The organism is Oceanicola sp. 502str15 (assembly GCF_024105635.1).
GTDB lineage: Bacteria > Pseudomonadota > Alphaproteobacteria > Rhodobacterales > Rhodobacteraceae > Vannielia.
Genome location: NZ_WYDQ01000001.1, coordinates 958,504 through 1,013,108, shown reverse-complemented (window position 1 = coordinate 1,013,108; position 54,605 = coordinate 958,504). Strand labels below are relative to the sequence as shown.

Here is a 54,605-nt window from a genome sequence, read left to right as displayed (position 1 = left end):
CGGAAGACCCGGGCAGCCGATGCGCTCAGCGAAACTTCTGCAAGCTCGTCGCCTTCAGCGCCTGCTCGCCATGCGCGGCCACCGCCTGCGCCCAGCTGGCATATTCCTCTTCGGAAATCGCGTAGGTTTCCATGCAGTCTTCGAGCGAAATCAAGCCGTTCTCCACCGCCCGCACCACGGCGGCCTTTCGGCTGGCCACCCAGCGGCGCGTCTCGCGCGACGGCAGATCGGCTCGGGTCATCACCGATCCATCTGGCAGCGTCACCGCGCGTGGGCCATCTATGCGTTTGAGGAACATGCCTGTCTCGCCATTCGCCTGAACATGAGCATATAGGCACGTGCGGCTTAACGGGGAATGAACCCACCCTTGAGAGTACTTAGGATTTTCCTATATTCCCCCCTTCTTCACCGACTCATCCAACCCCGGACCCTTCCCCATGCCGCTCGACGCGCTCAACTCCCTCGGATTCGCCAAGCCCCCGGAACAGACCCGGGTGGTCGTTGCCATGTCGGGCGGGGTCGACTCCTCCGTGGTGGCCGCCGAACTCAAGAGCCAGGGCTACGACGTGGTCGGCGTCACCCTCCAGCTCTACGATCACGGCGCGGCGCTCGCCAAGAAGGGCGCCTGCTGTGCCGGGGTCGATATCCACGACGCCCGCCGCGTGGCCGAAACCATGGGCTTCCCGCATTACGTCCTCGACTACGAGAACATCTTCAAGGATGCGGTGATCGAGGAATTCGCCGAAAGCTACCTTGCCGGCGCAACCCCGGTGCCCTGCATCCGCTGCAACGAGCGGGTGAAGTTCAAGGACCTGCTCGAAACCGCCAAGGATCTCGACGCCGATTGCATGGCGACAGGCCATTACATCCAGCGCAAGGCCGGCGCGCACGGGCCCGAGCTGCACATGGCGGGCGACGAGAACCGCGACCAGTCGTATTTCCTGTTCTCCACCACCCCCGAGCAGCTCTCCTTCCTGCGCTTCCCCCTCGGCCACCTGACCTCCAAGGCCGAAACCCGCGCGCTGGCGCAGAAGCACGGGCTGGAGGTGGCCGACAAGCCCGACAGCCAGGACATCTGCTTCGTGCCCAATGGCAACTACGCGAGCGTGATCGAAAAGCTGCGCCCCGGCGCGGGCGAGCCGGGCGAGATCGTCGACATGCAGGGCAACGTTCTGGCGCAGCACAACGGGGTGATCCACTACACCATCGGCCAGCGGCGCGGGCTGGGCATCGGCGGGCTCTCCACCCCGCTCTATGTCGTCAAGCTCGACCCGAACACCCGGCAGGTGATCGTCGGCCCCAAGGAGGCGCTGGCCAAACGCGCCGTGCCGGTGCGCGAGATCAACTGGCTGGGCGACACGCCGCTCGAGCCGGGACAGGAGATCGAGATCCGCACCCGCATCCGCTCCACCCGCCCGCCGGCCGAGGCGGTGCTGCGGCCGCTGGCCGATGGCACGGCGGAGGTCGAGCTTCTGGCGGCGGAAGAAGGGGTATCGCCCGGGCAGGCCTGCGTGTTCTACGCGCCTGAAGGCTCTCGGGTGCTGGGCGGTGGCTGGATCTGGCGCGGCGCCTGATCCTAGTGGGCGGCCATGCCCATCTGGCGCTCGGCGCCGGGCATCCCGTCCACCACGGCCTGCGGAAGGGCAACCCCCTCGAACAGCTCTTCCACGAGACAGGAAATCAACTGCCCCCGGGTGGTGTAGCCGGTCTTGCGGTAAACCGCGTTCATCTGGCTCTTCACGGTTGAGGCGCTGGTGCCGCGCAGGCTGGCAATCTCGGCATTCGAGAAGCCCTTCATGGCATAAACCGCCACGCTGCGCTCGCTGTCGGAAAGATCCCACTGGTTGAAGAGCTGCTGCAGGTGCTGCGAGAAGTTGCCCGAAGCCACGTCGACCTGACGGTTCAGCTCGCTCACCCGGCGCTGGCTGCGCCGCAGGAACAGCGCCGAGACCACGAGGCCGATGACCAGCCCGACCGAGGCCATGAGCTGGATCATCTCCTGCCACTCATAGGGAATGGGCGCAGTGCGCAGCCCGAGGATCTCGCTCCAGAGGTCGCCCACGAAGAACAGCGCACCGAGCGCCTGCAGGGCCAACGCCACATAGAGCGTGCCCCGCCGGACCAGCCGCGCCAGCGGAACGGGTGGGCTGCCCCCCTCCCGCACCGGACGGCTGAACGGAGCAGGCCTGCCGCCTGCCCCGAAGTCTATGGGGAAATCAGTTGCCAAGGCTCACACCGAGACCGCCGACAGAAGCCGAAACGCCCCCACCGCCAACCGATGCCGAAACCCCGCCGCTGCCGCCCACGCTGGCCGACACACCGCCACCGCCGCCGACATTGGCCGACACGCCGCCGCTGCCGCCAACGTTGGCAGACACGCCATCGCCGCCGCCAACGCCAACCGAAACGCCGCCGCCGCCGCCGCCACCGGCAGAAACACCGCCGCCGCCGACACCGACATTCACCGATTTCTTGGTGGAGCGTTTCACCTGGGCGCTGCCTTCGCGCAGCTTGAAGACCTTCAGAATGACGTCATGCTTGATCTCGCCGGTCGAGCGGCTGACCACGATCTCGCGCAGGTGCACGCGGTTCTGGGCGACGATCTTCACGCGCCCGAGCATGGTGCTCGACATCTTCACGACACGGTAGCCATCCCCCTCGAGGGTGGCGATCACATCTGTATACCGCTGCCGCGCGAGGATCACCTGATCCTGGGGCGCGGCGCGCGCGCCGCTGCGCGAAGCACTCGCGGCCTCTGCCGAGACGGCACCCAGAACGAGCGCGGCGCCAGCGGCCATTGTCACGATTCGAAATGTATTTCTGTGGGTCATGGCAGATCCCTCCTGATGATTCGAATGTGCTGTCGAAATGCGGCAGGTCTGCGGTTTTTGAATGAAATTAGATCGACTTTGGGGCTTAAATCCGGCCCTTCCACCCTGGGTACGATCGCGATTTTCGACGATTTCAGGGGGGTGGAAAGATCACGCAAACCCCTTGTTTTCATGAAAACCCCTATAGACCACAGGGTGGAAAACCCCCTCTTCCCCCCATTGGCCAATTTCGAGGTGGCCGGAAACATGGCGAAGTTTGGTCATCAACTGCACCGAGCGCCCCCCGCTCCACTGCACCCCCCAAACCGCATCCGGCACACCAGCCAGACGCACCACAAGGAACCGAACCGATGACCAAGCTCGCCCCCCTCGCCCGTCAGCGCCGCCAAGCCGCTCTTGCCGCCATCATCCGCCCCCACGGCGACAATGTCATCGCGGTCGACTTCCGCAAATCCCGCCGCGCCGCGCCGGTCCTGCCCCTTGACCTGGGCATGCGCCAGGCCGTGCTGCACAGCGCCGCCAACACCGACCTCCTCCCCCTCGCCGCCTGATACCCTCAGCGCCCCCCCCACCAAGCCCCCCCAACGAAGGACCGTACAGATGATCAACCTCGCCTCCATCGCCCGCAAGAACCGTGAAACCGCCCTCCTCGGCCTCGCCCGCCGCCGCAGCGGCAACGTCGTGAACGTTGCCTTCGGCCGCGACCGCAGCGCCCCGATGCCGGTTCTCGATTTCGGGGCCCGCCGCCGCGCCTTCGCCGAGATGGCCGCCGAAGTGGCCGCAGAGCTGCCCCCCATGCCCATGACCAACCGCCAGCCCACGCTCGTGCTGGTGTCCGACGCAAAGACGCTGCCGCAGGCCGCCTGAGCGTCACCCTCCAAGGCAAGGGCGGCCCCCGCCGCCCGTGCCTCCCGCTCGCCGCGCTCCCGCGCTTCCCGGTTCGGCCGGGGCCGGCGGGCGGGCCCTTCGGGGCCCGCCATCACTCCAGACCGAACCCGTATATCTCGACCTCCAGTGAAACGACGACGCCCGGCAGCTTACCCCCTGCCGGGCTTGTTTCGAGTCCGAAGCCCTTCACCATCCGCCCGCCCCGCGGCGCCGTATCGCCGCCCCGGTAACGGCGCAGGCCGGGAAAGGAAGGGTCGCGCTCCTCCGCCCATGTCTCCACCATCGCCTCGGCCCCGTGCACCAGCTCCGCGGCCAGCTCGCGGCCCCAGTAAACCCCGTAGCCCTCGCAGAACAGCCGCACATCCGCCCCGCCCGGCCAGGGCCGGAGCCCGGCCCTGCGCGCGGATATAAGCGCCCGGTGTGTGCGATGGCCATAACGGGTGCAGCTGAGGGTGAGCCCATGGGGCGGCGTGTCTGCCGCGCCCGGAGTCTGAAACATGGCGCTCCAGTACAGCGGATCCGCGCCATCGCCCGGATCGGCCGCCGCGGCAATCCGGCGGGTGCCGGGCCAGGCAATCGCCAGCTCGGCCAGCACCCCCTCGGGCGCATCGAGCGACAGGTCGAGCAGCACCGCCAGCGCCCCATCCGCCTCTGCCTCCTGCGACAGGGCCGCCCGGCCCGCGCAAAGGGCCATGGCAAAGGCCAGAAAGACGCCAACCACCCGGTGCACCACACGACACCTCCAACAGCAAACCGCGTCCAGTCTAGGCGCAGTCGGCCAGTGGACAAAGCGGCTTGATGTCAGCCGGCGGGGCGGGCGGTTTCCGACGCCGTTCAGTGGGGGGCCAGCCCCCCACACCCCCCGGAGATATTTGCAGCAAGAAAATGAACAGGGTCAGTTTATATGGGCGAGGACAGAGCGTGCGGCCCGCAGGCCGGGCGGTTCCTCGCCGCGGCCGAGGCGCGACATGGAGAGGGCCATGGCTTCGAGCTGGGCGCCCGGCGCGGCGAGCACGGCGGTGAGGCCCTCGGCAATCCTTGCCGGCTTGCAGTCGGCCCCGATGAACTCGGGGATGGTGCGGCTCTCGGCGACGAGGTTCACCAGCGTGACCGTGTCCACCTTCAGCATCCGGCCGATGATCTGGCGGCTGAGCCAGCTCATGTCATAGGCGATCACCATCGGCAGCGCATTGGCCGCCAGCTCCAGCGAGACCGTGCCCGAGGCCGCCAGCGCAACATCGGCGGCAGCGAAGGCGGCGCGCTTCTCGGCCTGGGCCGCCTTTGCGGGCTGGTCGCGCGGGTCGAGCAGCACCGGGGTGCCGGGCCAGCGGGCGGTGAGCTCCTTCACCAGCCCCGCCGTCGAGGCAACGCAGGGCACCACAACGCGGGTGTCGGGGCGCGCCGCCACCAGCGGGCGCAGCGCCTCGCCGAAGATCGGGGCCAACCGATTCACCTCGCCGCGCCGCGAGCCAGGCAGCGCCATGATCAGCGGCGCGGCGCCAATCCCATGGGCGGCACGAAACGCCGCGCCCTCCTCCGCATTGGCCACCGGCTCGGAAACCACCGGATGCCCGACGAAATCGCAGCTCATCCCCGCGGCCTCCATATAGGGCGGCTCGAAGGGGAAGAGCGCCAGCACATGGTCGATCACCTGCGCCATCTTCTCGGCCCGGTGCGGACGCCAGGCCCAGACCGTAGGCGCAACGTAATGCACTGTTTTCACGTCGCATTCGGCCTTCACCCGCCGCGCCACCCGCAGGCAGAAATCGGGGCTGTCGATGGTGAGCAGCACATCGGGCTTCCAGGCCACCACCTCGGCGGCGCATTGCTTGATCCGCCGCATCAGGGCGCGATACTTGGGCAGCACCTCGGCGATCCCCATCACCGAGAGCTCCTCCATCGGAAACAGGCTCTCCAGCCCCTCGCCCGCCATGCCGCTGCCGCCCACGCCGCGAAACTCCACACCCGGGGCCAGCGCCTTCAGCCCGCCCATCAGCGCCGCGCCCAGCCGGTCGCCCGAGGGCTCGCCCGCGATGACGAACACCCTCACGCCTCGCCTCCGGGGCGCACCCAGAGAAACATCTCCACCGCATCGGCCATGGCCACGCAGGTCTCGACGTCGAGCACCATCACGCCGCCCGCCTCCAGCACGATGCCGGTCAGCCCGGCCTCGGCGGCGCGCATCACCGTGTCGGGGCCGATCACCGGCAGGTCGGCGCGGCGGTCCTGACCGGGCTTGGGGGCCTTGTAGAGCAGGCCGCCGCCGGGCAGCGCAGGGTCGCGCTCGGGCAGGCGCGAGCCGTCCCGGGGGGAGAAGAAATCGGCAAAGTCGCCGATCCAGTCCATCGCCTGATCCATCAGCGACGCGCCCTTCAGCACCTCCTCCTCGCGGTTCTTCGCCTCTTCGGGGGTGCGCAGGAGCGAGCGCAGCATCCAGTCGGTGCCGCCGATCGCCTCGATCGCCAGCGCCTGCCCGGCCGCCACCACGCAGGCCTGCCCCACATCCGCCGCCCCCATGGCGGTCACGATGGCCTCGGCCCGCGCCGCATCGGCCACATCCTCCGCGCTCGGCCCGGCACTGGTGAGCACGCCCGCCGCGGGCAGCAGCTCGGGCGCAATCTCATGGGCGGCACGCACCGCCAGCCCGGCCTCTTCGAAGATGGCAATGATCTCGCGCAGCGCCGCATCATCGCCCCGCAGCACTGCCCCGCTGATCCGGGGCACCAGTGGCGCCGTCGCCGAGTCAACCAGATCGGACCGCAGCTCGGGGCGGCGCACCGCGCCCGCCATGCAGACCTCCTGCACCCCGCGCTGCTTCAATCCGTGAATGAAACTGCCCAGCCGCTCGAGCCGAAAGCGCTCGTCCACCTCCAGATGCGCCGGGCTGAACCCCTCCAGCGCGCAGATCCGGACCGGCCCCTTCGCCGCAAGCGCAATCCGGGCGGGCAGTTGGCCCTGCCCTGCAATCAGCGCCAGCAAGGCGCTACTCCGGGGTCAGGAAAGAGCGGTCGCTCTCCCCGGTGACAAAGTCGACGATCCGGCGCACGTATTCGCTTTCGGTCTCCTCGCCCAGACGGCGCGCGCGGTCCTGAAACGCCCCCTCGCCCTGCGCCAGCATCTGGTAGGCCGCCCTGAGCGCGGTGATGTCCGAACGCGCCACACCGGCCCGCTTCAGCCCCACGAGGTTGAGCCCGTCGAGCTTGCCCCGGCTGGCCTCGACCAGCCCGTAGGGGATGACATCGCGCGTCACCATGCTCACCGCCCCGATGATTGCGCCCTGCCCGATCCGCACCCATTGATGAATGCCCGAAAGCCCGCCGATGATCACATCATCCTCGATCACGCAATGCCCCGCGACAGCGGCGGAGTTGACGATCACCACCCGGCTGCCGACCTGCGCATCATGGGCCACATGGGCGCCCGCCATGATCAGGCAGTCGTCGCCCACACGGGTCACGCCGCCCCCACCCTCGGTGCCGCAGTTGATCGTCACATGCTCGCGGATGCGGTTGCGCGCGCCGATCACCAACCGCGTCTTCTCGCCCGAAAACTTCAGATCCTGCGGGATCTCCCCGATCACCGCGAAGGAAAACACCGTGCACTCCGGCCCGATCTCGGTGTTGCCGGTAATCACCGCATGGCTCTTGATCAGGCAGCCCTCGCCGATCTTCGCTTCGGGGCCGATGTAGGCAAAGGGGCCGATATCGACACCCGCGCCAATCACCGCGCCTTCATCGACGCAGGCGGTGGGGTGGATCGTGGCGGTCGAGGCGACGCTCATTTGCCCTCCGAAGCGGCGGCCTGCGGCATGTCCATCATGGCGGTAAACTCGGCCTCGGCGGCCATCTCGCCCTCCACCTTCGCCTCGCCCTTGAACTTCCACACCTTGCCGCCGGGCTTGCCGCGGGTCACGCTCACATGCAGCTCCAGCACATCGCCGGGCACCACCTTGCGGCGAAACTTCACGCCCTCCATGCCCATGAAATACACCAGCATCCCCTTGTCCTGAAGCTCCAGCGACGCCCCCACCATCACCGCCGCGGTCTGCGCCAGCGCCTCGATGATGGTGACGCCGGGCATGATCGGCGCACCGGGAAAATGGCCCTGAAAATGCGGCTCGTTGAAGGTGACATTCTTGATGCCAACCGCGCTCTCGCAAAACTTCACGTCGCGCACCTTGTCCACCAGCAAGAACGGGTAGCGGTGCGGAATGATCCGCTGGATCATCTCCAGATCAACGGTTTCGGGGGTATCGCTCATGCTGTTTGTCCTTCCTGCGCCTCAGTCCGAGCCTGTGCCGCCTTCGTCCACCGGCTCGCCGGTGGCAAACGGGATCTCGCCCGGCTCTTGAGTGTCTTCTTCTTCCGGCGGGGTGGCAAGGCTGCCGCCGTCTCCCAAAATCTCGTCGACGCGGGCCCGCACCACGTCCGTCACGTCCACATCCGACACCGCCAGCAGGATCGCGCGGGAATCGAGGATCACCGAGGCGCCCCGCGCCTCCACCACTTCGCGCACCACCGGGCCGATGGCCGAGTTGAACAGTTGCTGATCGCGCTCCTGCCGACGTTGCAGGCTGCGGGTCTTGGCCTCCTGCTCGGCGCGGATCTCGGTCACCTTGTCATCAAAGGCGGTCGCCAGCGCGCGAAAGGCGGCAGGCTCCATCGTCTGGCGCCGCTCGGTCAGCGCGGCCTCCTCGGTTTCGAGCTGCTCCTGAATGCGGGCGTTCTCGGCAATCAGCTCGGAGCGCGCCGCATTCAGCTCACGCTGCAGGCGCTGGCCAAACAGCGTGGTCCGAAACAGCCGCTCCTGGTTGATCGTCAGCACCGACGAAGGCGGTCGTGCCCCCTCCTGTGCCGCAGCCGGGGCACCCGCCCCGGCCAGCCCGATCATCAGGGCCCCCAACATCAGCCCCGCCCGCAGCAGTCCTGCGCCCGGGGAATGTCTGCGCCCGGGCATCAGAAATCGGTGCGGATCGAAATGTCGAAGCTGCGCGTCTTGTCGTAGTCCTGCTTCATGATGGCTTCCGAGAAGTTGAAGCGCAGCGGCCCGATCGGGGTATCCCAAAAGACCGACAGACCGATGGCGGAGCGCCAGTGCAGTTCGTCGTCCACCGCAAAGGTGCCATCCGGCCCGCCGCCGGTGTCGTCGAGCCCCCAGACAGACCCGATGTCATAGAAGACGCCGCCCGAGATGCCGTATTCTTCCGGCAGCCCCAGCGGGAACTCCGCTTCGAGGCGCGCCACGAAGAAGAAGTTGCCCCCAAGCGCGTCCTCGTTGGTCACGTTCAGGTCGCGCGGCCCAACGCCGTTGGCCTCGAACCCGCGCATCTTGCCGTTCAGCGTGAAGCGATCCAGCACCGTGGAGCCGCCCGAAGTGTAGTGCAGCGCACCGCCCTCCAGTTCGGCCCGCAGCGTGACCTCCTCGTTCCACACCTTGGTCTGTGCAGTCATCGCGGCGGTGGTCTTGATATACTGGTTCTCGCCGTCCAGCCCGCCGAAGTCCTGCCCGAAGCTGAAGCGGATCGCCGCGTTCGGGTTCAGGCCGGTGATGCGGCTGTCATAGATATAGGTGTATCCCACCGAGGCATCCCAGCGCTCACCCTCTTCGTTGCGCAGGATGAAGGACGAGCCGGTATCGGCCCCGCCATCGCCCACGTCGATCCCCGAAAGCTCGCGATAGGACAGCGCGGTGCGCACCTGAAGGCGGCTGCGCTCTGCCAGCGGAAACTCGAACAGCGGGCGGATCACACCGATGGTGGTGTCATAGCGCGAGTTCTCCGATTCCGTCTGGCGATAGTTGGCGTCGATCCCGAAGGTCACCTCGCGGCCCAGGAAGGCCGGCTCCCGGAACCCGAAGTTCACCGCCTTGGCCGAGCTGGTGGTATCCAGCCCGAAGCTCAGCGACTGGCCACGGCCGAGGAAGTTGCGCTCCGAGAAGCTGATGTTGAAGCCAAGTCCGGCGTCCGAACCGTAGGAGGCGCCAAAGCCGAGCGAGCCCGTCGAGGCTTCCACCACGTCGACATCCACCACGACCTGGTCTTCCGAGGAGCCCTGCCGCGCGTTCACATCCGCCGTCTCGAAGAAGCCGAGCGCGCGGATGCGCTCTGCCGCTTCGCGGATCTCGCGCGGGTTGAACGGGTCACCTTCCACCACCTTGAACTGGCGGCGCACCACCCGGTCCAGCGTCGAGGCGTTGCCCTCGATGTCGATCCGCTCGACAAAGATGCGCGGACCCTTGGAGATGGCAAAGTTGATGTCCAGCGTCAGCGCCCGCTCGTTGCGGGTCACCTGCGGCTCGACCCGCATGAAGTTGATGCCCTTCTGCGCCGCCAGCCGTTCCAGACGGCTGATGTTGGTCTCCACGATCTGCGGATTGTAGACCCGGCCCTGCCGGACCCGCAGCGCACGGGCAAACTCGTTGGCATCCACTTCCGGCATCGACGAGGTCACCGTGACCTTGCCGATCCTGAACTGCTGCCCTTCCTGCACGTTGAAGGTGACGAGGAAGGCGTCGCGGTTGCGGGTGATCTCGGCGGTCGCGCTCTGCACCCGGAAGTCGATGTAGCCCCGGCTGAGGTAGAAGTCGCGCAGCACCTGCTTGTCGAAGGCAATGCGCTCCTCGATCAGCGTGTCGCTCTGGATCAGCTGGCGGAAGATCCCGGCCTGCTTGGTCTCAAGCGCGCCGCGCAGGCGGCGGTCCGAATACTTGCGGTTGCCGACAAAGCTGATGCGCTCGTTCTCGACCGTGCGGCCCTCGGTCGCTTCGAACACGAGGTCAACCTGGTTGCCGCTGCGGCGGATGATCTTGGGGGTCACGGTGGCGGCGACCCGGCCCTTCACCCGGTAGAGCTCGGTGATGGCGGCGGCATCGGCCTCGACCTGCCCGGCCTGGAAGACGCGGCTGGTGCGGCTCTTGATGACGCTCTCCATCTCCTCGTCCTTCACCCGCTTGTTGCCCTCAAAGGCAATGCGGCGGATGGTGGGGTTCTCGCGGACGTTGATCACAAGCGTCGACCCGCGCGGAACCACCTCGACCGTGGCAAAAAGGCCGGAGCCCAGAATGTTCTGATAGGCGTCGTTGATCTGCGCCGCGCTCACCGTTTCGCCCCGGGCGATTCCGGCGTAGGAGACGATCGTTGCGGCATCGACCCGCTGGTTTCCGTTCACCTCGACCCGGCTGAAATTGAACGACTGCGCGCTCGCCTGGCTCGGAATGACCGTGTAAGCCATTGCAAATGTTGTGAAAATGACTAGTGCGACGCGCTGCATCAACGCTTTCGTCGCGCCCCGTCCCGCCCCGGTTTCGGCTGCTCGAAACATGCCCTCGGCCCCCAGTTTTTACCGCCTTTTGTTGTCCAACTTCACTAGCCGGTATTGGGGGTGGTGTCAAAGCGACGAAAGACGCCCGGGGGCGTCTTTTTCATCTGCACTTCAGCGGATTGCCTTCAGTTGAACAGCGTGCCGATCCAGGCACCACCGCCAAGGGCGGTCGCAATCGTCGCCACGTAGAGCAGCCGATCCGAGTTCAGCCGGACGATAAGGCTGAGGCTTTGATATCCTTCAGTCATGGTTTGCATGGGTGTACCCTGCATCTCCCGATTAGGTCCGGGCCAATGTCTATCGGCTGACTGTGTCACCATTTGGGCACCGCCCCCGCCAATTGTGGCAAGATTGCGGCGCCCGCCCGTGTCAGCTGAAAACGCCCGCCTCAGACAAACCAGGCCCGGATCTTCCAGAAGATCCCGCCCTCGCAGAACAGGTCGTTGCCAAGCGCAAAGACCATCAGGCTGAGGATCAGCGTCAGCCCGATCATCATCAGGATGTTCAGCAGCCGCTCGGGCGGCGGCTTGCCACTGACGGCTTCCCAGGCATGAAACACCAGATGTCCGCCATCCAGCACCGGGATCGGGAACAGGTTGAGCAGGCCCACCGCGGTCGACAGCACCGCCACGAACCAGATAAAGCTCTGCCCGCCCTGGCTCGCCATCTGCCCGGCGGTGGTCGCAATCTTCAGCGGGCCGCTCAGGTTGCACGAAGAGATCGCGCCCGAAATCATCTTGCCGAGGCCGTTGATCGAGCTGGTGACAATGAACCACGTCTGCTGCACGCCGTATTGCACCGCCTCAAGCGGGCCGAGCCGGTCGGTCGCGGGCTCGAAGGCGAGGCCGCCGTTGATGCCGATGAGATAGCGCGTCTCGAAGCCGCCGTCGGCGGTGGGCAGATCGGTGCGCCGCGGGGTCATGGTGAAATCGAGCGTCTCGCCCTCGCGCCAGACCTTCAGCGCCACCGGCGCCCCCTCGCCCGCCAGGACCGCCGCCTGCAATTCCTTGAAGGCGGTGATCGGTTCGCCGTCGATCGAGGTGATCACGTCGCCCACCTCCAGCCCGGCGTCGATCGCGGCCGAGTTGGGGCTGACCGAAGAGATCAGCGGCGGAAACGGCGTCGTGCCCTGCACGATCATCTCCGCCCCGTCGCGCTCGATCCGGTAGGCCACGGGCCGGGTCAGGTCGAGATCGGCGGTCGCGTCGTAGAGGCTGTTGATATCGGTGACCGCCTTGCCGTCGATCTCCAGAATCGTGTCGCCCGCCTCCAGCACCCGCACCTCCTGCGGCAGCGGTTGCAGCGCGCCCACCTGCACCGGCTCGGTGGCAATGCCGCGCACGGCCACGATGGCGCTGAAGATCACGAAGCTCAGGATGAAGTTGAAGACGGGGCCCGCCACCACCGTCGCCGCCCGCGCCCAGACCGGCGCGCCCGGCATGGTGCGGCGCAGCTCCTCGGGGCTGAGCCCGGCCACGGCCTCGCCGTCCACCCCGGCCGAGGCAGCATTGGCGTCCCCCATGAATTTCACGTAGCCGCCAAAGGGCAGCGCGGCGATCTGCCATTCGGTGCCGCGCCTGTCGGTCCGGCTGTAGAGCACCTTGCCGAACCCGAGGCTGAACACCTCGGCATGGATTCCGCACCAGCGCCCCACGATGTAATGGCCGTACTCATGCACCGCCACGATGATAGAAAGCGCCACCACGAAGGCCACGACATATCCTGCCGTGCCTCCCAGAATGCCGAAAAACTCCATGCCTAGCCCGTTGCCTCTTGTGTCTTTGCCATGGCCTCACGGGCCAGTTCTCGTGCCATCTGGTCAGCCTGCAGCACGTTATCAAGTGTCATCATGTCATTGTTAAGACTGGTTTGCGAGGCCATCCGGCCCATGGTGGCCTCCACCACGCGGGCCATGTCGGTAAAGCCGATCCGGCGCGCGATGAACCCGTCCAGCGCCGCCTCCTTGGCCGCGTTGAAGACCGCGCCCATCAGCCCGCCCGCCGCCATCACCTCGTAGGCGAGGCCGAGCGCGGGGTAGCGCGCCGGGTCGGGGGCGGCAAAGTCGAGACGGCCGAGGGCGGCAAGGTCGAGCCGCTCCACCGGCAGCGGCGCGCGCGCGGGCCAGTTCAGCGCGTAGCCGATCGCGTGGCGCATGTCGGGCGCGCCGAGATGCGCCATCATCGCGCCGTCGCAAAAGCCCACCAGCGCGTGCACCGCGCTCTGGGGGTGGATCAGCACCTCGATCCGCTCCGGCGCGATGCCGAAAAACTCATGCGCCTCAATGACTTCCAACGCCTTGTTGAACATCGAGGCCGAGTCGATGGTAATGCGCTGCCCCATCTCCCAGTTGGGATGGGTCGCGGCCTGCTCCGGGGTGGCCTCTTCCAGCGCCGCCAGCGGCCAGTCGCGAAACGCGCCGCCGCTCGCGGTGATCACCACCCGCTCGACCGCGCTCATCTCTTCGCCCACCAGCGCCTGAAACACCGCCGAATGCTCGCTGTCCACCGGCAGCACCGTGGCACCCGCCTCCCGCGCCGTGGCCATCAGCAGCGGCCCGGCGCAGACAAGGCTCTCCTTGTTGGCCAGCGCCAGCGTCGCGCCCGCCTTCACCGCCGCCAGCGAGGGCCGCAGCCCGGCCGCGCCCACGATGCCGTTCACCACAAGGTCGGCAGGCCGCGCCGCCGCCTGCGCCACCGCGTCGGCGCCCGCCGCAACGGTCACGCCGCTGCCCTTGAGGCGGGCCGCAAGCTCCTGGTAACATTCGGTAAAACAGGTCACGGCCAGATCGGCCTTCAGCGCCACCGCCTGGCTTGCCAGCCGCGCCACGTTGCGCCCGCCGGTCAGCGCCACCACCTCGAAGCCGCCGCGCCCGATCAGGTCCATCGCGCTTTCTCCGATGGAGCCGGTCGAGCCGAGCAGGCTGATGCGTTTCAAATCCGCACCTCCGGCACATCGACGATCAACGCCACCAGCAGCATCAACAGCGCCGCGCCCAGAAGCCCGTCGAACCGGTCGAACAGCCCGCCATGGCCGGGGATCAGCGCCGAGCTGTCCTTCACGCCCATCCGCCGCTTCAGCGCCGATTCCGCGATGTCGCCCATCTGGCTTGCGAAGGCGAGCACCGCCGAGATCCAGATCAGGTCGCGCCCGGCATTGGTGAAGGTCAAAAACAGCGCGCCCACGCAGGCCGCCCCGATCCAGCCCGCCACCGTGCCGCTCCATGTCTTCTTCGGGCTGACCGCCGGCCAGAACTTCGGCCCGCCGATCATCCGCCCGGCAAAGTAGCCGGCCACATCGGTGACGACGACCACGAAGACCAGCCAGAACAGCCATGTGCCGCCGTATTGGTCGCGGAAGGTCACAAGCCCCCAGCCGGCGGCCATGATCCCGAGCGCAAACAGGAAGAAGGTCATCCGCTCGCGCGGCATCGCCGCCGCGCCCGCGACGGCGGGGGCAAAGAGCAGCAGCATCGACCAGTTGGCATCATAGGCCAGCAGCCCCGAGAGCACCGAGGCCGTCAGCGCCGCCAGCAGCATCGCCGTGTCGCCCTCGCGCTTGATCATGCTGGCCAGTTCCCAGACCATCACCGCGGTCACGAAGACCGCCAGCATCTGAAACCAGATGCCCCCGGCCCGGATGCCGGCCACGCCGACAACCACCATCACCGCGCCCGCGATCACCCGTGGCGCAAGGTCATCCCACTTGCCGCTCATGCGCCCACCGCACCGAACCGGCGGTCGCGCGCGGCATAGCCCGCGATGACATCGCCAAAGCACGCGGCGCTGAAATCGGGCCAGAGCGTGTCGACAAATTCGTATTCCGCATAGGCCGACTGCCAGAGCAGAAAGTTGGAGATCCGCGCCTCGCCGCTGGTGCGGATCACCAGGTCAGGGTCGGGGAGCATGCAGGTGTCGAGAAAATGGCTGAGGGTTTCCGCGTTCACGTCCTCGGGCTTCAGCCGGCCCTCGGCCACCTCGACCGCAAGGCGCTGGGTGGCGCGTGTCACCTCGTCGCGCCCGCCGTAGTTGAGCGCAATGGTCAGATGCACATTCTCGTTGCCCGCCGTCAGCGCCTCCAGCTCGTCCATCAGCGAGACCAGCTTGCCATCGAGCTTCACCCGGTCGCCGATGAAGCGCACCCGCACGCCCTTGGCCAGCAGGCGTTGCGCCTCCTTGGTGATGTAGCGGCGAAACAGCAGCATCAGCCCGGCCACCTCGGCCTGGGTGCGCTTCCAGTTCTCGGTGCTGAAGGCAAAGATGGTGAGGTATTTCACCCCGAGCTCCGGGCAGGCCTCGACAATCTCGCGCACCCGCTTGGCCCCGGCCTGGTGGCCGAACAGCCGCGGGCGGCCCCGGCGCGTGGCCCAGCGTCCGTTGCCATCCATGATGATGGCCACGTGCCGTGGTGCGGCGTTCTCGCTCGCGTCTCTCGCCATTCTACCGGCCTCCTTGCCGACCTGCCGAAACCCGGCACCGGCATGGCTGTCTTTAGCGCGGCGGGGCGGCCATTGCCAGTTTCTCCCCGCAGTTGCGCCAAATTGGGCCGCGGGTGCGGGCCCCTGCCCCCACCTACGCGTTTCATGTTTCAATAAGGTTACCGAGGCAGGGGCAGGCTTACACCTGCATGATCTCGCCCTGCTTGGATTCGAGCGCCGCGTCGATCAGCTTGATGTGCTTGTCGGTCAGCTCCTGCACCTCCGATTCCCAGAACTTCTGGTCATCCTCGGCCAGCTTCTCGGCCTTCTTGATCTGCTGCATCCCGTCCTGGCGCACGTTGCGCACGCTGACCCGGGCGTTCTCGGCATATTGCGCGGCCACCTTGGTCAGCTCGCGGCGGCGCTCCTCGTTCAGCTCGGGGATCGGCAGCATGATGATGGTGCCGTTCATCTGCGGGTTGATCCCGAGGCCCGAGTTGCGGATCGCCTTCTCTACCGCGTTCACCAGGCCCTTGTCCCAGACGTTGATCGTCACCATCCGCGGCTCGGGCACGTTCACCGTGCCGACCTGGTTGATCGGCGTCATCTGGCCATAGGCCTCCACCTGCACCGGCTCCAGCATCGAGGCCGAGGCGCGGCCGGTGCGAAGGCTCGCAAACTCGGTCCGCAAATTGGCCATGGCCCCGGTCATCCGCCGCTCAAGATCGTCGGTATCCAGCTCGAATTCGTCAGACATCTGCCCGTCCTCTTCTCAATCTGCCCGCGCTTCTATGCCAGACAGACCCATATTTCCAGCATCCGTAGCCTGGGTGCCCCCAGCGCTACCCCTTCACCATCGTATAGGTGCCCTCACCCGCAAGGATCGAGGTAAAGCCTCCCGGCTCATCGAGGCTGAACACGATGATCGGCAGGTTGTTGTCGCGCGCCAGCGCAATCGCACTGGCATCCATCACCTTGAGGTTCTTCATCAGAACCTCGTCGTAGCTCACCTTGTTGTAGCGCTTGGCGTGCGCGTGCTTCATCGGGTCCATGTCATAGACCCCGTCCACCTTGGTCCCCTTGAAGATCGCCTCGCAGGCCATCTCGTTGGCGCGCAGCGTGGCGGCGGTGTCGGTGGTGAAATAGGGGTTGCCGGTGCCGGCGGCAAAGATCACCACGCGGGCCTTCTCCAGGTGGCGCACGGCCCGGCGGCGGATGTAGGGCTCGCAGACCTGGTCCATCGGGATCGCGCTCACCACGCGGGTGTGCACGCCCAGCTCCTCCATCGCAGACTGCATCGCCAGCGCGTTCATCACCGTGGCCAGCATCCCCATGTAATCGGCGGTGGTGCGCTCCATCCCCTGGGCGGCACCTGCCAGCCCCCGAAAGATGTTGCCGCCCCCGATCACCATGCAGATCTCGACGCCGAGGTCGTGAACGCTCTTCACCTCGCGGGCAATCCGCTCAACCGTCGGCGGGTGCAGGCCAAATCCCTGGTCGCCCATCAGTGCTTCGCCCGAAATCTTCAGCAGAACACGCCGATAGGTCGTCTTCGCCCCGGCTGTCGCCCCGTCACCGCTTGCATCCGTCATCGCGCTCTCCCCGGGGCCACTTGCATCTGGCGCGCAAAATGTCGGAATTTGCCAGCAGGTTCAACGGCGGAAATCGGCAGAGACCATGATCGACTGGAAATCGCTCGACGCAGAGCGCCCGGTGCTCATCGCTGGGCCCACGGCTTCGGGCAAATCCGCCCTTGCGCTGGAGATTGCCGCGCGCTCCGGCGGCCGGATCATCAATGCCGATGCGCTTCAGGTCTTTGCCAACTGGCGCGTGCTCACCGCGCGCCCCTCGCCGCAGGAAGAGGCACAGGCCCCCCATGCGCTCTACGGCCACGTGCCGGGGCACGAAAGCTACTCCGTCGGCCACTGGCTGCGCGACATCGCCCCGCTGCTCGAAAGCGGCCCGCGCCCCATCGTGGTCGGGGGCACCGGCCTCTATTTCACCGCGCTGACCGAGGGTCTGGCGCAGATCCCCGAGGTGCCCGCCACCCTCCGCGCCGAAGCCGATGCCCTGCCCCTGCCGGCCCTGCTCGACGCGCTGGACGAGACCCAAAAGGCCCGCATCGACTGCGCCAACCGCGCCCGCGTCCAACGCGCCTTCGAGGTGCTGCGCGCCACCGGCACCCCGCTCTGGCGCTGGCAGGACGAGACCCCGGCGCCCCTGCTGCCGCGCGCCACGGCCCAGCCCTTCCTCATCGACGCGCCCAGGGAGTGGCTCACCCCCCGCATCGAAAGGCGCTTTTCGCAGATGCTTCAGGCCGGTGCGCTGGAGGAGGCGCGGGCGAATCTCCCGGGCTGGTCCCCCGCCCTGCCCGCCTCCAAGGCCATCGGCGCACCCGAGCTGATCGCCCATCTCCAGGGCGAAATCAGCCTCGAGGCGGCGGCGGAACGTGCCAAAATATCAACACGTCAGTATGCAAAACGGCAGCGATCGTGGTTCCGCGCCCGGATGAAAACCTGGCAAACCCTCTCCGCCGCCGCCCTCTGACTACCCGATCTCGTGGCAGCCCCCGCGCCGCCCCGCGACATCTGGAATGCCCCCCGCGCCAAGCCGCAACAACGCCCAAATCCGGCGTCCCGGCCCGGTTTGCACATATCCGACATTCTTCTTGATCGGGCGGGCCGCGCTTGCCACTCTGCCCCGCATCTGCCCCAGAGATCTGCCAACACACATGCTCCCTCGCCCCACCTCGCGCCCGGTCACCGGGCCTCTCACCCCCGCTGCTCCCAAGGCCCCGATCGACCTCGTGCCGCTGGCGCGGCTGGCGACGGGCGGCAAGTGGCGCACCGAGGCGATGCGCAGCTATCGCACCCCGCTGATGCTCTGGTTCACCCGCGGTCAGGGCCGCATCACCGTGGCCGGGCTGACCCGGGGCTACGGCGCCCACAACGCCGTCTTCATCCCGCCGCGCACCATGTTCGGCTTCGAGGTGACGGCGCAGGTCTATGGCACCGCCGTCTTCTTCAACGAGAACTCCGGCATCGATCTGCCCGCAGCGCCCTGCCACCTGCGGGTGCGCGATGCGCTCTCCCAGGGCGAGATCACCACCATCCTCGAGAACATGCAGCGCGAGATCGACGGCACCCGCCCGGCCCGCGACAAGGCGCTCACCCACCACGGCGGGCTGCTCTCGGTCTGGGTCGAGCGCCAGCACGCCGGCAGCCAGGATGCCGCCGCCGACACCGCCTCGCGCCGCCTCGCCGGGCGCTACACCGATGCCATCGAGCGCGGGCTCTATACCGGGCAGTCGGTGTCGGACTATGCCGAGGGTCTCGGCGTCACCTCCACCCATCTCTCCCGCGCCTGCCGCACCACCTGCGGCCGCCCCGCCTCGGCCATCCTCGCCGACCGTCTGGGCTACGAGGCCCGCCGCCTGCTGGTGGAAACCGACATGCCGGTGCGCCGCGTCGCCGAGATGCTGGGCTACCGCTCCTCGGCCTATTTTTCCCGCGTCTTCCACGAGCGCAGCGGCCAGACCCCCACCGCCTTCCGCAGCGCCCGCAAGCTCTGATCCGCGCGGCGGCCCTCGGGCAACCCGTTGAAATCCCGGAACTACGTCAATTGACGGCCCGATAGGTCGCAATCACTGCCACATGTCGTTTTTGGCTCGCAGTCGTGTCGCATTTGTTACATGCTACGGCGGAAAGCGACATTGACGCGAGCCTCCTGCTGGGGCCTCATTGCGTCATCGGGGGGATGCTGCCTGAGGGCTTCTTTGTTTTCGCGCCGCCACATGTCGTGGCCACCGCGCATCCTCCGCCATCATAGCAACAGGCACCGCAAAAGGTGCCGTCACGTTCCGTGTCACAGGGAGAACAAGATGACCCACACCACCAAGACCACCGAAGCGGTGCATAACGCCGCGCGGATGTATGCAACCGAGCACCTCGAAGGCAAGCTCGACCGCCGCGAATTCCTGACCCGCGCCACCGCGCTGGGCGTCACCGCCGCCGGGGCCTACAGCCTGATCGGCGCCAAGCCCGCCGCCGCCGAAAGCCACGCCATGGAGCCCCAGATGGGCGGCACCCTGCGCGTGCAGATGGAAACCAAGGCGCTGAAAGACCCGCGCAACTACGACTGGTCGCAGATGGCCAACTTCTCCCGCGGCTGGCTCGAGTATCTCGTCCGCTACAACCGCGACGGCACCTTCGAGGGCCAGCTCATCGAAAGCTGGGAAGTCAACGAAGACGCCACCGAATACACCCTCCACGTCCGCGAAGGCGTCACCTGGAACAACGGTGATCCCTTCACCGCCGAAGATGTGGTCTTCAACATCTCCCGCTGGTGCGAAAGCGGCGTCGAGGGCAACTCCATGGCCGGCCGCATGGGCTCGCTGGCCGACGAGAACACCGGCAAGGCCCGCGAAGGCGCCATCACCGTGGTCGACGGCACCACCGTCAAGCTCATGTGCGCCGCCCCCGACATCACCCTCATCGCCTCCATGGCCGACTACCCCGCCGCAATCGTGCATCAGGGCTACGACGGCGGCGACCCCTCCGAAAACCCGATCGGCACCGGCCCCTTCCTGCCCGAAGACAACGAGGTCGGCGTCAAGCAGACCCTCGTGAAGAACACCGAGCACAGCTGGTGGGGCGGCGAAGCCTATCTCGACCGCATCGAGTTCATCGACTTCGGCACCGACATGGCCGCCTGGATGGCCGCGATGGACGCCGATGAGGTCGACATGACCTACCAGTCCACCGGCGAGTTCATCGAGGTGCTCGACGGCATCGGCTTCACCAAGTCCGAAACCGTCACCGCCGCCACCGTCTGCGTGCGCTTCAACCAGAGCAATGCGCCCTACGACAACGCCGACGTCCGCAAGGCCCTCCAGCGCGCCACCGACAACGCGGTCGTGCTCGAACTGGGCTACTCCGGCCTCGGCACCAAGGCAGAAAACTTCCACGTCTGCCCGATCCACCCCGAGTACGCCGAGATCGAAACCCCGGAGCCCGATGCCGCCGAGGCCAAGTCGCTGCTCGAAGCCGCCGGCCACGCCGACACCGAGTTCGAGCTGATCTCGATCGACGACGACTGGCAGTCCGCCACCTGCGATGCCGTCGCCGCCCAGTGCCGCGACGCGGGCATCAACGTCAAGCGCACCATCCTGCCCGGCTCCACCTTCTGGAACGACTGGCTCGCCTACCCCTGGTCGGCCACCGAGTGGAACATGCGCCCCCTCGGCGTCCAGATCCTCGCGCTCGCCTACAAGTCCGGCGTCGCCTGGAACGAAACCGCCTTCACCAACGACGAGTTCGACAATCTGCTGGCCGAGGCCATGTCGATTGCCGACGCCGACAAGCGCTCCGAGGTGATGGCCAAGATCGAGACCATCATGATCGACGAGGGCGTGGTCATCCAACCCTACTGGCGTTCGCTCTTCCGCCACTACAAGGAAACCGTGCACGGGGCCGAGATGCACCCCACCTTCGAAATGCACCACGACAAGTGGTGGATCGAACAGGCCTGATCCGCCCGCGTTCTGAACACGGCGGCGGGGCCATCACCCGGCCCCGCCGCACCCATCCACACCGCGCCAAAGCCAAAACCAACAATCCGGCGCGGCCAGACAGGGACACCCCATGGGACTTTTCCTAGCCCGGCGTATCGGAACGATGCTGCTGACCGCGCTCTGCCTCAGCTTCCTCGTCTTCACCCTCACCAACCTCGACTCAAACCTCGAAAAGCTTGCCAAGTTCGAAGGCAACTCGCGGATGACCGACGATGAGGTGGCCAACTGGCTGGCAAACAACGGCTTCGGCCAGTCCATGGTGGTGCGCTACGGCGAGTGGCTCGGGGTCATCCCGGGCTGGACCCGCGAGGAAGACGGGGTGGTCGTCGCCGGCCGCTGCGTCGAAAGCCGCGACAGCGCCGCCGAGGCCTCCAGCTTCTGCGGCATCCTTCAGGGCGAATGGGGCGAAAGCCGGGTGTTCCGCGACAGCGTCGCCAACATCATCGGCACCCGCCTCGGGCTGACCGCCAAGCTGATGCTCTGGGTCATGGTGCTGATGGTCCCCTGCGCCCTGCTGATCGGCGTGCTCGCCGGAATGCGCGAAGGGTCGCGCACCGACCGCACGCTCTCCACCGTCTCCATCGCCACCACCGCGATGCCCGAATATGTCTCCGGCGTCATCCTGATCGCCGTCTTCGCCAGCTCCGCCGTCGGGCTCAAATGGTTCAAGGGCACCGCCACCTCCGCGATGGATGGCGCCAACTTCGAGAACTTCTTCCTGCCGGTGCTGACCATCGCGCTCTACGGCATGGGCTACATCGCCCGGATGACCCGCGCCTCCATGGCCGAGGTGATGACCGCGCAATACATCCGCACGGCCCGCCTCAAGGGGGTGAGCTTCCGCAACATCGTGATGAAGCACGCCCTCAGGAACGCCCTCATCGCCCCCTTCACCGTCATCATGCTCCAGTTCCCCTGGCTGCTGAACGGCGTGGTGATCGTCGAGAGCCTCTTCAACTACAAGGGCTTCGGCTGGGCACTGGTGCAGGCGGCGGGCAACAACGACATCGACCTGCTGCTCGGCATCTCGGTGGTCTCGGTGCTGGTGGTGCTGATCACCCAGCTCATATCCGACATCGGATATGTCTACCTCAACCCGCGCATTCGCATTTCGTAAGGGAGCAAAGCACATGGAACCCCTTACCTGGACAGGCAGCCTCACCTTCCTCAACCCGGTCTTCCTCACCGCCGGGGCCGTGCTGGTCTGCGCCTTCGTGGTGCAGTTCTTCCTCGGCCTTTTCGGCATGAAATCGGGCGACCTCATCATCCAGCACGACGGCACCGCCCTGCGCACCCGCACCCCGATGGACTACATCGGCTTCGTCACCATGGGCGCGCTCTACATCGCGCTGGCCTGCGTTCTGGCCTACCTCGTCGGCGGCCTGCTGCTTCAGGGCGGCAGCAAGGGCATCATCGGCCACATCTCCACCCGCCTGCTGCCGGTCTGGGCAGCAATGATCGCGGTCTTCGCCCTCTCGATCACCTTCAAGCGCCGCCTCGGCCTCTACGGCAAGCTGTTCGACAGCACGGTGGGCATGATCGGCTTCGGCATCGTGCTGTTCTGGGTCTTCACCGCGATCTTCTACCAGCTCGTCCTCACCCACGACCCGCTCACCGCCGTCTCCGGCCTCAAGAACAAGGTGCCCGGCACCCCCACGCCCGAGGGCACCGACGGGCTCGCGTGGTATCTGCTCGGTGGCGACAACCTCGCCCGCGATGTCTTCTCGCGCATGATCGCGGGCAGCTGGGAAGTGATGAAGATCGCCCCCTTCGCCACCATCTTCGCCTTCATGGTCGGCATCACCCTCGGCCTTCCGGCGGGCTACTACGGTGGCAAGCTCGACACCTTCCTGAGCTTCCTCGCCAACCTCATCCTCGCCTTCCCCGTGATCCTGCTCTTCTACCTGCTGGTCACCCCCGAAATCGTCGCCTCCGGCCTGCCGCGCTACATGGCCGGCGTGCTCTTCCTCTTCCCCATCGCCTTCCTCGTGGTGCTGTTCAATTCGCGCTACTTCACCGACCCGAAAAAGCAGCTGCTCTACATCGGCCTCTCGGTGCTGATCGGCGGCTGGATCTACCTCGGTGTCGCGTGGAACGCCGACCCGACCGGGCTGATCTCGATGGAGGGCAATATCCTCGTCGTCTTCGTCTCGGTGGTCTTCGTGAACTCGCCCACCGTCTTCCGGATCGTCCGCGGCCTCGCGCTCGATATCAAAACCCGCGACTACGTGGCCGCCGCCCAAACCCGTGGCGAAGGCCCGTGGTACATCATGCTCTGGGAGATCCTCCCCAACGCCCGCGGCCCCCTCATCGTCGATTTCTGCCTGCGCATCGGCTACACCACCATCCTGCTCGGCACGCTCGGCTTCTTCGGCCTCGGCCTGCCGCCCGACAGCCCGGACTGGGGCACAACCATCAACTCGGGCCGCAAACTCCTCTCCATCTACCCCCACCCCGCCCTCGCCCCGGCGCTGGCCCTCATGTCGCTGGTGCTCGGCCTCAACCTGCTGGCCGACGGCCTGCGTGAAGAGAGCCTGAGGGATTGATGGCGCCCGCGCCCCTGGCCGTAGGGTGGGTGAAACCCACCACGCGCCCCGGCGCCACCGTCATCCTCGGGCCTGCCCCGAGGATCTCCCGCGCCCCCGACCGGTCTCCAGCCGAAGGGGTCGGTCGCAACGCAGCCGCCACCCGTCAACCCCCAGCGCCCGCCGCGTTAACCCGCGGCAACTATGTCAAAAGACGTCTGCACAGGTTGTGTACGGGATGTGTACGCCTTGTGCCTGTGTTCTCAAAACCACTTAACGCCGGAGCTCCCCATGGCTGAAGAAACTTATGACGGCCCGATCCTCGAGATCGACAAGCTCTCGATTTCCTTCTTCACCCGCCTGCGCGAGATCCCCGCCGTCATGGACTTTTCCGCCAAGGTCATGCCGGGCGAAGCCCTTGGTCTGGTTGGAGAATCCGGCTGCGGCAAGAGCACCGTGGCGCTCGGCGTGATGCAGGATCTCGGCGTCAACGGCCGGGTCGTGGGCGGGTCTATCAAGTTCAAGGGCGAAGACCTCGGGCAGATGTCCGAAGAGCGGTTGCGCGACATTCGTGGCAAGGAAATTGCCATGATATATCAAGAGCCTATGGCTTCCCTGAACCCCGCCATGAAGATCGGCAAACAGCTCATGGAAGTGCCGATGATCCACGAAGGGGTCTCCGAAAAGGAGGCCTGGCAACGCGCCCTGGAGGTGGTCACCGACGTCAAGCTCCCCGACCCCGAGCGCATGCTCAAGAGCTACCCCCACCAGCTTTCCGGCGGCCAGCAACAGCGCATCGTCATTGCTATGGCCTTGATGTCAAAGCCTTCTCTGCTCATCCTCGACGAGCCCACCACCGCGCTCGACGTCACCGTCGAGGCCGCCGTGGTCGAGCTGGTGAAGGACCTCGGCAAGAAATACGGCACCTCAATGCTGTTCATCTCCCACAACCTCGGCCTCGTGCTCGAAACCTGCGACCGCCTCTGCGTCATGTACTCCGGCGAGGCCGTCGAACGGGGCTCCATCGAAGACGTCTTCGACAAGATGCAGCACCCCTATACCCAGGCCCTCTTCCGCTCTATCCCCTTGCCCGGGGCTGATAAAAACGCCCGCCCGCTGGTCGCCATCCCGGGCAACTTCCCCCTGCCCCACGAGCGCCCGCCGGGCTGCAATTTCGGCCCGCGCTGCGACTATTTCGAAGCCGGCCGCTGCGATACCGGCACAATCCCCATGTTCGACGTCCCCGACAACGAACGCCACGCCACCCGCTGCCTGCGCTTCGAGGAAATCGACTGGAACGCCCCCGTCGTGGGCAACACCACACACAAGAAGTCCGAGCCCGGCGACGTGGTGCTGAAGATGGACAATCTCAAGAAGTATTACGAGGTCGCCTCTAACGCCCTCTTCGGCGGCGGCGACACCCGCGTGGTCAAGGCCAACGAGACCCTCAGCTTCGAGGCACGCGAGAGCGAAACCCTCGCAATCGTTGGCGAATCCGGCTGCGGCAAGTCGACCTTCGCCAAGGTTCTGATGGGGCTCGAAACCGCCACATCCGGCCAGATCATGCTGTTCAACCAGGACATCCAGGACACCCCCATCGAGGCCCGCAACCCCGATACCGTGTCGTCGGTCCAGATGGTGTTTCAGAACCCCTTCGACACCCTCAACCCCTCCATGACCGTGGGCCGCCAGATCATCCGCGCGCTGGAAATCTTCCGCATCGGTGACAGCGACGCAGACCGCCACGAGCGGATGCTCAAGCAGCTCGACATGGTCAAGCTCCCCCGCGCCTTCGCCGACCGTATGCCGCGCCAGCTTTCCGGTGGGCAAAAACAACGGGTTGGCATCGCGCGTGCCTTTGCGGGCGGGGCAAAAATCGTGGTTGCGGATGAGCCGGTCTCGGCGCTGGACGTCTCCGTACAGGCCGCCGTGACCGACCTGTTAATGGAAATTCAACGCGAAGAGAAGACAACACTCCTGTTCATCAGCCACGACCTCTCCATCGTGCGCTACCTGTCCGACCGGGTGATGGTGATGTATCTCGGCCATGTGGTCGAGATCGGCGCAACCGATCAGGTCTTCGCGCCGCCCTATCACCCCTACACCGAGGCGCTGCTCTCCGCGGTGCCGATCGCCGATACCTCGGTGAAGAAAAAACACATCGTGCTGGAGGGAGATATCCCCTCCGCCATGAACCCGCCCCCCGGCTGCCCGTTCCAGACCCGCTGCGGCTGGAAAAGCAAGGTGCCCGGCGGGCTCTGCGAAACCGAGGTGCCCCCGATGCGCAAGATGGCGGATGGGCATCAGATCAAATGCCACCTCTCCGACGAGGAGCTGGCCGGCATGGAGCCTGTCATCGAGATCGCGGCAGAGTGAAGAACGCGTTGTAACACCCCGGAGTAAAACACCTATCCCCGACGAAGCTCCTCAATCATCTGCTCGATCCGCGCAAGGCGGGCCGGTCCCTGGCGCGCCGCTTCGATCCGGCTCAGATAGCTCATCCGCCGCTCCGCCGGAGCGGCACCGTAGCGGGCCAGAAGGCCATGTTTCGAGAGTTCGGCCCGCACATCTGCGGGCATGACGCGGGGAGGCTGCTGGGACGCCATAGGGCACCTCTGTCGTGGAGTTTCCCGGCATGTAGGCGCCGCTGTGGTGCAGGTCCAGCAGTGCCCTTGCGGCAGCGCGGGAAAAGGCTCACGACAGCCCCCAGGATCGGCCAGAAACCGCCAATCTTGTTGATAACGCTGAAAAATCCGGCAGGCGCGGGAAGATCAGATCTCCCACTCCTCCTGCCCCGGAGGCGGTGCGCCAAAGTGGAAACGGGCGATCTTCCAGTCGTCGCCCAGCTTTTCCAGCTCCACGAATACCGGCAGCACCGTGCCATCGGAGCGCGTGTAGCTGCCCTTGATCCGCGCCTTGCCGGTGGCGATGGAGCGGCTGTTGAACTTGAAGCTGCCCTCATCGCCCCAGATCTGCTGGGCCCGAAATTCGCGCTCGAAATCCGCAATCGACACGGTGGCCTGAAGCCCGGGCGCGAGATAGGCATAGGCCTCTTCATCGCGGTTCTCGTCCATCGCGGCCTTCATCGCGATCACCGGATCATCGACCTCGGTGAAAACGCCGACCACGCCGGTAACGCCCCGGTAAACAGTCCATGCAAAACTGCCGACCCCGATCAGGATCACGACGACAACGATGGAAATCAGCCATTTGCGCATGAGATGCCGTTCAGGAGCCCCAGATGACCTTCACGTAGTTCTTGGTCTCGCGGTAGGGCGGCACGCCACCATACTTGTCCACCGCACCGGGCCCGGCATTGTAGGCGGCCAGCGCAAGGCGCCAGCTCTTGTAGCGATTGTACATGAGCTTCAGGTACTTGGCGCCGCCTTCGAGGTTCTGCTTTGGGTCATGCGGATCCACGCCCATCTTGGCGGCGGTGAAGGGCATCAGCTGCGCCAGCCCAATCGCGCCCTTGTGGCTCTTGGCCGAGGGCTTCCAGCCGCTTTCCTGCTGGATCAGCCGCAGGAACAGGTCTTCGGGCACCCCGTGCTTCTGGGCCGCGGCACGTGCCATCGGCAGGTAGACGCCCTTGTAGGAGCCGGTGAAGCGCGGTCCCTGATCCTTCGAGGGCGTATGCACCGTCGGCGGCTGAAGCCGCACCGAGGCCGCATATTGGCTGGCGGCACGGCTATCGAGAAGCTTGGTCTGGTTCAGGAAAAGTTTCTTGCGCGACTTCGACGAGACCGTCTCCGCCATCACAGGCGTTGCCATGCAAAGGCAGACCACCGCCGCAACTGCTCGTTTCATGCCCCTCGGTCCCGTTACTTGCAGGCCCTCGCGGCCCCTTCCTGCCTGCATTCTAGTCAAATTTGCCCTCGCCGCCACCCCGCAATTCCGCACAACTTTGTCAGGCCGCTCCGGGAGGCGTAAACTGGTTTTTAACCACGTTCTGGTGGTGTAGCGTCAGCGAAAGATTCGAACCACAAGATATGGGGAGGGCGGCGCATGGCCGGTTCTGTCAACAAGGTCATCCTGATCGGCAATCTCGGCCGTGATCCAGAAACCCGCACGTTCCAGAACGGTGGCAAGGTGTGCAACCTGCGCATTGCCACGTCCGAGAACTGGAAGGACAAGAACACCGGAGAGCGCCGCGAGCGCACCGAGTGGCACTCGGTCGCGATCTTCCAGGAGGGGCTCGTACGGATTGCCGAGCAGTACCTGAAGAAGGGCTCCAAGGTTTACATCGAAGGCAAGCTGCAAACCCGCAAGTGGCAGGACCAGAACGGCCAGGACCGCTATTCCACCGAGGTCGTGCTGCAAGGCTTCGACGGCACGCTCACCATGCTCGACGGCCGCGGTGAAGGCGGCGGCGGGGGTGGCGGCGGCTACGGCGGCGGCTCCTCCTCGGGCGGTGGCTATGATGACCGTGGCGGCTATGACGACCGCGGCGGCAGTTCGGGCGGCGGCTACGGTGGCGGCAACGCCCCGGCAGGCGGCGATATCGACGACGAGATCCCCTTCTAAGACCGGCCTATGCGCGGCCCGTTCACCCTGACCGCGGCCGCGCTCCGGCGTTTCTTTCAAGGCTTTCACCGCCCATGGCGTGTCTGGGCGCTATGGGTGGCACTTGCCGTTGCTTCCGTCGTGCCGCTCATCTTCATGAGCGCGTCGATGGTGCCCCTCTTCCTGCTTGCCATCCTCTTATCGGCCGCGCCCTGGGCGGTCGCCGCAACCCTGCGCCATATGCTTGCACAGTCCCGCGCCCCTGCCCCGCCGCGCGGCCTCTTCTGGCGCGCGGTCTTCTGGCTCTGGATCATGCCGCTTGGCTGCTACCTCTTCATCACCATCCTCTACCTCGTCGCCGAGTTCGTGGCTGGCGGCATGGAATTCATCCCCGAACCAGATGCCATCCCTCCGCCCCAACCCGAGATCATCGGGACCGTCGCACGTGGGGTGATCTATCTGGTTGTCGCCTGGACCGCGCTGGTCCTGCTGCAAGCGGTCGGCCTGGCCCACCTCCTGCCGGACCGCCCCGCGCCGGGTTTCGGCGCACGGGTCTTCGCGCTGGTAGCGGGCGGGGTGCCAATCGGGGTGGTGTATATCGGCTTTTCCGGCGTGCTCTTTGCCACGAACAGCGCAACGCAAATCGGCTCGCCTGTCTACCTCGTGATCATCACCGCAGCGGCGCTCTGGTCACGCTGGCTGGCGGCTCTGGTCGATGCGGGAACGCGTGTGGCCCTGGTCAATGTCAGAACGCAGCCAGCCCCGTCCAGCGGCCCGCCAACGCCCGCCCAACACCAAGGGCCGGACAGCACGCCCTTCTAGCGCAGGGCATCCTCCAACAGCGCCAGCACCGCCTCACGAGGCACATCCGAGGTCACAAAGGCCTCGCCGATACCCCGCGCCAGAATGAAGCGCAGCTGACCGTCCACCACCTTCTTGTCCTGCCCCATCAGCTCCAGCAGGGCCTCGGCACCGGGCAGATCGCCCGGAATGTCCGACAAGTCCTTTTTCATCCCCATTTCCGCAAGATGCGCCCGCACGCGGCTGGGAGCTTCCTGTGCGCAGAGGCCGAGCCGCGCCGAAAGTTCGAAGGCCAGCGCACAGCCAATCGCCACGCCCTCGCCATGCAGCAGCCGGTCGCCATAGCCCGTCGCCGCCTCCAGCGCATGGCAGAAGGTATGCCCGAGGTTCAGCAGCGCCCTGTCGCCCTGCTCTGTTTCATCGCGCAGCACGATCTCGGCTTTCATCTCCACCGACCGGCGCACCGCATAGGCCCGCGCCTCGCGGTCGCCGCGCGCCAGGGCGGGGCCGTTTTTCTCAAGCCAATCAAAGAACTGCGCATCGCCGAGCAGCCCGTATTTCTGCACCTCGCCGTAGCCGGCCAGAAAGTCGCGCTCGGTCAGGCTGTCGAGCGCCAGAATGTCGGCCAGCACCAACGAGGGCTGGTGAAATGCGCCGACGAGGTTCTTGCCGAGAGGCGAGTTGATACCGGTCTTACCGCCCACCGAACTGTCGACCTGCGCCAGAAGCGATGTCGGCACCTGCACAAAGCGCACCCCGCGCCGCAGCACCGCAGCGGCAAAGCCCGCAAGATCTCCGATCACACCGCCCCCGAGGGCCACCACGACATCACGCCGCTCGACCCGCTCCGCGATGAGCCACTCCACGCAACGGCCCAGATGCTCCCAGCTCTTGGTTGCCTCGCCAGCGGGCAGAACCAGCGAAACCGGCTCGATCCCCTCGGCCCGCAGCCCGTCTTCAAGGCTCTGCAGATGGGCCTTCGCCACGTTGGAATCGGTCACGACAGCAACCCGGGGCCGCGCCAGCAGAGGGGCAATCTCAGCCCCTGCGCGGGCAATCAGCCCGGTCGCGATCCGCACTTCGTACTCGCGCCCCGGCAGGGCGACCTGCACCACCTTTGTCATCACTTTCTCCCCTGCTTTCAGATCGTTGAAAGCACATCCTCACGTTGGCGCAGCGCCTCGACAACCACCTCGACCATCTCGGCAATCGAATACTCGGGCCGCGCCTGCGCGGTCAGCTCGGCAAGGCTGTAGGACGGCTCTCGCTTTGCCACCAGCTCCTCCAGCGTGCCTTTCGGGTCGGCGGTGCGCAGCAACGGGCGGGTCGTCTTGTGCTTGACCCGGCTCCACAGCAGCTCGGTATCGGCCTTCAGCCAGAGCGCGACGCCCTTGTCGTGGATCAGATCGCGGTTGGCAGCCGAAAGATAGGCCCCACCCCCGGTCGACAGAATCCCCACCCGGCCTTCCAGCAGCCGCGCCAGCACCTCCGCCTCACGCGCCCGAAAGAACGCCTCGCCATCGCGGTCGAAAATCTCTCCGATCGACATGTTGGCGGCCTGAACGATGGCGGCATCGCTGTCGAGAAACGGAACGCCAAGGCGCTTGGCGAGGGCCGTGCCCACCGCCGTTTTTCCGGACCCCATCATACCCACCAGGGCCACCGTCTTTTTCAGCCGTTCTGCCAAGCTCTTGGCACCTTCCTGCCGGTCAAAAAAATTTGTCGCCCTCAATGGCGTGAACTTGGGCGGATTGCCATATATAATCGAAGCCATCGGGGAATGAGGCACAAAAACAAGGGCAGGGCAGCAGGGCATATGGTCCGGATTCTCAAACTCATCGTGGTATTACTGGTGCTCGGGTTCATCGGGCTGGTAGGGTTTGCCTACCTGGGCGACCTGAGCCCCGACATGAAAGAGGTGCGCGAGCCAGTGGAGCTCGACGTGAATTGACAATGAAGCAACGGGTGGCGATCGGATGGCTGGCGAGCGGGGTGATAGGCCTTGGCGGCGGCCTTTATGCGCAGGATGCGCCGATTTCCTCCATTGATTGGCTGTCCGACAGCCTTGCCACGCCGGTCGTGGCCATTGCGCCCTCCAGCAACGAACCGCCGGTGGCCAACTCCGCCGGGATCGAAACCGTCACCGTCACCCCGCTCGGCGCCCCCTCGCCCGATGGCATCGGCCTGATCGGGCGGCGCGAAGCAGGCTTTCCGGGCAACCTCTGGGGCAGCTCCGAGCTGGACCGTCTGCGCCGACTCATCGCCGCGCTGCCGATAGAGCCCCTGCCCGCCCAGCAGGATCTTGTCCGCCTGCTGCTGCTCACCGAGCTCGACCCGCCCATCGGCTCCGGCCCCGACGGCCTGCTGTTTCAGGCGCGGGTCGATGCCCTTCTGGCGCGCGGCGCGGTCGACGAAGCGGCCGAAATGCTCAAGCGCACCGGTTCCAAGGCCCCGGCTATCTTTCAGCGCGCCTTCGATGTGGCCCTGCTGCAAGGGCACGAGGATGCCGGATGCCAGCAGCTTCGGGCCACGCCCGGCATTTCCCCCAGCTACTCCACCCGCATCTTCTGCCTTGCCCGCACCGGCGATTGGCAGGCCGCCGCCCTGACCCTCGATACCGCCAAGGCACTCGGGGAGCTGAGCGACGAAGACGACGCCCTCCTCGCCCGGTTCCTCGATTCTGCCATCGCCGACGGGGCCGCTCCTCTGCCGGTGCCCGAACGCCCTTCGCCGCTCGTCTACCGGATGCTCGAGGCCATCGGCGAGCCTATCCCGACCGCCCAGCTGCCGCTTGCCTTTGCCCATGCCGACCTGCGCGAAACCTCCGGTTGGCGCGCCCGGATCGGCGCTGCGGAGCGGCTGGCACGGGTGGGCAGCCTGCCGCCCGAGCAGTTGCTCGCAACCTGGTCCGAGCAGAAGCCCGCCGCCTCCGGCGGGGTTTGGGAGCGGGTCGAGGCCATGCAGGGGCTCGACAGGGCGCTGAGCGATGCTGACGCCGCCGCCGTGGCCCGGTTTCTGCCCCGCGCCTGGGCCGAGGCCGAGACGGCCCATCTGGAAGTGCCCTTTGCCGCCCTTTTCGGCACACGGCTCGAAGATATCGTCCTGAGCGGTGAAAGCGCGGTTCTGGCCTTCCGGGTCGGGCTGCTGACCGAGAGCTACGAGCGCCTCGCCCTCACCCAGCCTCCGCCGCCCGGTGCCTACGATGCCTTCCTCGTCGCGCTGGCCCGTGGCCTGCCGGAGGAGGCTGAAGCCCCCGACACGCTGGGCGAAGCGATCACCGAGGGTTTCACCACCACGACCCTGCCGGAAAACCTTTCCCGTCCCGCCGAGAACGGACGCATCGGCGAAGCGATTCTGCTGGCGATGGAGGCGCTGGAGAACGGCGCCGAAGGTGATCTGGACGATGTGACCGGCGCCATCGCCTTCCTCCGCAGCGTCCGGCTGGAAGACGTGGCCCGCCGCTACGCCCTGCAGCTGATGTTGCTCGACCGACGGGGCTGAGGCGCGGTGGAGGCCGAAGCTCAACGCTGGATCAGCGCCTTCATTTCGGCCCAGGCCGCAGAACTGGACGCCGCCCGAAACACCCAGCTCGCCTATGCCCGCGACCTCACTGATTTTGCAGAGTTTCTTGACCGCAAGAAGAGCACCATCGCGCAGGCCGACCGGGCGATGATCGAGGCCTATCTGGTGGATTGCGAGGCGCAGGGCCTGGCAAAATCCACCCGCGCCCGCAGGCTCTCGGCCATCAAGCAGCTCTACCGGTTTGCCTTTGAAGAAGGCTACCGGGGCGAAAACCCGGCCCTTCAGATCAAGGGCCCGGGCCGCTCCAAGGCCCTGCCGAAGACCCTTTCGCCGGAAGAGGTCGAGCGCCTGCTCACCGCCGCCCCCGAGACCGGGAGGGGCAATGACCGTTTGCGCAACGCATGCCTCATGCAGCTGCTCTACGCCACCGGGATGCGGGTCAGCGAGCTGGTGTCACTGCCGATTCAGGCCGCGCGGGGCGACCCTCGCATGCTGCTGGTGCGCGGCAAGGGCGGCAAGGAGCGAATGGTGCCCCTCTCTCCCCCGGCCCGCACCGCGCTGGCGGCCTGGCTGGCGGCGCTCGATGCGGCACAGGAAGAAGCCAGGCAGGCGCACGGCATTGCCCCCTCCCGCCAGCTCTTTCCATCCCCCTCCAAGGAGGGCCACCTGACCCGCCACAGGTTCTACGCGCTGATCAAGGAGATTGCCGTGGTCGCCGGGGTTGCGCCTTCGAAGGTCACGCCCCACCGGCTACGCCACGCCTTCGCCACCCACCTGCTCGCGGGCGGAGCCGATCTGCGCTCGATCCAGGTGCTCCTCGGGCATGCCGATATCTCGACAACCGAGATCTATACCCATGTGCTGGAAGAACGGCTGAAGGAGCTGGTTCTGGAGCATCACCCGCTGGCGCGGGAGTAGCCTCGGCGGGGTGCCCCCCCGGCCTTCACGACGGAAAGTAGATCAGCGACGAGGCGTCCCATTCCAACCGCGCTTTGGCGCCTCTTTCCAGCACCGGGCGCCCGGAGCGGTTCTTCATCGAAACCGTCAGCGGCTCGGGGGCGCCGGGCAGCGCGATTTCGTAGTAGGTCATGTCGCCGTAATAGATCACCTCGGCCACTTCGCCATTGGCCACCTCGCCGCGCGCAGACTCCCCCTCGAACAGCACCTGAAGGCTCTCGGGGCGCACGCCCACGGCGCCCGAGCCGTTCACAAAGCCCGCCGGGCACTGGTTCTGCTCGATCACCTTGCGGCCGAGCCCGGCGATATCCAGCACGATGTCGCGGCCCTCTTCCAGCTTTCCGTCAGCGGGCAGAAAGTTCATCACGCCGATGAAATCGCCCACCCGGCGGCTGACCGGGCGGCTGTAGAGCTCCTGCGGGGCGGCGAGCTGGGCGATCTGGCCGTCGAACATGACCGCGATCCGGTCGGACATGATGAGCGCTTCTTCCTGATCGTGGGTGACGAGGATGAAGGTGATGCCCACCTGCCGCTGCAACCGGCGCAGCTCGCTCTGCATCTGCTCGCGCAGCTTCTTGTCGAGCGCCGAGAGCGGCTCGTCGAGCAGCAGCACCTTGGGCTCGAGGATCAGAGCCCGCGCCAGCGCCACCCGCTGGCGTTGCCCGCCCGAAAGCGCATGCGCCGCGCGGCCGCCGAGCCCGGCAAGGCCGACCATGCCGAGCGCTTCTTCGATCTTGCGGCTCTTGTCGGCCTTGGACAGCCCCGAGCGTCGCAATCCGAACCCCACGTTTTGCGCCACGCTCAGGTGCGGAAACACCGCGTAGGACTGAAACACCATATTGGTCGGCCGCTTGTTGGCCGGCACGCGGGCCATGTCCTGTCCGTCGATCGACAGCGCGCCGCTGGTCGGGGATTCGAACCCGGCAATGATGCGCAGCAGCGTGGTCTTGCCGCAGCCAGACGGGCCGAGGAGCGAAAAGAACTCGCCCTCCCCGATCTCGGCCTCGATGCCCTTGAGCACCTCGACATCGCCAAAGCTCTTGTGCAGGCCGGACAGGGTGATGAGTGGCTTCATGGTCAGAGGAACCCTCCGGTATCTTTCTTGCCCGCCCGCTTGAGCCCGCGGCGGCGCATGATTTCTGCGATGGTCAGCATCACGATGGAGGCCGCAACGAGGATGGTGCCGAGGGCCATGACGATGGGCAGCTTTTGCGGAAAGCGCAGCTGCGACCAGATGTAGACCGGCAGCGTCGGCTCGGCCCCTGTGAGAAAGAAGGCAATGATGAACTCGTCGAGCGAGATGGTGAAGGAAATCAGCAGCGAGGCGATGATGCCGGGCATGATGAGCGGCAGGGTGATGAGGCGGAAGGTGCTGGCCGGGGTTTCGCCAAGGTCGATGGCGGCCTCTTCCAGCGAGGTGTCGAGCGACTGGTAGGAGGCATTGAGGATGGCCACGGCGAAGGGGGTGCAGATGAGCGTGTGGCCGAGGATCACCGTCCAGGACGAGAGCGACAGGCCGAGCAGCGAGACGATGACCACCAGCAGCGACACGCCCACGATGATCTCGGGCAGCACCAGCGGCACCATGATCAGGCCGAGGATCGGCCCCTTCAGCGGAAAGCGGTAGCGCACCCCGGCACGCGCCGCGCAAAGGCCGAGCGCGGTGGCCAGAAGCGCCGAGGTGATCGCGATGACAAGCGATGTCTGCACCGCGCCGGTGAGCGCCGGAACGCCGCCGAGGCCGGAAAACCACTCGGTGGTGAACCCCTTCAGCGGGAAGGCGATGACCGTGCTGTCATTGAAGGCAAACATCGGCAGCAGGAAGATCGGCGCGTAGAGAAACACCAGATAGACCACGGCATAGATGCCCAGCCAGCCGCCGTTCTTTGCCATCCACCCCCTCATGAGCCCCTCCTGCTCCAGCGGAGCGTGACGAGGGTGATGAGCAGCGCGATCACCGTCACCGAGACCATCGCGATCACCGCCAGCGCGGCCCCCATCGGGGCGTTGTTGAGCTTGAGAAACTGGGTCTGGATCATGTTGGCAATCATCAGCCCGTTCGGCCCGCCGACAAGGTCGGGGGTCACATAGTCGCCAATGGTGGGGATGAAGACGATGAGGATCGCCGCCACCACACCGGGCATGGCCAGCGGCAGGGTGACACGGGTGAAGGTGCGCAGGGTGCCCTCTCCGAGGTCGCGGGAGGCTTCGAGCAGCGAGCGGTCGATCTTTTCGAGCGCCACGAAGATCGGCAGAATGGCGAAGGGGGCAAAGGCGTGGGCGAGCGTGATGACCACCGCGTTGGCGTTGTAGAGGATGAAGGTCAGCGGCTCGTCGATGAAGCCGAGGCCGAGTAGCGCGGTGTTGAGCACGCCGTTGTAGCCGAGGATCACTTTCCACAGGAACACGCGGATCAGGTAGCTGGTCCAGAACGGGATGGTGATGAGGAAGATCCAGAGCGATTTGCGCTCGGGCCGCACGTGAAACGACACGAAATAGGCGATCGGGAAGGCCAGAACCACGGTTGCAAGGGTGACGGCCCCCGAAATCAGCAGCGAACGGCCCAGCAGCAGCATGTAGAGCGGCTCGGAAAAGGCTTCTCGGTAGTTCTTGAGGGTGAAGGTGCGGTCGAGCGTCAGAAAATCCTGGCTCCAGAACGACAGCAGCACCACCGCCCCGAGCGGCACCGCCAGAAGCAGGATGGCATAGAGCGCCGGGGGAGCCACCAGCAGCAGCCCCTTCTTTTCATCGCTCAGACCTTGGCCTGCGCTCAATCTTCTGTCCCCCGAGAGATTGCCTTGGTTCGCATGAGGTTATGCGAAACACAGTCACGCTCAAGGGGAAATGCGGCGCTGCGGCGAATGGGGAGCTTGTGGAGGGAGGAAGAGAATCAAATGGGGCGTGCTTCCAATGAAACACGCCCCAGGAGATCGTTGATAGATATAGGTCAGGACTGCAGCCCTGTCAAGGTGCCGTTACAGAACGCTACGTCGGAACCTGCGGACATCGACCAGATCGAAAGTGCAGCGCGCGGCTCCGGGCTGCCTGGAGGGTACAATGATGCCGCTACCCGCCCGCCATTGCCTCGACGCGCGCGGCTTTCGTGTAAGCCCGCATGATCCCCTCGAAGTGCACCGGCGCCTCTGCAAGCGGCTCCTGCCCCCAGGCTGTGCCGGCCTTTGCCGTCGCGCCGGCAACCGTGGCGACGGGCGCATAGTCGGGTGAAATCACGAAGTGCAGTTCTTCCCCGCCGATCCCAAAGAAAAAGGGCGACCCGCGAAGGTCGCCCCGATCCGTTTTGCAGAACTCCGGCAGCTTAACGCTTGGAGAACTGGAAGCTCTTGCGGGCCTTCGGCTTGCCGTACTTCTTCCGCTCGACCACGCGGCTGTCGCGGGTGAGGAAGCCGGCGGCTTTCAGCGCGCCACGCAGCGAGGGTTCATAGAGCTGCAGGGCCTTGGAGATACCGTGCTTGACCGCGCCGGCCTGGCCGGTGAGGCCGCCGCCCTTGACGGTGGCCATCACGTCGAACTCGCCCTCGACGCCGGCAACCTGGAAGGGCTGGCGCAGGATGAGTTGCAGCACCGGACGGGCAAAGTACTTGTCCTGGTCCTTGCCGTTCACGATGACCTTGCCGGAGCCCGGCTTGATCCAGACGCGGGCGACCGCGTCCTTCCGCTTGCCGGTGGCATAGGCGCGGCCGAGTTCGTCACGGACGGGCTCGCGGTTGATGACCTCTTCGGTCACGGGAGCAGCGCCTTCGGCGACGGTGCCCAGCTCTTCGAGCGAATTCACTTGGTCGGCCATCGGTTAGACCCTCGTGTTCTTTTTGTTCATGGATTTGACGTCCAGCACTTCGGGGCTCTGGGCCTCGTGGGGGTGCTCGGCGCCAGCATAGACGCGCAGGTTGGTCATCTGCTGGCGGCTCAGCTTGTTGCCGGGCAGCATCCGCTTGACGGCCTGCATGACAACACGCTCGGGGTGGGCACCCTCGAGGATCTGGCCGGTGGTGCGGGACTTGATGCCGCCCGGGTGGCCGGTGTGCCAGTAGTTGGGCTTCTCACGCTTGTTGCCGGTGAGCTGCACCTTGTCGGCGTTGACGATGATCACGTTGTCACCCATGTCCTGCGACGGGGTGAAGGTGGCTTTGTGCTTGCCGCGAAGGCGCATGGCGACGATCGAGGCAAGACGGCCCAGAACAACGCCCTCGGCGTCGATCAGGATCCACTTCTTGTCGATGTCTGCCGGGGTGGCAGTGAAGGTTTTCATCTCTCGTTCCTCTTGCACCGCGCAGAGGGCGCGGCTGTGGCATTCGATTGCGCCGTTCTACGTGATCCGCGCGGCCAGTCAAGAGGGGTTTGCGCCAGATTATTGCGCGATTTCAGAGGCTTGCGATAAAGGTATTATTTTACCCCACGCTTTCGGGCCGCTTCGGGGGGATCGCGTAGGTCAGACTGGCCCGCGCCACCACCTGCTCGTGCCCTTCCGAGCGCAGGTGGCATTCGCCCACGGCCAGCGAGCGGCCCAGCTTCAGCAGGCGGGCGGTGCAGATCAGGTCGCGCCCGGCTTCGGGCTTGCGCATGAAGTCGATGGCGCAGCTTGTGGTGACCGTCAGCGCTACGGGGCCGATGCGCGAGAGCACGGCGAAATACATGCCCACGTCCACGAGGCCGAACATCGAGGGGCCCGAGACGGTGCCGCCCGGGCGCAGGTGCTTTTCCTGCGTCAGCAGCCGCACCACCACCCCGTCCGGTATGATCTCCTCGACCGCGAAATCCCCTTTGACCTGGGTGAATTCGGTGTCGATGAAGCGCTCCAGCGCCGCCTTGTCCATTACCGTCTGCTCAAACATGGCCCCTCCCCTTGCACATCCCTCAACTCGGGCCCAGAGTTTCGTGCCAAGGGAGGATTGGCAAGATGGGCGAGCCCGTGCTGACCCGGCGAGACCGGAGTAACGTTGCGGAACTGACGCTGAACCGGCCGGGCGCGTTGAACGCGCTCTCCGACGATCTGCTCGCCGCGCTGGCCGGGGAGATTGCCGCGCTGGAGGGCGACACCACCATTCGGGCGGTGATCCTGCGGGGGGCGGGCAAGGCGTTTTGCGCCGGGCACGACCTGAAGGAAATGCAGGCGGGGCGGCAGGGGGAAGACCAGGGCCGGGCCTATTTCGAGGATCTTTTCGCGCGCTGCTCGGCGGTGATGATGGGGTTGCAGACCCTGCCCCAGCCGGTGATTGCGCAGGTCCATGGCATCGCCACGGCGGCGGGCTGCCAGCTTGTGGCAAGCTGCGACATGGCGGTGGCGGCGGAGGGCACGCGGTTTGGCGTGAACGGCGTGAACATCGGACTTTTCTGTTCCACGCCGATGGTGGCGCTCTCGCGCAACGTGCCCCCCAAGGTGGCCTTCGAGATGCTCACCACCGGCGAGTTCATCGACGCGACCCGCGCCCGCGAGGTCGGGCTGGTCAACCGCGTGGTGCCCGAGGCGGAGCTTGAGGCCGAGACGGGCGCCCTTGCCGAGACCGTGGCGAGCAAGCTCGGCGCGGCCGTCAAGATCGGCAAGCGGGCGTTCTACGACCAGCTCCCGATGACCACGCCCGAGGCCTATGCCCATGCCAGCGCGGTGATGGTCGAGAACATGCTCTGGCGCGACACCGACGAGGGGATCAAAGCCTTCATCGACAAGCGCCCGCCGGACTGGCAATAGCGCAACACATCTGTTCCCTGACCTCAGGCGCATTGTTTTCCTTCAATAAGTTCATAGGCTTCGCCGCTCATGACCCAAGGGAAGGAAACAGGCCGATGATCGGGAGAATTTCGACATGCGTGGCCCTGTTGTGTGCTGGCAGCAGCGTCGCTGCACAAGGATTTGAAGGGGCGCGGTTGTCGCTCGAAACCTACAAGTACGACGAGGGCGACGGGATCGACCTGACCTTCGTCACCGGGCTGGCCGATGTGGCCTACAGCTTTGGTCCGGTGGGGGTGCAGCTGGGCATCGGGCGCTCCGTCAACACCGACTATTCGCAGGACTGGCTGAGGACCGACGCGGCCAACTCCTTCATGTTCCACATCTATCACGACCTCAGCGAGCAGACCCGGATTGGCCTGATGCTGGGCGATGACACCTATGAGGACGATGATTTCACCTACGGCCTCGAGGTGCTGCACAGCTTTGGCCGGGCCGAGGTGGAGGCACGGATTGCGCGCTTCGACTCCGAGATCGAGCCTGCGCGGCTGTTCGAGATCTTCGGCCGCTTTGATGCGACCGAAGCACTGAACCTGCGGGCCGGATACCAGCGGGTGAATTACGAAGGCGGCTTTGGCTACTTCGAATACACCTCGATCGGCGCCAGCTACGAGGTTGTCCCCGGTCTCGACCTTTACGCCAACCTTGGCCGGACGATGAACGACTTCGGCACTCCGGTGGACCGCTACGATGGCCGCGAGATCGCCATTGGCGCCACCTGGCGCTTTGGCGGAGCGGAGCGCAGCGACCGGATGTTCAACTACAACCCGTTCTTCTGAGCCGATCCCGGTGGCGGGGCCGTTCACCGGCCCTGCCCCTTTGCTTGGGAAGAGATTGCCCCAAAAGGTTTACAACCCGTTTAAGACTGCGCCCGCCACGGGCCGGCGCGGCGCCGTGGCGCCTCAGAGCTTGTAGATCGCGCTGAACTTCTCTTCGAGATAATCGAGCAGCGGTGCCTCTGAAGGCTCGAAGCCGCAGGCATGGGCGATTGTGGCGCGGGGGGTGCGCAGCCCGCCGTGCTGCTGGAGGTTCTCGCGCAGCCATGCCGTGGCCGGGGTGGCATCACCCGAGGCGAGCGCCACGTCGACGCCGGGCACGGCATCGCGCAGGGCCTTGTTCAGGCAGCCGGCGTAGACGTTGCCGAGCGAATAGGTCGGGAAGTAGCCAAAGAGGCCGACCGACCAGTGCACATCTTGCAGGCAGCCGTTGGAGGGCTTGTCGACCGGGTAGCCGAAGTCGCGCTCGAAGCGGGCATTCCAGGCTTCTTCGAGGTCTGCCGCTTCCAGCTTTCCGGCCACCAGATCGCGCTCGAGATCGAAGCGCAGCAGGACGTGGAGGTTGTATTGCACCTCGTCAGCCTCGGTGCGGATGTAGCCCGGCTTGACCTTGTTGACGGTGGCATAGAAGGCCTCGGCATCGCAGCCGAGCGGGCCGAAGGCCTCTTCCATCTGGGCATGGAGCCATCCGGTGAAGGCGCTGGAGCGGCCCATCTGGTTTTCGTAGATGCGGCTTTGGCTTTCGTGCACGCCCATCGACACCCCCTGCCCCATCGGGGTCAGCAGGTAGCGCTGGTCGATGCCCTGCTCGTAGCAGGCGTGGCCGACCTCGTGGATGGTGGAATAGAAGCAGTTGAACGGATCGGCCTCGTCGACGCGGGTGGTGATGCGCACATCGTTGCCCGAGCCGGAACTGAAGGGGTGCACGGCCTTGTCGATCCGCCCGCGCGAGAAGTCGTAGCCGAAGGCCTCGGCCAGCTTTTGCGACAGAGCAAGCTGGGTGGCCTCGGGGAAGCTGCCGGTGAGGGCGGCGGGCTGATGGGGCGAGGCGAGGATCTTTTCACGCAGGGCGACAAGGCGGGGGCGCAGCGCGCCGAACATGGCCTCGAGATCGGCGGCCTTGGCACCCGGCTCGTAGTCATCGAGCAGCGCGTCGTAGAGATCGCCTCCGGAGGCCAGCGCGGCGGCTTCCTCGCGCTTGAGCTTCAGCACCTCGTCGAGCACCGGAACGAAGGCGGCGACATCCTGGGCCTTGCGCGCCTCGGCCCATTTGCCCTGGGCGATCGAGGTGGTCTTGGCCAGCGCAGCGGCGAGGCTGGCGGGCAGCTTGGTGGTGCGCTCGAAGCTGCGGCGGATCAGCCGGAGCGCGGCGTCGCCGGCGGCATCGGGGGCCTGTGCGGTGGCGAGCCAGTCGCCGACCCGAGGGTCGATCCGGCGGGCGTGGAGCACGCCGGAGAGCGCGGCCATCTCGTCGCCGCGCTGCTCGGCGGAGCCGCGCGGCATCATGGTTTCCTGGTCCCAGCCGAGCCGGCCCATGACCTGGCCGAGCGCCTCGGTCTCGCGGGTGTGGGCCATCAGATCGGTGAATGCGGTCATGTTCTAAAGTCCTTCGCGGAGGGTTCCGGCCTTGGGGTAGCCCGCCATGAAGCGGGCGCGGATGATGGTGACCCAGAGCGCCACGCCGAGCGCCTGATGGGTGATGGCGATGTGCCAGGGGGCGGAGTGCATGACGGTGACGATGCCGAGCACCACCTGGCCGAAGAGCAGCACCAGCGCCCAGTCGAAGGCGCGGCGGGTGGCGGCAAAGGCCGAGCGGCGCGAGCGTACCCAGGCGAAGATGCCGAAGGCGAAGAGCGCGTAGGCGACCATGCGGTGGATGAACTGCACGGTGCCGTCGTTCTCGAAGAAATTGCGCCAGAGCGGCTCGAGCTGCCACATGTCGGGCGGCGTGAAGCCCCCCGCCATCAGCGGCCAGTCCACGTAGTTGCGCCCGGCGTCGATGCCCGCCACCAGTGCGCCGATGAGGATCTGCAGGAAGGCGAAATGCATGAAGCCGGTGCCGAGGCCGAACAGGCGGCGCTCGCGGGCGCGGCGGGCCTGCATGATGTCGCGTTCGGGGCGCGAGAGCAGCAGGATGTACCACGCCAGCAGGCCAAGGATGGCGAAGGCGAGGCCGAGGTGGGTGGCGAGGCGGTAGGAGGCCACGTCGGTCATCTCGCCGGAGAGGCCGGAGTGGACCATCCACCAGCCGATCGCGCCCTGCACGCCACCGAGCGCGCCGGGGATCAGCAGGCGGCCCTTCCAGCCGGTGGGGATCTGGTTGCGCAGCAGGAACCAGGCATAGCCGACCGCCCAGACCAGCCCGATCAGGCGGCCAAGCTGGCGGTGGCCCCATTCCCACCAGTAGATGTGCTTGAACTCGGCGAGGGTCATCCCCTTGTTCTGCAACTCGTATTCGGGGATCGTCTTGTACTTGTCGAAGGCCAGCGTCCAGTCGGCCTCGTTGAGCGGCGGGATCGCGCCCTTGACGACGTTCCACTCGGTGATCGACAGGCCGGAGTCGGTGAGCCGGGTGAGGCCGCCGACGAGGATCATCACCACGACCAGCGCGAAGAGAAGCACCAGCCAGCTGCGGATCGCGAGGCGGGCGCCGGAGCGGCTGCCCTTGTCGATCAGTCCGGTTTCGCGGGGGGCGGCACGGGGGCTTTCGCCCTCCCCGACCTCTTCGAAGATGCTGCGTTTTCCGGCCATGGTCATCCTTCTTTCGCGCCCGCCCTCACGGGGCGTCTCATCCGCGCTCTCAGGTAGCGCGGGGGGCGGTCGGCCTCAAGACCCGCCGCCGGACTTGCCGCGAAGCAATTGCCGCAGCGCGCCGTGCAGGAGCTGCACGTCGGGGCGGGTGAGCATGAGGCGGGGCCACATGTTGCGCAGCACCAGTTTCATCCCCGGGGCCTTCTCGGGCGGAAAGAAGAACCCGGCCTCCTCGAGCCGCTCTTCCCAGTGGTCTCCGAGCTTTTCGACCTCGAGCGCGGCGGCGGGTTCGGCCGGGGCCTCCTCGCCGCGCGGAAGCGCGTGGCGGCCATATTCATAAGCCATCAGGAGCACGGCCTGCCCGAGGTTGAGCGAGAAGAATTCGGGGTTGACCGGCACCGTGATGATCGAGCTGGCGCGGGCGACATCCTCGTTTTCCAGCCCGGCCCGTTCGGGGCCGAAGAGCACCGCCACGCGCTGCCCGGCGGCGGCGCGGCGGCGGGCGTCAGTCATGGCTTCTTCGGGGGTGAGCACGGGCTTGGTCAGCCCGCGCGGGCGGGCGGTGGTGGCGTAGATGGTGCGGCAATCGGCCACCGCTTCGGCGACGCTGTCGCAGATCACCGCGTTGTCGAGCAGCCGCCCTGCCCCGCTGGCGAGCGCGGAGGCGCGGGGGTTGGGCCAGCCGTCGCGGGGCGAGACGATGCGCATGCGATCAAGCCCGAAGTTCCACATGGCACGCGCCGCGGCCCCGATGTTTTCGCCCATCTGCGGGCGCACGAGCACAAAGACTGGATCCATGATTTTGTGCACCTTTCCTTGCCGCGCAATATGGCGCGGGTGATACGATGGAGGCGGACGCGGCACAAGCGCCACAGGGGTGGCGGGCCGTTCGTGCCGGGGTTTAATGCGTAGAGAGGTGCGCCATGGCCTATGACGAGGGGATCGCCCAGCAGCTCAGGGACGCGCTGGCGGAGGTGCCGGATGTGTCGGAGAAGCGCATGTTCGGCGGCCTGTGCTTTCTGCTGCGGGGCAATATGCTCTGCGGCGCATCCGGTTGGTCGGACACGATGTTTCGGGTCGGCAAGGCGGCGGAGGCGGCGGCGCTGGAGGTGGCGGGCACGCGGATCATGGAGATGGGCGGGCGCCGGATGGGCGGCTTCGTGCGGGCCGACGAGAGCGCCATGGCCGACGACGGGGCGCGCGATCGGCTGATGGCCCTGGCGCTGGGCTATGTGCAGAGCCTTCCGCCGAAGTAGCCAAGCCGCGAAAACCCCGGTATAGGGCCTGAAACACGCGAGAATGGAGCCGAAAATGGCCGACGACAGGGACGCGCCCCAGATCTATCTCATCACCCCGCCTGCGGTGGAATTATCGAGCTTTCCCGGCATCTTGGGCAATGTGCTTGATGCGGTCGACGTGGCCTGCATCCGGCTGGCGCTGGCCTCCGGCGAGGAGCGCGAGGTGAGCCAGGCCGCCGATGCGCTGCGCGAGGTGGCCCATGCGCGGGACGTGGCGCTGGTGATCGAGCGCCATGTGCAGATGGTGGAGCGGCTGGGCCTGGACGGGGTGCACCTGACCGACGGGCCGCGCTCGGTGCGGGCGGCGCGCAAGGCGCTGGGCGAGGATGCCATCGTGGGGGCCTATTGCGGCGCCTCGCGCCATGACGGGATGAGCGCCGGTGAGGCGGGGGCGGATTACGTGAGTTTCGGCCCGGTTTCAACGACTTCGCTGGGCGACGGCACCCTGGCCGAAGATGAGCTTTTCGGCTGGTGGAGCGAGATGATCGAGTTGCCCGTCGTCGCCGAGGGCGGCCTCAGCGCGGGCCGGGTGACGGCGCTGGCGGGGGTCACGGATTTCTTTGGCGTGGGCGCGGAGATCTGGGGCGAGGACGATCCGGCGGCGGCGCTGAAGAGCCTTCTGGCCGGGGCCGGCTGATCTGTGCGTTTTTGCGGAAACCCTTCGGAGGAAGGGCGTTAACCGCAAATATGTCACAGGCACAACCTGTACACATCCCGTACACAGCCCGTGCATACGCGATTTTTGCACAACCGGATCGGGTTAACCCATCGGGCTCCCCGGCGCCGTGACGGCGTGCCCCGCCCACTAGACCTGACCACATGTCCTGACCACATGTCCTGACCACACGTCCTGACCGCGGGGCGGCTCAGACGGCCGCGGGGAGCCGGGCGTGAAGCCCCTCGCGCACCGCCGCCTCGCAGGCCGCCGCCAGCGCCTTGCGCCCCCCCGCCCCGGCGACCGGGATCGGCGCGTGAAACAGGATGTCGACCGCGCCGTTGCGCCGCGCCCCGAGCACCCGCAGCAGGCCCGAGCCGAAATCCATGTCGCCCCACCAGCCGTAGAAGCGCGGATCCTCGCCCTCGGGCGCGTGGTAGACCACCGTGACCGGCTGGATGTGCAGGATCTCGGGCATGTCGTGGCTGTAGAAGGCCTGGAACAGCGTCGGCTTGAAGGGCAGCACCCGGAGGCCGTCGGTTGATGTGCCCTCGGGGAAGAACAGCAGGCGGTGGTTCATCCGCAGCCGCTCCTCGAAGACCTCCTGCTGGGCCTTGGCCTCGCGCCGGTCGCGGCGGATGAAGACGGTGCCGGTGGCCCGGGCCAGCCAGCCGATGCCGGGCCAGCCGGCGACCTCGGCCTTGGCGACGTAGTAGATCCGCTGGGGGGCGTTCAGGGCGTAGATGTCGAGCCAGCTTGCGTGGTTGGCGACGATCGCGCCGCGATGAGCCATCGGGGTGCCGAGGGTGCGGTGCTTCATGCCGAGGCAGAGGAAGGCGGATTTGCAGACGAACTGGGTGATGAAGGGCGTGACCGGGCGGGCGTGACCGCAGAGCGGGCGCTCGATCAGGCGGCAGAGCAGCAGCAGGGCGAGGCAGCCGAAGGTGATGAGCCCGAGCGGCGCGCCGCGCAGCAGCACCCGCGCCCAGCCGAGCGGGCCGAGGGGCGCGGGCGGCAGCGGGCTGTCGCCATGCCAGAGCGGGCTGTCGGCGGGCTTCTCGCTCAAAGCGGACGGTCTTTCCGGTAGATCGCCACCTGGCGCGGGCTGACCCGGGCCGCGTCGAGCACGAGGCAGACGTCGGTGGTGTTGAACGCCGCATCGACCCAGGCCCCCTGCCCGACCCATCCGCCGAGCCGCAGGTAGGCCTTGATGAGCGCGGGCACCTCGCGCATGGCGGCGGCGCGGTCGAGCTCGGCCTCGGGGCGCAGGTTCATGTCGCGGGCCCGGGGCGGCAGCGCGGTGGGGCGCAGGGCCTCGGGGGCGAGGTGGTTGTGGTGGAGCATGGAGAGCGGCGCGGCGAGGGCGGCGGTGTCGGTGCCGTGGAAGGAGGCGGTGCCGAAGAGGACTTCGATCTCGCGGGCCTCGACATAATCCCAGAGCGCGCTCCAGAGGTGATACATGGCGATGCCACCGCGGTAGCGGGGCGCGAGGCAGGAACGGCCGAGTTCGAGCAGCCTGCGCCCGGAGGTCTTGAGCGGGGTGAGGTCGTATTCGCCTTCGGTGTAGAAGCCGCCGATTTCGGCTGCGCGCGCGCCGGGAAGCAGGCGGTAGACGCCGACCACCGCGCCCCCTCCGGCTGCGGGCAGCTCGGCGGGCTGGGCGTGGTCGATCAGGAGGAGATGGTCGCAGTGGGGATCGTAGCGGTCGGCCTCAAGGCGGGCGTCATGGTCGACCATCTCGCCGTCGCCGCCCAATTCGGTGACGAAGACCTCGTAGCGCAGGCGCTGGGCGGCGGCGAGATCGGCCTGGCCCGCGGCGAGCCGCACTTCGAATTTCGGCGCATCGGCCTGCATTATGCCAGTCTCACCCCTGCCCTGCGCCCTGTTGGATGGGTTTTAGGCAGGAGGCAGGCCCCATGCAACCCGGGCGTGCCGCCCGCCGGGCGTGAGTGACGCGGCCGGCGCATTAATGGCATGTTAACCATGACCCGCGAAGGTCAGGGATCGAAGATGATTTCGAGGAGAACGTTCTTGCCGTCGATGGTGACCTTGCCCGCATGCTCGAAGTTCACGGTGATCCGGCCGCCAATGTTGGATTGCACCTGCCCCAGCCCCCAATCGGGCTGTCCGGGGTGGCGGACGAGCATTCCGGGTTCGAGAATGGCATTGAGGTCGGCGGGCATGGGGTGCTCCGGGAGGTGAAGATGGGGGATGCGACGATGGATGGATTTGACTTGGCGGTGCGGGTGGCGTCGCGGATCTGCCATGACCTGATAAGCCCGGTGGGGGCAATCGGCAATGGGGTGGAGCTGCTGGCGATGTCGGGGCTGAAGGGCAGCCCGGAGCTGGGGCTGGTGGAAGAGAGCGTGCGCAACGCGCAGGGGCGGATCAAGTTCTTCCGCATTGCCTTTGGCCGGGCGGATGCCGGCCAGGGGGTGAGCGCGGCGGAGATCGGCGGAACGCTGAAGGAGTATTTCGGCGGCGGGCGGGTGCAGGTGGACTGGCCCGAGCCCGGGCCGGTGGCGCGGGCGGAGCTGCGTGCGGTGTTTCTGGCGATCAACTGTCTGGAGGTCGAGCTGGCCTATGGCGGGATGATCACGGTGCAGCCGCTGGAGGGCGGCTGGGAGGTGGCGGCGCTGGCGCCCCGGATGCGCGGCGAAGAGAGCGCCTGGGCGGCGCTGGGTGGCGAGGCCGAGGGGCTGAACCCGGCGATGGTGCAGTTTCTGCTGTTGCCGATGGCGGTTGGCGTGCTGGGCCGGGAGATTGCGATCGAGCGGCGCGAGGGGGAGATGGTGGTGCGGTTTTGAGGCGGGGTGTGGTTGCGATTTGACCGATAGGGCGGCGTTTTGATTGCGCCGTTCAGTGGGGGGCCAGCCCCCCACGCCACGGCTTTAAGTGGGGGGCCAGCCCCCCACACCGCGGCTTCAAGTGGGGGGCCAGCCCCCCACACCCCCCGGAGATATTTGCAGCAAGAAAATGAACGGGTCAGGCGCGCGTGGTGCCGTCGCCCTTCACCAGATACTTGAAGCTGGTCAGCTCGCGCGCGCCGACCGGGCCGCGGGCGTGCATCTTGCCGGTGGCGATGCCGATCTCGGCGCCCATGCCGAATTCGCCGCCGTCGGCGAATTGCGTGGAGGCGTTGTGCATCAGGATGGCGCTGTCGAGGCGCTGGAAGAAGCGGTCGGCGGCGGCTTGGTCTTCGGTGAGGATCGCCTCGGTGTGCTGCGAGCCGTAGGTGCGGATGTGGGCGATGGCCGCGTCGATGTCGTCCACCACTTTCGCTGCGATCTTCATGTCGAGGAACTCCTTGCCGAAGTCCTCCTCGGTGGCGGGGCGGGTGCCGGTGAGGCCTTGGGCGTAGACCTCCACGCCCGCTTCCATCAGCGCGTCGACGATTTTCTGACCGAGGTCAGTTTGGCTGGCGTGCACCAGCAGGCATTCGGCGGAGCCGCAGATGCCGGTGCGGCGGGTCTTGGCGTTGAGCACCACCTTCATGGCCTTCTCGGCGTCGGCGGCGGCGTCGATGTAGACGTGGCAGATGCCTTCGAGGTGGGCAAAGACCGGCACGCGGGCTTCGCGCTGGACGAGGCCGACGAGTCCCTTGCCGCCCCGGGGGACGATCACGTCGATATAGGCGGTGGCGCGCAGCATCTCGGCCACGGCCTCGCGGTCGCGGGTGGGCATGAGCTGGATGGCATCCTCGGGCAGCCCGGCCTCGCGCAGCCCAGCTTGGAGGGCGGCGTGGATGGCGCGGGCGCTGTGGTGGCTCTCGGAGCCGCCGCGCAGGATCACCGCATTGCCGGACTTGAGGCAGAGGGCGCCGGCATCCGCCGTGACGTTGGGGCGGCTTTCGTAGATCACGCCGATGACGCCGAGGGGGGTGCGGACCTTGCGGATGTGCAGGCCGGTGGGACGGTCCCACTCTTCGATCACCTCGCCGAGGGGGTCGGGCTGGGCGGCGATGGCCGCGAGGCCATCGACCATGCCCTGGATGCGGGCCTCGTCGAGCATGAGGCGGTCCATCATGGCATCGGTCAGGCCCTTCTCGCGGCCGTAGTCCATGTCACGCGCATTGGCGTCGAGGATCTCGGCGCGCGAGGCGAGAAGCGCCGCGCCGGCGGCCTTGAGGGCGGCGTTGCGCGCTTCTGGCGGGGAGAAAGACAGTTCGGCAGCAGCGGCGCGGGCGCGCTCACCCATCTCGGTGACGAGGGCGGGGATGGTCTGGTCGAGGTCTTTCATCGCTTTGGCTCCCTTGGTGGAGGGGATGTAGCGCGATGGGAGGCGCGGCTCAATGGGCAAGCGCGATATGGCCTCGCATGGGAGGCGCGGCTAGGGTGGCGCGGGAGACGACGGGAGGGCGGAGATGACCGGAGACGGAGTGGGCGTGGCGCTGGTGGGCGCGGGGATGATCGCGAAGACCCATGTGGCGGCGCTGGCGGCGGCGGAGGGGCTGGCGCTGAAGGCGGTGGTCTCGCGCCATCCGGAGCGGGCGGGATACCTCGCGGAGCTTTGCGAGGGCGACGCGCCCCGGTTCATCTCGGACATCGGCGAGGTGATCGCGGACCCGGGGATCGGGATGGTGATCATTGCCACGCCGCCGAGTGTAAGGGCCGAGCTGATCGGGCCGCTGGCGGCGGCGGGCAAGCATATTCTGCTGGAGAAGCCGCTGGGGCGGACGCTGGCCGAGGCCGAGGCGGTGGTGGAGATCTGCGAAGGGGCCGGGGTGGCGCTGGGAGTGGTGTTTCAGCACCGGGTGCGGGCCGCGTCGCGGGCGGCGGCGGCGCTGGTGGCTGGGGGTGCCCTTGGCGCGCTGGGCGTGGTGGAGATTGCGGTGCCGATCTGGCGCGCGCAGAGCTATTACGACGAGCTGGGGCGCGGCACCTATGCCCGCGACGGCGGCGGGGTGATGATCACCAACGTGATCCATTCCATCGACCTGGCGCTGAGCCTGACCGGCCCGGTTGTCCGCGTTCAGGGCATGACGGCCACATCGAAGCTGCACCGGATGGAGGCGGAGGATATGGCCGTGGCCGGGCTGAGCTTTGCCAATGGCGCGGTGGGCTCCTTCGTGGCGAGCACGGCGATGTTCCCAAATCGCGGCGAGACGATCTCGCTGCATTTCGAGCAGGGCTCGCTGCGGATTGGCCGCGACGGGGTGGTGGTGAGCTGGCGCGACGGGCGCGAGGAGGTGCTGGGCGCCGAAGAGGTGGCCAAGCACGATTGGCATCAGAGGGTGATCGAGGATTTTTCCACGGCGATCCGCGAGGGGCGCGCGCCGCTGGTGACGGGGCGGGAGGCGCTGGCTTCGCATCGGTTGATCGAGGCCATCGAGACCTCGTCACGCGATGGTCGGGCGGTCGAACTGGCGGGGTGACCTGCTTGCGGGTGCCGGTGGGGCTCAGTCCGAGCTGTCCTGCGCGTCGATGGCATCGCCGAGGATCCGGTTGACGGTGGCGAGGTCGACACCGGCGCTGTCGGCGGCCTGCTGGCTGGAATAGCCCCGCGCATAGCACTCGAGCACCTGTGCGATGGTCTGTTGCGAGACAGGAGGATTGGCGGCGGTGATTCCCGTCTCGGCGGGGCGGTCGGGTGGGTTTTTCCGGTTCATCTGGAGCCTCGGACCTGCGGCGGGAATCGGGATGCCTGTGGACGGGAACCAGAGCATTGCGGGCCGCAGGGGCGCAACGAAAAAGGCCCGCCCATTTCTGGACGGGCCTTCTTCTTCTGATCACGAGGGAAATCGTATCAGTTGAAGCTGTAGACCAGCGACACGCCGAAAGTGTTGTCGGTGTTCTTGTCACCGGGCAGCGGATCGGTGTGGTATTCGGTCGTGATCGAGGTGCGCAGCGCCAGGGCGTTGCTCATGGCCACGTTCACGCCGAGGTCGTTGTAGATCACGTTGTCGGACTCCGAAAAGATGAAATCGGTGTCGTTGGTGAGAAAAACGGTCTCGGTGATCTTGGTCTGGAAGTTGGAGCCGATCGAGGCGGCTTCTTCTTCGATCTCGGTGCCGTCAGACAGCTCGGCCCAGCGGTAGCCGGGGCCTGCGGACACATACCAGGCGGTGGTCGGCGTTTCGACGACCTTGTAGCCGACGCCGAAGCCCGCGAAGGTGTCCCGCGTGTAGGAGGCGAAGTCGTCCTGGCTGCCCTGAACCTGGGCGTAGGCGTACCACTTGTCGCCGAAGTCACGGGTGTACTCGAGGCCGTAGAGCAGGCTCTCCTTGTCCTTCACCTCGTTGCTCTCGCCGTAGTCGTAGACCACGTTGAAGTCGAAGCCGTTCACACCGTCGTACCAGCCGAGGTTGGCGCCGAGGCCGACGTCGAAGCTGTCGGTGTTGCCCGACTGGGCGGTGGAGCGCAGGGCGACGGAGCCGTCGAAGCCGAGCTTGCGGCCGGTGTTGCCGAAGGCGTCGACGTCACGGTCGTAATCGTCGGTGATGTCTTCGTTCAGGTCTTCCAGACGGTCTTCGGCCGCGCCGCGGTTGTCGAAGGTGGTGGTTTGGGCCAGCGCCGCACCTGCGGAAAAGCTCGCGATGGTGCCGAGCGCGATGGCGGCAAATGTGGTGGGTGTTTTCATTGTCTCCATATCCTTCTCAGAGGGTTTGTCCGCGACCCGGGGGGCTGCGGTATGGAGGGAGAGATAAGCGGGTTCGGGCCGGGGATAAGCACACGATGGGGACACGAAAACGTGCTCGAGGGTTGCGTTGCAACAGCACCACATCGGCGGAGAGGTGCCGAGTTATTTATCCAGCGATTTCAGAGGGTTCCATATTCCGTGGCGTAAGCTCACGGGCTATTTCATCACGACATGCGGCGTGTTGGTCATCGCTCTATTGAAGGCGTGACGGGGTAACAGGATCGCTCAGCTTCCGGGCAGGAACGGCAGGTCTGTGATGCCGGGATCGACGCCGATGGAGGTGAGCATGGCGTGGACCTGCCCGCGGTGGTGGGTCTGGTGATTGAACATCTGGGTGACGCAGACGCCGACGGGCTTGCGGTACTCGGCGTCATTATCGCTGGAGTACCATTTGAGGTCGCCCACGAGGTCGATCTCGCGCAGGCCGGCGGCCCAGACCCGGATGCGCCCGTCGAGCTGGAAACGCCCTGCCTCCCATGCCCCGGCGGTGGGAAAGTAGCTGGCGCTCTCCTTCAGGGTGGTCTGCGGCTCGGGGCCGCCGTCGAAGCGCGAGATCCAGCGCATGTCGCCCCAGACGATGTGATTGAGGGTGCCGAGGATCGACCCGAAGAAGGCGCCGCGGTCGGCTGTCATCTCGGGGGCCGGGAGGCGGCGGACGGCGACCATGATCTGCTCGTTCTGCCAGGCATTGTAGCGGGCCATCATCCGCACCCATTCGACACCGATCATGTTGCGAGGTCTCCTCAATTTTGTGCAAGTTTTGCCGGGGCTTGCGCTTCTGTCAATCAGCGCGCCGCCGCCCCCTGCCCTGCTGCGGCCCCTCGTCAGATTTTCCCTTGTAGGCAAGGCCCGGCGCGGCTAGCGTTTCAAACCGTGATCACACCGCCAACCAAAGGACCACCACATCATGGCGCGACATCTTTCTGCTGCTGCAGCGTTTCTTCTTTCCACTTCGCTGGCCGCCAGCGCAGCGGATTCCGAGCTGCTGATCTTCGACTGGTCGGGGTTCGAGGACCCGGGCTTCTTTGGCGAGTACATCGAGAAATACGGCGACAACCCGAGCTTCACCTTCTTCGGTGAGGAGGAAGAGGCCTTCCAGAAGCTGCGCTCGGGCTTCAAGGCCGACATGGCGCACCCCTGCTCGCAGTCGGTGGACAAGTGGCGGCAGGCCGGGCTGATCGAGCCCTGGGACATTTCCAAGATCCCGCGCTATGCGACCGTGGCCGAGCAGTACAAGAACGACCCGATCTTCACCGATGGCGATCAGGTCTATTTCATCCCCGCCGACAACGGCTCGACCGCGATTGCCTACAATGCCGACGAGATGAGCGCCGATCAGCTCACCACGCTTCAGGTGTTCAAGGACCCGCAGTATGCGGGGCGCATCTCGCTGCCCGACAACGTGGATGACATCTATGCGCTGGCCTATCTGGCGACCGGCGTGAGCGACTGGACCAAGGCGACGCAAGAAGACTTCGAGGCCGCCAGCGCATGGCTGCGCGAGGTGCATCCGAACGTGCGCGCCTACTGGGCCGACGGCGCCGAGCTGGCGCAGCTGATGAGCACCGGCGAAGTGCTGTTTTCCTGGGCCTGGAGCGAGACCCCGGCTTCGATGCGCGGCGATGGCTACAACATCGGCTTCCAGCGCGAGGCGGAAGAGGGCTCTTCGGTCTGGTTCTGCGGCTACGTGAACCTGGTCGACGGCCCCGGCTCGGAAGACAAGGCGCATGACTTCATCAACTCCTGGCTCTCGCCCTCCTCGGTGGAATACATCGTGGAAGAATGGGGCTACGGCAACTCCAACACCGAGGAGATGGCCAAGATCCCGAGCGAGACCCTCGACGAAGTGGGCCTTGGCGAGGTCAGCACCCCGCTGCTGGCCCAGCTGCCGATGGACAACAAGCTGCGCGAGCAGATGATTGCCGAGTTCGAGAAGATCAAGGCCGGGTTCTGAGCCCCAGCGCCTCGACAACGACATGGCGGCGGCCCTTCGGGGTCGCCGTTTTTCTTTGGCGCCGCTTGAAGCTGCCCCCGCCCGGCCCCATAACAGTGCAACCATGACCCAACCCCGGCCTCCTCAGTGCTAGACACCGCATTCTGGCTGACCTCCGGCGGCATTTTGCTGCTGCTGGTCTGCTCCGCCTTCTTTTCCGGCTCCGAAACCGCCCTGACCGCCGCCTCGCGCGGCAAGCTCCGCTCGAAGGCCGACCGGGGCGAGCGCGGCGCCGAGGTGGCGCTGGAGGTGACGGAGGACAATGAAAAGCTCATTGGCGCCGTGCTTCTGGGCAACAACCTCGTGAACATCCTCGCGGCCTCGCTGGCGACCGCCCTGTTCACCCGAGTGTTCGGCGATGGCGGGGTGGCGCTGGCGACGCTGGTGATGACGCTGCTGGTGCTGATCTTTGCCGAGGTGCTGCCCAAGACCTATGCGATCACCAATGCCGAGACCGCCGCCGCCCGCGTGGCCCAGCCGATCCGGCTGCTGGTGCGGGTGCTGGCGCCCATCGTCGGGGCGATCCGGGCGCTGGTGCGCCTGCTGCTGCGGCTCTTCGGGGTGCAGACCGACCCGGACGGGCAGATGTTTTCGGTGCATGAGGAAATTGCCGGGGCGCTGGCGCTTGGGCATTCGGAAGGCGTGGTGCACAAGGAAGACCGCGACCGGCTGATGGGCGCGCTCGACCTCGCGGAGCGGACGGTGGAGGAGATCATGCTGCACCGCTCGCAGATCGAGATGATCGACGTGGATGCCAGCCCCGACGAGGTGCTGGCGCAGGCACTCGAAAGCCGCCACACCCGCCTGCCGCTGTTCAAGGACGACAAGGAGAACATCGTTGGCGTGATCCACGCCAAGGACCTGCTGCGCGCCATCCACCGCGCCGCGCTGGCCAGCGGCGGCGCGCCCGAGGCGCTTTCGGTGATCGACGTGATGCAGGTGGCGATGGAGCCCTACTTCGTGCCCGAGACCACCACGCTGGACGACCAGATGCGCCAGTTCCTGCGGCGCAACACGCATTTTGCGCTGGTGGTGGACGAATACGGCACCTTGCAGGGGCTGATCACGCTGGAGGACATTCTCGAGGAGATCGTGGGCGAGATCACCGACGAGTTCGATCTCGACGAGGACCACCCGCTGCGGCGCACCGACATGGGCGACTGGATCGTGGACGGCTCGATGACCATTCGCGACCTGAACCGCGCCAACGACTGGAACCTGCCCGACGAGGAGGCCAACACGGTGGCCGGGCTGGTCATTCACGAGGCGCAGGCGATCCCGACCGTGGGGCAGGTGTTTTCGTTCCACGGGTTCCGCTTCGAGGTGGTGGCGCGTAAGGACAACCGGCTGACCCGGTTGAAGATGCGTCCGCTGGCGATGCTGGCGGAATAGGCGGGGTGTGTCGGGGGGTGGGTTTC

61 protein-coding genes are annotated in these 54,605 nt (G+C 66.5%); 22 read left to right on the top strand and 39 right to left on the bottom strand.

Features of this window, described 5'->3' with window-relative positions; translation table 11 throughout:
- Positions 1-25 precede the first annotated feature (25 nt).
- A complete protein-coding gene (locus tag GTH22_RS04820) occupies positions 26-298 on the bottom strand; it encodes a DUF1153 domain-containing protein (protein ID WP_252943619.1) in 273 nt (90 codons plus the stop codon).
- 139 nt (positions 299-437) lie between these two features.
- Between GTH22_RS04820 and mnmA the strand changes: the two genes are divergently transcribed.
- Complete coding sequence (mnmA, locus tag GTH22_RS04815) at positions 438-1,574, top strand: tRNA 2-thiouridine(34) synthase MnmA (RefSeq protein ID WP_252943617.1); 1,137 nt, start codon at positions 438-440, stop codon at positions 1,572-1,574.
- Between the two features lie 2 nt (positions 1,575-1,576).
- On the opposite strand, the gene GTH22_RS04810 is transcribed toward mnmA, so the two are convergent.
- Together GTH22_RS04810 and GTH22_RS04805 are read right to left on the bottom strand one after the other, a co-directional pair.
- Complete coding sequence (locus GTH22_RS04810; RefSeq protein WP_252943616.1) at positions 1,577-2,227, bottom strand: helix-turn-helix transcriptional regulator; 651 nt, start codon at positions 2,225-2,227, stop codon at positions 1,577-1,579.
- Entirely contained in the window at positions 2,217-2,831 is a 615-nt protein-coding gene (locus GTH22_RS04805) for a hypothetical protein (protein ID WP_252943615.1), read from the bottom strand. Before GTH22_RS04805 ends, GTH22_RS04810 begins: the two co-directional genes overlap by 11 nt.
- 350 nt (positions 2,832-3,181) lie before the next feature.
- Between GTH22_RS04805 and GTH22_RS04800 the strand changes: the two genes are divergently transcribed.
- Together GTH22_RS04800 and GTH22_RS04795 are read left to right on the top strand one after the other, a co-directional pair.
- Positions 3,182-3,382 (top strand): hypothetical protein, encoded by a 201-nt coding sequence (locus tag GTH22_RS04800; RefSeq protein WP_252943614.1) that lies wholly within the window; start codon positions 3,182-3,184, stop codon positions 3,380-3,382.
- A 49-nt stretch (positions 3,383-3,431) separates the two neighbouring features.
- Positions 3,432-3,698, top strand: a complete 267-nt coding sequence (locus GTH22_RS04795; protein WP_252943613.1) for a hypothetical protein — start codon at positions 3,432-3,434, stop codon at positions 3,696-3,698.
- 112 nt (positions 3,699-3,810) lie between these two features.
- On the opposite strand, the gene GTH22_RS04790 is transcribed toward GTH22_RS04795, so the two are convergent.
- The 14 genes from GTH22_RS04790 to pyrH form a co-directional block, all read right to left on the bottom strand.
- Entirely contained in the window at positions 3,811-4,449 is a 639-nt protein-coding gene (locus tag GTH22_RS04790) for a hypothetical protein (protein WP_252943612.1), read from the bottom strand.
- A gap of 165 nt (positions 4,450-4,614) precedes the next feature.
- Positions 4,615-5,769, bottom strand: a complete 1,155-nt coding sequence (gene lpxB / locus GTH22_RS04785; protein WP_252943611.1) for a lipid-A-disaccharide synthase — start codon at positions 5,767-5,769, stop codon at positions 4,615-4,617.
- Entirely contained in the window at positions 5,766-6,698 is a 933-nt protein-coding gene (locus GTH22_RS04780) for an LpxI family protein (protein ID WP_252943610.1), read from the bottom strand. Before GTH22_RS04780 ends, lpxB begins: the two co-directional genes overlap by 4 nt.
- A gap of 4 nt (positions 6,699-6,702) precedes the next feature.
- Positions 6,703-7,500 (bottom strand): acyl-ACP--UDP-N-acetylglucosamine O-acyltransferase, encoded by a 798-nt coding sequence (gene lpxA, locus GTH22_RS04775; RefSeq protein WP_252943609.1) that lies wholly within the window; start codon positions 7,498-7,500, stop codon positions 6,703-6,705.
- A complete protein-coding gene (gene fabZ / locus GTH22_RS04770) occupies positions 7,497-7,979 on the bottom strand; it encodes a 3-hydroxyacyl-ACP dehydratase FabZ (protein WP_252943608.1) in 483 nt (160 codons plus the stop codon). Before fabZ ends, lpxA begins: the two co-directional genes overlap by 4 nt.
- Before the next feature lie 21 nt (positions 7,980-8,000).
- Entirely contained in the window at positions 8,001-8,624 is a 624-nt protein-coding gene (locus tag GTH22_RS04765; RefSeq protein WP_252943607.1) for an OmpH family outer membrane protein, read from the bottom strand.
- 50 nt (positions 8,625-8,674) lie between these two features.
- On the bottom strand, positions 8,675-11,038 hold the full coding sequence (gene bamA, locus GTH22_RS04760; RefSeq protein WP_371928317.1) for an outer membrane protein assembly factor BamA: 2,364 nt from the start codon (positions 11,036-11,038) through the stop codon (positions 8,675-8,677).
- 125 nt (positions 11,039-11,163) lie between these two features.
- Positions 11,164-11,295 (bottom strand): hypothetical protein, encoded by a 132-nt coding sequence (locus GTH22_RS22055; protein WP_256471554.1) that lies wholly within the window; start codon positions 11,293-11,295, stop codon positions 11,164-11,166.
- A 131-nt stretch (positions 11,296-11,426) separates the two neighbouring features.
- The gene (rseP, locus tag GTH22_RS04755; RefSeq protein ID WP_252943605.1) at positions 11,427-12,794 is read right to left on the bottom strand and encodes an RIP metalloprotease RseP; all 1,368 of its coding nucleotides are present in this window, start codon (positions 12,792-12,794) and stop codon (positions 11,427-11,429) included.
- 2 nt (positions 12,795-12,796) lie between these two features.
- The gene (gene dxr, locus GTH22_RS04750; protein ID WP_252943604.1) at positions 12,797-13,972 is read right to left on the bottom strand and encodes a 1-deoxy-D-xylulose-5-phosphate reductoisomerase; all 1,176 of its coding nucleotides are present in this window, start codon (positions 13,970-13,972) and stop codon (positions 12,797-12,799) included.
- Positions 13,969-14,751 (bottom strand): phosphatidate cytidylyltransferase, encoded by a 783-nt coding sequence (locus GTH22_RS04745; protein WP_252943603.1) that lies wholly within the window; start codon positions 14,749-14,751, stop codon positions 13,969-13,971. Before GTH22_RS04745 ends, dxr begins: the two co-directional genes overlap by 4 nt.
- Entirely contained in the window at positions 14,748-15,473 is a 726-nt protein-coding gene (uppS, locus tag GTH22_RS04740; protein ID WP_252943602.1) for a polyprenyl diphosphate synthase, read from the bottom strand. The genes GTH22_RS04745 and uppS overlap by 4 nt, the downstream gene beginning before the upstream one ends.
- A 178-nt stretch (positions 15,474-15,651) precedes the next feature.
- Entirely contained in the window at positions 15,652-16,209 is a 558-nt protein-coding gene (gene frr, locus GTH22_RS04735) for a ribosome recycling factor (protein ID WP_252943601.1), read from the bottom strand.
- Positions 16,210-16,294: 85 nt separating this feature from the next.
- Entirely contained in the window at positions 16,295-17,044 is a 750-nt protein-coding gene (gene pyrH, locus GTH22_RS04730) for a UMP kinase (protein WP_252943600.1), read from the bottom strand.
- A gap of 85 nt (positions 17,045-17,129) precedes the next feature.
- Between pyrH and miaA the strand changes: the two genes are divergently transcribed.
- The 6 genes from miaA (at position 17,130) to GTH22_RS04700 (ending at position 25,925) form a co-directional block, all read left to right on the top strand.
- Entirely contained in the window at positions 17,130-17,999 is an 870-nt protein-coding gene (gene miaA / locus GTH22_RS04725) for a tRNA (adenosine(37)-N6)-dimethylallyltransferase MiaA (RefSeq protein ID WP_252943599.1), read from the top strand.
- A gap of 184 nt (positions 18,000-18,183) precedes the next feature.
- Positions 18,184-19,023 (top strand): helix-turn-helix transcriptional regulator, encoded by an 840-nt coding sequence (locus tag GTH22_RS04720; protein WP_252943598.1) that lies wholly within the window; start codon positions 18,184-18,186, stop codon positions 19,021-19,023.
- A 309-nt stretch (positions 19,024-19,332) separates the two neighbouring features.
- Positions 19,333-20,982 carry an ABC transporter substrate-binding protein gene (locus GTH22_RS04715; protein ID WP_252943597.1) on the top strand — a complete coding sequence of 550 codons (1,650 nt, stop codon included), beginning with the start codon at positions 19,333-19,335 and terminating at the stop codon, positions 20,980-20,982.
- 112 nt (positions 20,983-21,094) lie between these two features.
- Complete coding sequence (locus tag GTH22_RS04710; protein ID WP_252943596.1) at positions 21,095-22,141, top strand: ABC transporter permease; 1,047 nt, start codon at positions 21,095-21,097, stop codon at positions 22,139-22,141.
- Positions 22,142-22,154: 13 nt separating this feature from the next.
- A complete protein-coding gene (locus GTH22_RS04705; RefSeq protein ID WP_252943595.1) occupies positions 22,155-23,570 on the top strand; it encodes an ABC transporter permease in 1,416 nt (471 codons plus the stop codon).
- Between the two features lie 270 nt (positions 23,571-23,840).
- Complete coding sequence (locus GTH22_RS04700) at positions 23,841-25,925, top strand: ABC transporter ATP-binding protein (RefSeq protein WP_252943594.1); 2,085 nt, start codon at positions 23,841-23,843, stop codon at positions 25,923-25,925.
- 32 nt (positions 25,926-25,957) lie between these two features.
- Here the strand turns inward: GTH22_RS04700 and GTH22_RS04695 are convergent, their stop codons facing one another.
- From GTH22_RS04695 to GTH22_RS04685, 3 genes are all read right to left on the bottom strand, one after another.
- Entirely contained in the window at positions 25,958-26,128 is a 171-nt protein-coding gene (locus GTH22_RS04695; protein WP_252943592.1) for a YdeI/OmpD-associated family protein, read from the bottom strand.
- A gap of 192 nt (positions 26,129-26,320) precedes the next feature.
- Positions 26,321-26,767, bottom strand: a complete 447-nt coding sequence (locus tag GTH22_RS04690) for a hypothetical protein (RefSeq protein WP_252943590.1) — start codon at positions 26,765-26,767, stop codon at positions 26,321-26,323.
- Positions 26,768-26,777: 10 nt separating this feature from the next.
- Complete coding sequence (locus GTH22_RS04685; protein ID WP_252943589.1) at positions 26,778-27,356, bottom strand: lytic transglycosylase domain-containing protein; 579 nt, start codon at positions 27,354-27,356, stop codon at positions 26,778-26,780.
- 198 nt (positions 27,357-27,554) lie between these two features.
- Here GTH22_RS04685 and ssb point away from each other — a divergent pair, with 198 nt between their 5' ends.
- Positions 27,555-28,073: a single-stranded DNA-binding protein gene (ssb, locus tag GTH22_RS04680; RefSeq protein WP_252943588.1), complete on the top strand. Its 519-nt coding sequence runs from the start codon at positions 27,555-27,557 to the stop codon at positions 28,071-28,073.
- A gap of 96 nt (positions 28,074-28,169) precedes the next feature.
- A complete protein-coding gene (locus tag GTH22_RS04675) occupies positions 28,170-28,874 on the top strand; it encodes a hypothetical protein (protein WP_252943587.1) in 705 nt (234 codons plus the stop codon).
- On the opposite strand, the gene aroB is transcribed toward GTH22_RS04675, so the two are convergent.
- The gene (aroB, locus tag GTH22_RS04670; protein WP_252943586.1) at positions 28,871-29,977 is read right to left on the bottom strand and encodes a 3-dehydroquinate synthase; all 1,107 of its coding nucleotides are present in this window, start codon (positions 29,975-29,977) and stop codon (positions 28,871-28,873) included. The two genes, GTH22_RS04675 and aroB, sit on opposite strands and share 4 nt — an antisense overlap.
- 17 nt (positions 29,978-29,994) lie before the next feature.
- Complete coding sequence (locus GTH22_RS04665) at positions 29,995-30,585, bottom strand: shikimate kinase (protein WP_256471668.1); 591 nt, start codon at positions 30,583-30,585, stop codon at positions 29,995-29,997.
- An 84-nt stretch (positions 30,586-30,669) separates the two neighbouring features.
- Here GTH22_RS04665 and GTH22_RS22050 point away from each other — a divergent pair, with 84 nt between their 5' ends.
- From GTH22_RS22050 to GTH22_RS04655, 3 genes are read left to right on the top strand one after another with little or no spacing between them, the layout of a single operon-like run.
- Positions 30,670-30,804 (top strand): hypothetical protein, encoded by a 135-nt coding sequence (locus GTH22_RS22050; protein ID WP_256471553.1) that lies wholly within the window; start codon positions 30,670-30,672, stop codon positions 30,802-30,804.
- 14 nt (positions 30,805-30,818) lie between these two features.
- Positions 30,819-32,354 carry a hypothetical protein gene (locus GTH22_RS04660; RefSeq protein WP_252943584.1) on the top strand — a complete coding sequence of 512 codons (1,536 nt, stop codon included), beginning with the start codon at positions 30,819-30,821 and terminating at the stop codon, positions 32,352-32,354.
- A gap of 6 nt (positions 32,355-32,360) precedes the next feature.
- Positions 32,361-33,293 carry a tyrosine recombinase gene (locus tag GTH22_RS04655; protein ID WP_252943583.1) on the top strand — a complete coding sequence of 311 codons (933 nt, stop codon included), beginning with the start codon at positions 32,361-32,363 and terminating at the stop codon, positions 33,291-33,293.
- Between the two features lie 25 nt (positions 33,294-33,318).
- Here GTH22_RS04655 and GTH22_RS04650 read toward each other — a convergent pair whose 3' ends face one another.
- The 7 genes from GTH22_RS04650 to GTH22_RS04620 form a co-directional block, all read right to left on the bottom strand.
- Positions 33,319-34,407, bottom strand: coding sequence for an ABC transporter ATP-binding protein (locus GTH22_RS04650; RefSeq protein WP_252943582.1), 1,089 nt, complete (start codon positions 34,405-34,407; stop codon positions 33,319-33,321).
- A 2-nt stretch (positions 34,408-34,409) separates the two neighbouring features.
- Positions 34,410-35,225 carry an ABC transporter permease gene (locus tag GTH22_RS04645; RefSeq protein ID WP_252943580.1) on the bottom strand — a complete coding sequence of 272 codons (816 nt, stop codon included), beginning with the start codon at positions 35,223-35,225 and terminating at the stop codon, positions 34,410-34,412.
- Between the two features lie 8 nt (positions 35,226-35,233).
- Positions 35,234-36,106, bottom strand: coding sequence for an ABC transporter permease (locus GTH22_RS04640; protein WP_252943578.1), 873 nt, complete (start codon positions 36,104-36,106; stop codon positions 35,234-35,236).
- A 292-nt stretch (positions 36,107-36,398) separates the two neighbouring features.
- On the bottom strand, positions 36,399-36,563 hold the full coding sequence (locus tag GTH22_RS04635; protein WP_252943577.1) for a hypothetical protein: 165 nt from the start codon (positions 36,561-36,563) through the stop codon (positions 36,399-36,401).
- A gap of 85 nt (positions 36,564-36,648) precedes the next feature.
- Positions 36,649-37,137 (bottom strand): 30S ribosomal protein S9, encoded by a 489-nt coding sequence (rpsI, locus tag GTH22_RS04630; RefSeq protein ID WP_252943576.1) that lies wholly within the window; start codon positions 37,135-37,137, stop codon positions 36,649-36,651.
- A gap of 3 nt (positions 37,138-37,140) precedes the next feature.
- Positions 37,141-37,599: a 50S ribosomal protein L13 gene (gene rplM / locus GTH22_RS04625; RefSeq protein ID WP_252943575.1), complete on the bottom strand. Its 459-nt coding sequence runs from the start codon at positions 37,597-37,599 to the stop codon at positions 37,141-37,143.
- A gap of 139 nt (positions 37,600-37,738) precedes the next feature.
- On the bottom strand, positions 37,739-38,182 hold the full coding sequence (locus GTH22_RS04620; protein WP_252943574.1) for a PaaI family thioesterase: 444 nt from the start codon (positions 38,180-38,182) through the stop codon (positions 37,739-37,741).
- 65 nt (positions 38,183-38,247) lie between these two features.
- Here GTH22_RS04620 and GTH22_RS04615 point away from each other — a divergent pair, with 65 nt between their 5' ends.
- The gene (locus GTH22_RS04615) at positions 38,248-39,036 is read left to right on the top strand and encodes an enoyl-CoA hydratase (RefSeq protein WP_252943573.1); all 789 of its coding nucleotides are present in this window, start codon (positions 38,248-38,250) and stop codon (positions 39,034-39,036) included.
- 176 nt (positions 39,037-39,212) lie between these two features.
- Positions 39,213-39,854, top strand: coding sequence for a porin (locus GTH22_RS04610; protein WP_252943572.1), 642 nt, complete (start codon positions 39,213-39,215; stop codon positions 39,852-39,854).
- A 123-nt stretch (positions 39,855-39,977) separates the two neighbouring features.
- On the opposite strand, the gene GTH22_RS04605 is transcribed toward GTH22_RS04610, so the two are convergent.
- From GTH22_RS04605 to GTH22_RS04595, 3 genes are all read right to left on the bottom strand, one after another.
- Positions 39,978-41,447 carry a carboxypeptidase M32 gene (locus GTH22_RS04605; RefSeq protein ID WP_252943571.1) on the bottom strand — a complete coding sequence of 490 codons (1,470 nt, stop codon included), beginning with the start codon at positions 41,445-41,447 and terminating at the stop codon, positions 39,978-39,980.
- A gap of 3 nt (positions 41,448-41,450) precedes the next feature.
- Entirely contained in the window at positions 41,451-42,602 is a 1,152-nt protein-coding gene (ctaA, locus tag GTH22_RS04600; protein WP_252943570.1) for a heme A synthase, read from the bottom strand.
- Positions 42,603-42,677: 75 nt separating this feature from the next.
- The gene (locus GTH22_RS04595; protein ID WP_252943569.1) at positions 42,678-43,400 is read right to left on the bottom strand and encodes an RNA methyltransferase; all 723 of its coding nucleotides are present in this window, start codon (positions 43,398-43,400) and stop codon (positions 42,678-42,680) included.
- A 125-nt stretch (positions 43,401-43,525) separates the two neighbouring features.
- On the opposite strand from GTH22_RS04595, the gene GTH22_RS04590 reads away from it, so the two are divergent.
- Together GTH22_RS04590 and GTH22_RS04585 are read left to right on the top strand one after the other, a co-directional pair.
- Positions 43,526-43,858, top strand: a complete 333-nt coding sequence (locus tag GTH22_RS04590; protein WP_252943568.1) for a TfoX/Sxy family protein — start codon at positions 43,526-43,528, stop codon at positions 43,856-43,858.
- A gap of 55 nt (positions 43,859-43,913) precedes the next feature.
- On the top strand, positions 43,914-44,537 hold the full coding sequence (locus tag GTH22_RS04585) for a thiamine phosphate synthase (RefSeq protein WP_252943566.1): 624 nt from the start codon (positions 43,914-43,916) through the stop codon (positions 44,535-44,537).
- Between the two features lie 229 nt (positions 44,538-44,766).
- Here GTH22_RS04585 and GTH22_RS04580 read toward each other — a convergent pair whose 3' ends face one another.
- The 3 genes from GTH22_RS04580 to GTH22_RS04570 all read right to left on the bottom strand — a co-directional run bounded on the left by GTH22_RS04580 (position 44,767) and on the right by GTH22_RS04570 (position 46,738).
- Positions 44,767-45,621, bottom strand: coding sequence for a lysophospholipid acyltransferase family protein (locus GTH22_RS04580; RefSeq protein WP_371928316.1), 855 nt, complete (start codon positions 45,619-45,621; stop codon positions 44,767-44,769).
- The gene (locus GTH22_RS04575) at positions 45,618-46,409 is read right to left on the bottom strand and encodes a GNAT family N-acetyltransferase (RefSeq protein ID WP_252943565.1); all 792 of its coding nucleotides are present in this window, start codon (positions 46,407-46,409) and stop codon (positions 45,618-45,620) included. Before GTH22_RS04575 ends, GTH22_RS04580 begins: the two co-directional genes overlap by 4 nt.
- A gap of 143 nt (positions 46,410-46,552) precedes the next feature.
- Positions 46,553-46,738, bottom strand: coding sequence for a DUF3553 domain-containing protein (locus GTH22_RS04570; protein WP_252943562.1), 186 nt, complete (start codon positions 46,736-46,738; stop codon positions 46,553-46,555).
- Between the two features lie 36 nt (positions 46,739-46,774).
- Between GTH22_RS04570 and GTH22_RS04565 the strand changes: the two genes are divergently transcribed.
- The gene (locus GTH22_RS04565) at positions 46,775-47,362 is read left to right on the top strand and encodes a histidine phosphotransferase family protein (RefSeq protein ID WP_252943561.1); all 588 of its coding nucleotides are present in this window, start codon (positions 46,775-46,777) and stop codon (positions 47,360-47,362) included.
- A gap of 178 nt (positions 47,363-47,540) precedes the next feature.
- Here the strand turns inward: GTH22_RS04565 and GTH22_RS04560 are convergent, their stop codons facing one another.
- A complete protein-coding gene (locus GTH22_RS04560) occupies positions 47,541-48,794 on the bottom strand; it encodes a glutamate-5-semialdehyde dehydrogenase (RefSeq protein ID WP_252943559.1) in 1,254 nt (417 codons plus the stop codon).
- 124 nt (positions 48,795-48,918) lie between these two features.
- On the opposite strand from GTH22_RS04560, the gene GTH22_RS22190 reads away from it, so the two are divergent.
- Positions 48,919-49,929, top strand: coding sequence for a Gfo/Idh/MocA family protein (locus tag GTH22_RS22190; RefSeq protein ID WP_305884652.1), 1,011 nt, complete (start codon positions 48,919-48,921; stop codon positions 49,927-49,929).
- A gap of 24 nt (positions 49,930-49,953) precedes the next feature.
- Here the strand turns inward: GTH22_RS22190 and GTH22_RS04545 are convergent, their stop codons facing one another.
- From GTH22_RS04545 to GTH22_RS04535, 3 genes are all read right to left on the bottom strand, one after another.
- Positions 49,954-50,163 (bottom strand): hypothetical protein, encoded by a 210-nt coding sequence (locus GTH22_RS04545; protein WP_252943557.1) that lies wholly within the window; start codon positions 50,161-50,163, stop codon positions 49,954-49,956.
- A 137-nt stretch (positions 50,164-50,300) separates the two neighbouring features.
- Positions 50,301-51,134 carry a YdiY family protein gene (locus tag GTH22_RS04540; protein ID WP_252943556.1) on the bottom strand — a complete coding sequence of 278 codons (834 nt, stop codon included), beginning with the start codon at positions 51,132-51,134 and terminating at the stop codon, positions 50,301-50,303.
- A 285-nt stretch (positions 51,135-51,419) separates the two neighbouring features.
- Positions 51,420-51,923, bottom strand: coding sequence for a DinB family protein (locus GTH22_RS04535; protein WP_252943554.1), 504 nt, complete (start codon positions 51,921-51,923; stop codon positions 51,420-51,422).
- 178 nt (positions 51,924-52,101) lie between these two features.
- Here GTH22_RS04535 and GTH22_RS04530 point away from each other — a divergent pair, with 178 nt between their 5' ends.
- Positions 52,102-53,148 carry an extracellular solute-binding protein gene (locus GTH22_RS04530; protein WP_252943553.1) on the top strand — a complete coding sequence of 349 codons (1,047 nt, stop codon included), beginning with the start codon at positions 52,102-52,104 and terminating at the stop codon, positions 53,146-53,148.
- 126 nt (positions 53,149-53,274) lie between these two features.
- A complete protein-coding gene (locus tag GTH22_RS04525) occupies positions 53,275-54,579 on the top strand; it encodes a CNNM domain-containing protein (RefSeq protein WP_252943552.1) in 1,305 nt (434 codons plus the stop codon).
- Positions 54,580-54,605: the final 26 nt, after the last annotated feature.

Excerpts from the sequence above, each read along its gene's own strand:
- miaA (WP_252943599.1), top strand. The coding sequence starts at position 17,130 with ATGATCGACTGGAAATCGCTCGACGCAGAGCGCCCGGTGCTCATCGCT.
- GTH22_RS04560 (WP_252943559.1), bottom strand. The coding sequence starts at position 48,794 with ATGAAAGACCTCGACCAGACCATCCCCGCCCTCGTCACCGAGATGGGT.
- rseP (WP_252943605.1), bottom strand. The coding sequence starts at position 12,794 with ATGGAGTTTTTCGGCATTCTGGGAGGCACGGCAGGATATGTCGTGGCC.
- GTH22_RS22050 (WP_256471553.1), top strand. The coding sequence starts at position 30,670 with ATGGTCCGGATTCTCAAACTCATCGTGGTATTACTGGTGCTCGGGTTC.
- GTH22_RS04620 (WP_252943574.1), bottom strand. The coding sequence starts at position 38,182 with ATGTTTGAGCAGACGGTAATGGACAAGGCGGCGCTGGAGCGCTTCATC.
- GTH22_RS04710 (WP_252943596.1), top strand. The coding sequence starts at position 21,095 with ATGGGACTTTTCCTAGCCCGGCGTATCGGAACGATGCTGCTGACCGCG.
- GTH22_RS04540 (WP_252943556.1), bottom strand. The coding sequence starts at position 51,134 with ATGAAAACACCCACCACATTTGCCGCCATCGCGCTCGGCACCATCGCG.
- ctaA (WP_252943570.1), bottom strand. The coding sequence starts at position 42,602 with ATGGCCGGAAAACGCAGCATCTTCGAAGAGGTCGGGGAGGGCGAAAGC.
- GTH22_RS04575 (WP_252943565.1), bottom strand. The coding sequence starts at position 46,409 with ATGCAGGCCGATGCGCCGAAATTCGAAGTGCGGCTCGCCGCGGGCCAG.
- GTH22_RS04795 (WP_252943613.1), top strand. The coding sequence starts at position 3,432 with ATGATCAACCTCGCCTCCATCGCCCGCAAGAACCGTGAAACCGCCCTC.
- GTH22_RS04650 (WP_252943582.1), bottom strand. The coding sequence starts at position 34,407 with ATGAAGCCACTCATCACCCTGTCCGGCCTGCACAAGAGCTTTGGCGAT.
- GTH22_RS04695 (WP_252943592.1), bottom strand. The coding sequence starts at position 26,128 with ATGCCCGCAGATGTGCGGGCCGAACTCTCGAAACATGGCCTTCTGGCC.
- mnmA (WP_252943617.1), top strand. The coding sequence starts at position 438 with ATGCCGCTCGACGCGCTCAACTCCCTCGGATTCGCCAAGCCCCCGGAA.
- GTH22_RS04645 (WP_252943580.1), bottom strand. The coding sequence starts at position 35,225 with ATGGCAAAGAACGGCGGCTGGCTGGGCATCTATGCCGTGGTCTATCTG.
- GTH22_RS04565 (WP_252943561.1), top strand. The coding sequence starts at position 46,775 with ATGGATGGATTTGACTTGGCGGTGCGGGTGGCGTCGCGGATCTGCCAT.
- GTH22_RS04615 (WP_252943573.1), top strand. The coding sequence starts at position 38,248 with ATGGGCGAGCCCGTGCTGACCCGGCGAGACCGGAGTAACGTTGCGGAA.
- GTH22_RS04765 (WP_252943607.1), bottom strand. The coding sequence starts at position 8,624 with ATGTTGGGGGCCCTGATGATCGGGCTGGCCGGGGCGGGTGCCCCGGCT.
- GTH22_RS22190 (WP_305884652.1), top strand. The coding sequence starts at position 48,919 with ATGACCGGAGACGGAGTGGGCGTGGCGCTGGTGGGCGCGGGGATGATC.
- bamA (WP_371928317.1), bottom strand. The coding sequence starts at position 11,038 with ATGTTTCGAGCAGCCGAAACCGGGGCGGGACGGGGCGCGACGAAAGCG.
- GTH22_RS04690 (WP_252943590.1), bottom strand. The coding sequence starts at position 26,767 with ATGCGCAAATGGCTGATTTCCATCGTTGTCGTCGTGATCCTGATCGGG.
- GTH22_RS04605 (WP_252943571.1), bottom strand. The coding sequence starts at position 41,447 with ATGACCGCATTCACCGATCTGATGGCCCACACCCGCGAGACCGAGGCG.
- GTH22_RS04590 (WP_252943568.1), top strand. The coding sequence starts at position 43,526 with ATGGCCTATGACGAGGGGATCGCCCAGCAGCTCAGGGACGCGCTGGCG.
- GTH22_RS04585 (WP_252943566.1), top strand. The coding sequence starts at position 43,914 with ATGGCCGACGACAGGGACGCGCCCCAGATCTATCTCATCACCCCGCCT.
- rplM (WP_252943575.1), bottom strand. The coding sequence starts at position 37,599 with ATGAAAACCTTCACTGCCACCCCGGCAGACATCGACAAGAAGTGGATC.
- GTH22_RS04745 (WP_252943603.1), bottom strand. The coding sequence starts at position 14,751 with ATGAGCGGCAAGTGGGATGACCTTGCGCCACGGGTGATCGCGGGCGCG.
- GTH22_RS04595 (WP_252943569.1), bottom strand. The coding sequence starts at position 43,400 with ATGGATCCAGTCTTTGTGCTCGTGCGCCCGCAGATGGGCGAAAACATC.
- GTH22_RS04720 (WP_252943598.1), top strand. The coding sequence starts at position 18,184 with ATGCTCCCTCGCCCCACCTCGCGCCCGGTCACCGGGCCTCTCACCCCC.
- GTH22_RS04700 (WP_252943594.1), top strand. The coding sequence starts at position 23,841 with ATGGCTGAAGAAACTTATGACGGCCCGATCCTCGAGATCGACAAGCTC.
- GTH22_RS04685 (WP_252943589.1), bottom strand. The coding sequence starts at position 27,356 with ATGAAACGAGCAGTTGCGGCGGTGGTCTGCCTTTGCATGGCAACGCCT.
- GTH22_RS04715 (WP_252943597.1), top strand. The coding sequence starts at position 19,333 with ATGACCCACACCACCAAGACCACCGAAGCGGTGCATAACGCCGCGCGG.
- uppS (WP_252943602.1), bottom strand. The coding sequence starts at position 15,473 with ATGGCGAGAGACGCGAGCGAGAACGCCGCACCACGGCACGTGGCCATC.
- pyrH (WP_252943600.1), bottom strand. The coding sequence starts at position 17,044 with ATGACGGATGCAAGCGGTGACGGGGCGACAGCCGGGGCGAAGACGACC.
- GTH22_RS04545 (WP_252943557.1), bottom strand. The coding sequence starts at position 50,163 with ATGAACCGGAAAAACCCACCCGACCGCCCCGCCGAGACGGGAATCACC.
- lpxA (WP_252943609.1), bottom strand. The coding sequence starts at position 7,500 with ATGAGCGTCGCCTCGACCGCCACGATCCACCCCACCGCCTGCGTCGAT.
- GTH22_RS04820 (WP_252943619.1), bottom strand. The coding sequence starts at position 298 with ATGTTCCTCAAACGCATAGATGGCCCACGCGCGGTGACGCTGCCAGAT.
- GTH22_RS04800 (WP_252943614.1), top strand. The coding sequence starts at position 3,182 with ATGACCAAGCTCGCCCCCCTCGCCCGTCAGCGCCGCCAAGCCGCTCTT.
- GTH22_RS04570 (WP_252943562.1), bottom strand. The coding sequence starts at position 46,738 with ATGCCCGCCGACCTCAATGCCATTCTCGAACCCGGAATGCTCGTCCGC.
- GTH22_RS22055 (WP_256471554.1), bottom strand. The coding sequence starts at position 11,295 with ATGCAAACCATGACTGAAGGATATCAAAGCCTCAGCCTTATCGTCCGG.
- ssb (WP_252943588.1), top strand. The coding sequence starts at position 27,555 with ATGGCCGGTTCTGTCAACAAGGTCATCCTGATCGGCAATCTCGGCCGT.
- GTH22_RS04530 (WP_252943553.1), top strand. The coding sequence starts at position 52,102 with ATGGCGCGACATCTTTCTGCTGCTGCAGCGTTTCTTCTTTCCACTTCG.
- fabZ (WP_252943608.1), bottom strand. The coding sequence starts at position 7,979 with ATGAGCGATACCCCCGAAACCGTTGATCTGGAGATGATCCAGCGGATC.
- GTH22_RS04705 (WP_252943595.1), top strand. The coding sequence starts at position 22,155 with ATGGAACCCCTTACCTGGACAGGCAGCCTCACCTTCCTCAACCCGGTC.
- GTH22_RS04805 (WP_252943615.1), bottom strand. The coding sequence starts at position 2,831 with ATGACCCACAGAAATACATTTCGAATCGTGACAATGGCCGCTGGCGCC.
- GTH22_RS04535 (WP_252943554.1), bottom strand. The coding sequence starts at position 51,923 with ATGATCGGTGTCGAATGGGTGCGGATGATGGCCCGCTACAATGCCTGG.
- frr (WP_252943601.1), bottom strand. The coding sequence starts at position 16,209 with ATGTCTGACGAATTCGAGCTGGATACCGACGATCTTGAGCGGCGGATG.
- rpsI (WP_252943576.1), bottom strand. The coding sequence starts at position 37,137 with ATGGCCGACCAAGTGAATTCGCTCGAAGAGCTGGGCACCGTCGCCGAA.
- aroB (WP_252943586.1), bottom strand. The coding sequence starts at position 29,977 with ATGACAAAGGTGGTGCAGGTCGCCCTGCCGGGGCGCGAGTACGAAGTG.